The organism is Streptomyces sp. NPDC059695 (assembly GCF_042733785.1).
GTDB lineage: Bacteria > Actinomycetota > Actinomycetes > Streptomycetales > Streptomycetaceae > Streptomyces.
The window spans coordinates 87,090-144,760 of sequence record NZ_JBHWFF010000018.1 but is presented as its reverse complement, the minus strand read 5'-3'; the positions used below and the strand labels follow the sequence as shown (position 1 = coordinate 144,760).

General features: G+C 72.2%; 49 protein-coding genes and 1 tRNA gene (2 of these 50 cut by a window edge). 29 read left to right on the top strand and 21 right to left on the bottom strand.

The window, feature by feature from the left end; translation table 11 throughout:
• Both ACFV2S_RS23105 and ACFV2S_RS23100 read right to left on the bottom strand, forming a co-directional pair.
• A protein-coding gene (locus ACFV2S_RS23105; protein ID WP_329853151.1) for a helix-turn-helix transcriptional regulator crosses the window boundary here: on the bottom strand, positions 1-499 show its 5' portion. Its footprint begins 362 nt before the window's first position; the window shows 499 of its 861 coding nt (coding positions 1-499); its start codon is at positions 497-499; the stop codon falls past the left edge of the window.
• 215 nt (positions 500-714) lie between these two features.
• Positions 715-1,413, bottom strand: a complete 699-nt coding sequence (locus ACFV2S_RS23100) for a GPP34 family phosphoprotein (protein ID WP_116160457.1) — start codon at positions 1,411-1,413, stop codon at positions 715-717.
• 336 nt (positions 1,414-1,749) lie between these two features.
• On the opposite strand from ACFV2S_RS23100, the gene ACFV2S_RS23095 reads away from it, so the two are divergent.
• Together ACFV2S_RS23095 and ACFV2S_RS23090 are read left to right on the top strand one after the other, a co-directional pair.
• On the top strand, positions 1,750-4,005 hold the full coding sequence (locus tag ACFV2S_RS23095; RefSeq protein WP_385562157.1) for a D-alanyl-D-alanine carboxypeptidase family protein: 2,256 nt from the start codon (positions 1,750-1,752) through the stop codon (positions 4,003-4,005).
• Positions 4,006-4,165: 160 nt separating this feature from the next.
• Positions 4,166-6,112, top strand: coding sequence for an MFS transporter (locus tag ACFV2S_RS23090; RefSeq protein ID WP_385562154.1), 1,947 nt, complete (start codon positions 4,166-4,168; stop codon positions 6,110-6,112).
• 70 nt (positions 6,113-6,182) lie between these two features.
• Here the strand turns inward: ACFV2S_RS23090 and ACFV2S_RS23085 are convergent, their stop codons facing one another.
• The 3 genes from ACFV2S_RS23085 to ACFV2S_RS23075 form a co-directional block, all read right to left on the bottom strand.
• Positions 6,183-6,548, bottom strand: a complete 366-nt coding sequence (locus ACFV2S_RS23085) for a hypothetical protein (RefSeq protein WP_383783956.1) — start codon at positions 6,546-6,548, stop codon at positions 6,183-6,185.
• A gap of 77 nt (positions 6,549-6,625) precedes the next feature.
• On the bottom strand, positions 6,626-7,558 hold the full coding sequence (locus ACFV2S_RS23080; protein ID WP_385562150.1) for a M56 family metallopeptidase: 933 nt from the start codon (positions 7,556-7,558) through the stop codon (positions 6,626-6,628).
• 4 nt (positions 7,559-7,562) lie between these two features.
• Positions 7,563-7,967 carry a BlaI/MecI/CopY family transcriptional regulator gene (locus ACFV2S_RS23075; protein ID WP_383783960.1) on the bottom strand — a complete coding sequence of 135 codons (405 nt, stop codon included), beginning with the start codon at positions 7,965-7,967 and terminating at the stop codon, positions 7,563-7,565.
• 500 nt (positions 7,968-8,467) lie between these two features.
• Here ACFV2S_RS23075 and ACFV2S_RS23070 point away from each other — a divergent pair, with 500 nt between their 5' ends.
• From ACFV2S_RS23070 to ACFV2S_RS23055, 4 genes are all read left to right on the top strand, one after another.
• Entirely contained in the window at positions 8,468-9,892 is a 1,425-nt protein-coding gene (locus tag ACFV2S_RS23070; protein ID WP_385562146.1) for a hypothetical protein, read from the top strand.
• Positions 9,889-10,479 (top strand): hypothetical protein, encoded by a 591-nt coding sequence (locus ACFV2S_RS23065; protein ID WP_385562143.1) that lies wholly within the window; start codon positions 9,889-9,891, stop codon positions 10,477-10,479. Before ACFV2S_RS23070 ends, ACFV2S_RS23065 begins: the two co-directional genes overlap by 4 nt.
• Positions 10,480-10,494: 15 nt before the next feature.
• Entirely contained in the window at positions 10,495-11,253 is a 759-nt protein-coding gene (locus ACFV2S_RS23060; protein ID WP_385562140.1) for an ABC transporter ATP-binding protein, read from the top strand.
• 305 nt (positions 11,254-11,558) lie between these two features.
• Positions 11,559-12,743: a hypothetical protein gene (locus ACFV2S_RS23055; protein ID WP_385562138.1), complete on the top strand. Its 1,185-nt coding sequence runs from the start codon at positions 11,559-11,561 to the stop codon at positions 12,741-12,743.
• 160 nt (positions 12,744-12,903) lie between these two features.
• On the opposite strand, the gene ACFV2S_RS23050 is transcribed toward ACFV2S_RS23055, so the two are convergent.
• A tRNA-Arg gene (locus ACFV2S_RS23050) sits at positions 12,904-12,976 on the bottom strand.
• Positions 12,977-13,210: 234 nt separating this feature from the next.
• Between ACFV2S_RS23050 and ACFV2S_RS23045 the strand changes: the two genes are divergently transcribed.
• Positions 13,211-14,827: a class I adenylate-forming enzyme family protein gene (locus tag ACFV2S_RS23045; RefSeq protein WP_385562269.1), complete on the top strand. Its 1,617-nt coding sequence runs from the start codon at positions 13,211-13,213 to the stop codon at positions 14,825-14,827.
• Here the strand turns inward: ACFV2S_RS23045 and ACFV2S_RS23040 are convergent.
• Positions 14,814-16,085 carry a M6 family metalloprotease domain-containing protein gene (locus tag ACFV2S_RS23040; protein ID WP_385562136.1) on the bottom strand — a complete coding sequence of 424 codons (1,272 nt, stop codon included), beginning with the start codon at positions 16,083-16,085 and terminating at the stop codon, positions 14,814-14,816. The two genes, ACFV2S_RS23045 and ACFV2S_RS23040, sit on opposite strands and share 14 nt — an antisense overlap.
• A 268-nt stretch (positions 16,086-16,353) precedes the next feature.
• Here ACFV2S_RS23040 and ACFV2S_RS23035 point away from each other — a divergent pair, with 268 nt between their 5' ends.
• A complete protein-coding gene (locus ACFV2S_RS23035) occupies positions 16,354-17,019 on the top strand; it encodes a TetR/AcrR family transcriptional regulator (RefSeq protein WP_385562133.1) in 666 nt (221 codons plus the stop codon).
• Between the two features lie 113 nt (positions 17,020-17,132).
• The gene (locus ACFV2S_RS23030) at positions 17,133-18,662 is read left to right on the top strand and encodes an MFS transporter (RefSeq protein ID WP_385562130.1); all 1,530 of its coding nucleotides are present in this window, start codon (positions 17,133-17,135) and stop codon (positions 18,660-18,662) included.
• 77 nt (positions 18,663-18,739) lie between these two features.
• Here ACFV2S_RS23030 and ACFV2S_RS23025 read toward each other — a convergent pair whose 3' ends face one another.
• Positions 18,740-19,246: a MarR family winged helix-turn-helix transcriptional regulator gene (locus ACFV2S_RS23025; protein ID WP_385562127.1), complete on the bottom strand. Its 507-nt coding sequence runs from the start codon at positions 19,244-19,246 to the stop codon at positions 18,740-18,742.
• Positions 19,247-19,339: 93 nt separating this feature from the next.
• Between ACFV2S_RS23025 and ACFV2S_RS23020 the strand changes: the two genes are divergently transcribed.
• Positions 19,340-20,128, top strand: coding sequence for a dioxygenase (locus ACFV2S_RS23020; RefSeq protein ID WP_383784131.1), 789 nt, complete (start codon positions 19,340-19,342; stop codon positions 20,126-20,128).
• Between the two features lie 4 nt (positions 20,129-20,132).
• Here ACFV2S_RS23020 and ACFV2S_RS23015 read toward each other — a convergent pair whose 3' ends face one another.
• Entirely contained in the window at positions 20,133-21,140 is a 1,008-nt protein-coding gene (locus ACFV2S_RS23015; RefSeq protein WP_385562123.1) for a questin oxidase family protein, read from the bottom strand.
• 382 nt (positions 21,141-21,522) lie between these two features.
• Between ACFV2S_RS23015 and ACFV2S_RS23010 the strand changes: the two genes are divergently transcribed.
• Complete coding sequence (locus ACFV2S_RS23010) at positions 21,523-22,524, top strand: sigma-70 family RNA polymerase sigma factor (RefSeq protein WP_385562119.1); 1,002 nt, start codon at positions 21,523-21,525, stop codon at positions 22,522-22,524.
• Between the two features lie 416 nt (positions 22,525-22,940).
• Here ACFV2S_RS23010 and ACFV2S_RS23005 read toward each other — a convergent pair whose 3' ends face one another.
• Positions 22,941-23,900: a helix-turn-helix transcriptional regulator gene (locus tag ACFV2S_RS23005; protein ID WP_383784140.1), complete on the bottom strand. Its 960-nt coding sequence runs from the start codon at positions 23,898-23,900 to the stop codon at positions 22,941-22,943.
• Positions 23,901-23,962: 62 nt separating this feature from the next.
• Between ACFV2S_RS23005 and ACFV2S_RS23000 the strand changes: the two genes are divergently transcribed.
• Positions 23,963-25,495: an MFS transporter gene (locus ACFV2S_RS23000; protein WP_385562115.1), complete on the top strand. Its 1,533-nt coding sequence runs from the start codon at positions 23,963-23,965 to the stop codon at positions 25,493-25,495.
• Positions 25,496-26,062: 567 nt separating this feature from the next.
• Here the strand turns inward: ACFV2S_RS23000 and ACFV2S_RS22995 are convergent.
• The 4 genes from ACFV2S_RS22995 to ACFV2S_RS22980 form a co-directional block, all read right to left on the bottom strand.
• The gene (locus tag ACFV2S_RS22995) at positions 26,063-26,905 is read right to left on the bottom strand and encodes a DUF6227 family protein (RefSeq protein ID WP_383797511.1); all 843 of its coding nucleotides are present in this window, start codon (positions 26,903-26,905) and stop codon (positions 26,063-26,065) included.
• A 72-nt stretch (positions 26,906-26,977) separates the two neighbouring features.
• Positions 26,978-28,054: a P1 family peptidase gene (locus ACFV2S_RS22990; protein ID WP_385562113.1), complete on the bottom strand. Its 1,077-nt coding sequence runs from the start codon at positions 28,052-28,054 to the stop codon at positions 26,978-26,980.
• Between the two features lie 190 nt (positions 28,055-28,244).
• Complete coding sequence (locus ACFV2S_RS22985; protein WP_385562110.1) at positions 28,245-29,420, bottom strand: low temperature requirement protein A; 1,176 nt, start codon at positions 29,418-29,420, stop codon at positions 28,245-28,247.
• The gene (locus ACFV2S_RS22980) at positions 29,417-30,142 is read right to left on the bottom strand and encodes a sirohydrochlorin chelatase (RefSeq protein ID WP_385562107.1); all 726 of its coding nucleotides are present in this window, start codon (positions 30,140-30,142) and stop codon (positions 29,417-29,419) included. The genes ACFV2S_RS22985 and ACFV2S_RS22980 overlap by 4 nt, the downstream gene beginning before the upstream one ends.
• Positions 30,143-30,503: 361 nt before the next feature.
• On the opposite strand from ACFV2S_RS22980, the gene nirB reads away from it, so the two are divergent.
• The 10 genes from nirB to ACFV2S_RS22930 all read left to right on the top strand — a co-directional run bounded on the left by nirB (position 30,504) and on the right by ACFV2S_RS22930 (position 43,611).
• Positions 30,504-33,248 (top strand): nitrite reductase large subunit NirB, encoded by a 2,745-nt coding sequence (gene nirB, locus ACFV2S_RS22975; protein WP_385562104.1) that lies wholly within the window; start codon positions 30,504-30,506, stop codon positions 33,246-33,248.
• A gap of 109 nt (positions 33,249-33,357) precedes the next feature.
• Complete coding sequence (locus ACFV2S_RS22970; RefSeq protein WP_385562101.1) at positions 33,358-34,779, top strand: MFS transporter; 1,422 nt, start codon at positions 33,358-33,360, stop codon at positions 34,777-34,779.
• A 175-nt stretch (positions 34,780-34,954) separates the two neighbouring features.
• Complete coding sequence (pflB, locus tag ACFV2S_RS22965) at positions 34,955-37,225, top strand: formate C-acetyltransferase (protein WP_385562098.1); 2,271 nt, start codon at positions 34,955-34,957, stop codon at positions 37,223-37,225.
• Between the two features lie 82 nt (positions 37,226-37,307).
• Positions 37,308-38,177: a pyruvate formate-lyase-activating protein gene (gene pflA, locus ACFV2S_RS22960; protein WP_385562095.1), complete on the top strand. Its 870-nt coding sequence runs from the start codon at positions 37,308-37,310 to the stop codon at positions 38,175-38,177.
• Between the two features lie 66 nt (positions 38,178-38,243).
• On the top strand, positions 38,244-39,368 hold the full coding sequence (locus ACFV2S_RS22955) for an MFS transporter (RefSeq protein WP_385562092.1): 1,125 nt from the start codon (positions 38,244-38,246) through the stop codon (positions 39,366-39,368).
• Positions 39,365-41,686, top strand: coding sequence for a molybdopterin oxidoreductase family protein (locus ACFV2S_RS22950; RefSeq protein ID WP_385562089.1), 2,322 nt, complete (start codon positions 39,365-39,367; stop codon positions 41,684-41,686). Before ACFV2S_RS22955 ends, ACFV2S_RS22950 begins: the two co-directional genes overlap by 4 nt.
• A 7-nt stretch (positions 41,687-41,693) precedes the next feature.
• Entirely contained in the window at positions 41,694-42,293 is a 600-nt protein-coding gene (locus ACFV2S_RS22945; protein ID WP_351216634.1) for a 4Fe-4S dicluster domain-containing protein, read from the top strand.
• A complete protein-coding gene (locus ACFV2S_RS22940) occupies positions 42,290-42,946 on the top strand; it encodes a ubiquinol-cytochrome c reductase iron-sulfur subunit (RefSeq protein ID WP_385562085.1) in 657 nt (218 codons plus the stop codon). Before ACFV2S_RS22945 ends, ACFV2S_RS22940 begins: the two co-directional genes overlap by 4 nt.
• On the top strand, positions 42,943-43,347 hold the full coding sequence (locus ACFV2S_RS22935) for a hypothetical protein (protein ID WP_385562082.1): 405 nt from the start codon (positions 42,943-42,945) through the stop codon (positions 43,345-43,347). The genes ACFV2S_RS22940 and ACFV2S_RS22935 overlap by 4 nt, the downstream gene beginning before the upstream one ends.
• A gap of 42 nt (positions 43,348-43,389) precedes the next feature.
• Entirely contained in the window at positions 43,390-43,611 is a 222-nt protein-coding gene (locus ACFV2S_RS22930) for a hypothetical protein (RefSeq protein WP_382867541.1), read from the top strand.
• 19 nt (positions 43,612-43,630) lie between these two features.
• Here ACFV2S_RS22930 and mscL read toward each other — a convergent pair whose 3' ends face one another.
• The 6 genes from mscL to ACFV2S_RS22900 all read right to left on the bottom strand — a co-directional run bounded on the left by mscL (position 43,631) and on the right by ACFV2S_RS22900 (position 49,458).
• Positions 43,631-44,167, bottom strand: coding sequence for a large conductance mechanosensitive channel protein MscL (mscL, locus tag ACFV2S_RS22925; protein WP_385562078.1), 537 nt, complete (start codon positions 44,165-44,167; stop codon positions 43,631-43,633).
• Between the two features lie 126 nt (positions 44,168-44,293).
• Positions 44,294-44,818, bottom strand: coding sequence for a hypothetical protein (locus ACFV2S_RS22920; protein WP_385562076.1), 525 nt, complete (start codon positions 44,816-44,818; stop codon positions 44,294-44,296).
• Positions 44,819-44,942: 124 nt separating this feature from the next.
• Positions 44,943-45,788, bottom strand: coding sequence for an S-methyl-5'-thioadenosine phosphorylase (locus ACFV2S_RS22915; protein WP_385562073.1), 846 nt, complete (start codon positions 45,786-45,788; stop codon positions 44,943-44,945).
• Between the two features lie 173 nt (positions 45,789-45,961).
• A complete protein-coding gene (locus tag ACFV2S_RS22910) occupies positions 45,962-46,291 on the bottom strand; it encodes an FmdB family zinc ribbon protein (RefSeq protein WP_385562070.1) in 330 nt (109 codons plus the stop codon).
• A 68-nt stretch (positions 46,292-46,359) separates the two neighbouring features.
• Positions 46,360-47,640: an MFS transporter gene (locus ACFV2S_RS22905; protein ID WP_385562067.1), complete on the bottom strand. Its 1,281-nt coding sequence runs from the start codon at positions 47,638-47,640 to the stop codon at positions 46,360-46,362.
• Positions 47,641-47,895: 255 nt separating this feature from the next.
• Entirely contained in the window at positions 47,896-49,458 is a 1,563-nt protein-coding gene (locus ACFV2S_RS22900; protein ID WP_385562266.1) for a potassium/proton antiporter, read from the bottom strand.
• A 241-nt stretch (positions 49,459-49,699) separates the two neighbouring features.
• Between ACFV2S_RS22900 and ACFV2S_RS22895 the strand changes: the two genes are divergently transcribed.
• On the top strand, positions 49,700-52,453 hold the full coding sequence (locus tag ACFV2S_RS22895) for a penicillin acylase family protein (RefSeq protein ID WP_385562064.1): 2,754 nt from the start codon (positions 49,700-49,702) through the stop codon (positions 52,451-52,453).
• On the opposite strand, the gene ACFV2S_RS22890 is transcribed toward ACFV2S_RS22895, so the two are convergent.
• Positions 52,454-53,047 carry a 5-formyltetrahydrofolate cyclo-ligase gene (locus ACFV2S_RS22890; protein ID WP_385562061.1) on the bottom strand — a complete coding sequence of 198 codons (594 nt, stop codon included), beginning with the start codon at positions 53,045-53,047 and terminating at the stop codon, positions 52,454-52,456.
• Positions 53,048-53,151: 104 nt separating this feature from the next.
• On the opposite strand from ACFV2S_RS22890, the gene galU reads away from it, so the two are divergent.
• The 6 genes from galU to glpR all read left to right on the top strand — a co-directional run.
• Positions 53,152-54,063: a UTP--glucose-1-phosphate uridylyltransferase GalU gene (gene galU, locus ACFV2S_RS22885; protein ID WP_385562058.1), complete on the top strand. Its 912-nt coding sequence runs from the start codon at positions 53,152-53,154 to the stop codon at positions 54,061-54,063.
• Positions 54,064-54,067: 4 nt separating this feature from the next.
• Positions 54,068-55,438, top strand: a complete 1,371-nt coding sequence (gene glp / locus ACFV2S_RS22880) for a gephyrin-like molybdotransferase Glp (RefSeq protein WP_385562055.1) — start codon at positions 54,068-54,070, stop codon at positions 55,436-55,438.
• A 59-nt stretch (positions 55,439-55,497) separates the two neighbouring features.
• On the top strand, positions 55,498-55,983 hold the full coding sequence (gene moaC / locus ACFV2S_RS22875; protein WP_030224055.1) for a cyclic pyranopterin monophosphate synthase MoaC: 486 nt from the start codon (positions 55,498-55,500) through the stop codon (positions 55,981-55,983).
• 44 nt (positions 55,984-56,027) lie between these two features.
• Positions 56,028-56,519: a molybdenum cofactor biosynthesis protein B gene (locus ACFV2S_RS22870; protein ID WP_385562263.1), complete on the top strand. Its 492-nt coding sequence runs from the start codon at positions 56,028-56,030 to the stop codon at positions 56,517-56,519.
• Positions 56,516-57,127 (top strand): GNAT family N-acetyltransferase, encoded by a 612-nt coding sequence (locus tag ACFV2S_RS22865; RefSeq protein ID WP_383790974.1) that lies wholly within the window; start codon positions 56,516-56,518, stop codon positions 57,125-57,127. Before ACFV2S_RS22870 ends, ACFV2S_RS22865 begins: the two co-directional genes overlap by 4 nt.
• A 137-nt stretch (positions 57,128-57,264) precedes the next feature.
• Positions 57,265-57,671, top strand: the 5' portion of a protein-coding gene (gene glpR, locus ACFV2S_RS22860) for a gephyrin-like molybdotransferase receptor GlpR (protein WP_385562050.1). Its footprint extends 646 nt past the window's final position; 407 of the gene's 1,053 nt are visible here — the first part of the coding sequence; the start codon lies at positions 57,265-57,267; its stop codon lies off the right edge, out of view.

Here is a 57,671-nt window from a genome sequence, read left to right as displayed (position 1 = left end):
GGCGCAGCGGACGCTCCTCGTCCCGGATCCGCTCCTGGCGGCGGGTCCGGACCGTGACGCGCTTCTCGATGTCCGCGGGCGCCGACTCCGGCAGCGCACCCGAGATCACGGCCTCCGCGTAGGAGTGCGTCTGGAGCAGTCCCGGGATGATCTGCGGCTCGTACATCCGCAGGCTCTCGGCGTCCGTCTCCAGACCGATGTACACGCTGTACGGAATGTCGCCGAAGGCGTGCCACCAGCCCTGCTGGCGGGAGTCCTTGGCCATCTGCATGAGGGAGTCGACCATGCGCTCGTCCTCGACCTCGTACACGCCGCACAGGTCCCGGACGTCACGCTGGCTGATGGAGCGGCGGCCGTTCTCCAGCCGGCTGATCTTGGACTGCGAGACGAGGAGGCGCTCGGCGACCTGCTCGGCCGTCATGTTCTTCGCCTCGCGGAGCTTGCGCAGCTCCTGGCCCAATCGGCGTCGCCTGACGGTGGGGTTGACGTTGGACGCCACGGAAACTGCACCTCCGGCTGTCTGCTGCGTAGCTGTGAGTATCTACCGCTTGGCAGACTGCCACCAATGGCCGGGTGCGCGCTGGGAAAACCGGACAACGCCCAGGACAACGCACATGTGCGGGACGGCCGTCCAGACCGTCCCGCACACCTGTGCGGCTCCCGGGATGGTTCTTCGGGATGGTTCCTGGTTCCTGGTGCCTGACGCGTGACGGTTCAGTGCGCGGCCGCGCGGGCCATGCTGCCGCGAGGCTGCGCCGGGACGCCCGCGGCGCTCCGGCGCGGCTGTGCCGCCGCGCCGTTCTGGACGTCCATCACGGCGTGCGCCACGAGTCCGCCCATCGGGTCGTGCCGGATCAGGTCGCGCAGCCTGGACCGCGACGACCGTCCTTCGTTGCCGGGGTAGAGGTGCTTCCCGAGACCGACCGCATGGGCCAGCGCGGCAAGCGCCGCGGTCCGCGGGTCCGGCGGTACGCCGGTGCGGATCGCACTGTCCAGCCGGGCACGGATCTCCCGACTGATCGCCGTGTCCGTCGCCTGGTAGCGAGTCGTCGGCAACACCCCGCACATCTGGCCCTCCACGGCATGCACCATGCCGCATCGCTCCAGATGCGAGAGATACGTCTGACGGAGCCCCAGGCGGGGTCCGCCGATCCAGTGGACGGCCCGAACCGGGCTGCCACGCCTGCGCAGCAGCTCCAGTGCGGAGTCCAGTGTCGGATCTCCGGTCGGCCGTGGCATCACCACGGCGATACGATCCCCGTCAGGGGCTATCCGGCCTGCCAGAGCCAGCTCCACTAGCTGTGCTCCGGCCAGACCGAGGTCGAGCGACTGCGGCTGCGCTGTGGTACCCGTGGTCGGGTCCAGAGCGAGCAGCAGAAGCTCTTCCGGAATGGTTCTGCGGCTCCTGCCCATCCATGCCTCCCCGCGTGGATGAATGACAGGGTGACCCCTCTCACATTCATCTGTCGAGAGTGCCTGGGTGGTTCATCCGGGAACCAGTAGGTATGTCGTTCTCGTCTAGCACGGGAGCCAAGGGGTTCACACAGGACACTGGTAGACGGTTCGGACGTACGTATGACGCATGGAGGAGGCACGGTGGCGGGCGAGTCCCCCGACAAGGCGGAGCAGCAGGGGTCGTCGCAGGAGACGGCGGCCTCGGGCGGCGGCGGCCGGGATCCTCGGCTTTCCGTGCTCCGTGAGTCAGAGTCCGCGTCGTCCTCGGCGGTTCAGGTGGACCAGCCGACGGCCGTGTTCAAGACTCTGGCGCCGCGCACGCCGGAGGACGACGAGCCGACGGCGGCGGAGAAGGCGGCGGAGGAGCCGGCCGAGGAGCCGGCCGAGGAGTCGACGACCGCGGACGCGCCGGAGCCGGAGGGCGACCGCCTGAAGGCCGCTGTGGCGGCCTGGGTCGCGACGGCCGAGGAGTCCGAGGAGTCCGAGGAGTCCGAGCGGCCGGAGCCCGGGAAGGACGCCGAGGCGTCGGCCGAGGAGCCCGGGAACGAGGACGAGCCGGAGCCCGAGGAGGACGGCGAGGCCGAGGCCGACGACTCCGAGGACGACGACCAGCCGCGGGACGACGAGCCCGAGGACGAGCCCGAGGACGAGTCGGACGACGACTCCGGCGACAGCGAGTCCGACGACGGCGAGTCCGACGAGGACTCCGACGGCGAGCCCGTCGAGGACAAGGCTCCCTCCGCGTCCTGGTTCGCCGCGCGGAAGCCGTCCGGCGGCGAGAAGCCCGCGGCGCCGTCCGACGACGCCTCCGAGGAGTCCTCCGAGGACTCCGAGGCTTCCGCCGCGGACTCGTCCGACGACTCTTCCGACGACTCGTCCGACGGCTCCGCTGAGGACGACGAGCCGGTCGACCAGCCGACGACCATGTTCAAGATGGTCCGTCCGCCCGTCGTGGACCAGCCGACGACCGCACTGAAGCTGCCGTCCGCACCCGCCGCGGACTCCGACAGCGAGCGCACCAGCGTCTTCCGGGCGCTGCGTCCGGACATCCCCGCCGAGCAGAAGGCCGAGAAGGCCGCCAAGGCGGCGCAGGAGCCCGCCAAGGCGGCGCAGGAGCCCGCCAAGGCGGCCCAGGGGCCCGCCAAGGCCCCCGCCGCCCCGGCGGCCGCGTCCAAGGACGCCGCGCCCGCGCCCGCCCCCGTACCGTCGCCGTCGCCCGCCGGGCTCGCCGAGGCGGAGCGGACGCGGCAGCAGCCGCTGCCCCCGCTGCCGCCGCTCGACCTGCTCGCGGAGCTGACCAACACGCCGCCCCCGCCGCCGACCCCGCTGCGGACGACCGTGCGCCGGCTGCGGATCTGGACCCCGCTGGTCCTGCTCCTCCTGATCGTCTTTGCGATCGCGCAGATGGTCCGCCCGCTGCCCGCGCCCGCGCTGACCCTGTCGGCCGAGCCGACCTTCACCTTCGGCGGCGGCAAGCTCGACATGCCGTGGCCCGGCGAGGGACAGGGCGCGGTCGAGGTCGAGGGCGTCGGCTCCATGGGCCTGTACGGGGCGCAGACGCCGGCCCCGATCGCGTCCGTGACCAAGACGATGACGGCGTACGTGATCCTCCGCGACCACCCCATCAAGGGGAAGCAGCAGGGTCCCGAGATCACGATCGACAAGAAGGCCGCGGACCAGGCCAAGGCGACGCACGAGTCGACGGCCCAGGTCAAGGAGGGCCAGACGTACACGGAGAAGGAGCTCCTGGAGCTCCTCATGATCCCCTCCGCGAACAACGTGGCCCGGCTGCTCGCGCGCTGGGACGCCGGTTCGGAGGCAGCGTTCGTCGAGAAGATGAACGCCGCCGCGAAGGAGCTGGGCATGACCCGGTCCACGTACACGGACCCGTCCGGCCTCCTCGACAGCACCGTGTCGACCCCGCAGGACCAGCTGAAGCTGGCGAAGGCGGTCATGCAGTACGACGTGTTCCGCGAGATCGTGAACATGCCGAACCTGACGGTCGACGGCATCCCCGGCCGGATCGAGAACAACAACACGATCCTGCTTGAACCGGGCGTGAGCGGCATCAAGACCGGCTCCTCCACCCCGGCCGGCGGCAATCTGCTCTGGTCGGCCAACACCGTCGTCGACGGCCAGAACCGCCGCGTCCTCGGCATCGTCATGGGGGCCAAGGACGCCAAGATCCTCAACGACAAGCTGGACCTCGCCATCGCCTACAGCCTCAAGCTGATCCAGCAGGCCCAGAAGGACGTCACCTCGGCTGCCGTGGTCAAGAAGGGCCAGGTCCTCGGCTACGTCGACGACGGCCTCGGCGGTCGCACCCCGGTCGTGGCCACCAAGGAGCTCAAGGCGGTCGGCTGGCCCGGCCTCCAGGTGAAGCTGGAGCTCACGGACGGCGGCAAGGCCGTCCCGCACTCCGGCAAGGCGGGCGACATCGTCGGCCAGGTGTCGATCGGCACCGGCGCCGGCAAGGTCAGCTCCCCGGTCGCCCTGTCGGCGGACCTGGTGGAGCCCGGCTTCGACAAGAAGCTCACCCGCGTGGGCTGACGGCCGGCCCCCAGAGGCCACCCGCTCGGCCGGGCGCCCCGGAACCCCGGGGGCGCCCGGCTGTTAGCGTCTCCGGGGGGACGAGAGGCCCGTGCGACCTCGCCGGGAGCGGGACGGGCAGCAGACGCGCAGCAGACGGGCAGCACGGGAAAGGGCCGCAGTGACCACCGCCGAGCCGACACGCGCCGACCGCGCGGACTCCGACCCCGACGTCTACCGTGATGCCCATGACGCTCGTGACACCCGGGACAGCGACGGCGGCTCGCCCACGGATACCGGCCCCGCTTCGCTCTCGCGAATAGTGCTGCCGACCCAGCGGCCCGCCCCCGCGCCGACCCCCGGGCCCGTCCCCGCAGCTCCCGCCCAGGCCACCACCACCGCCCCCGCTCGCGCCCCGCGGCGCAAGCGCCGCTACACGGTCATGGTGGCCACCGGGCTCGCCGCCCTCACCCACGTCCTGTGGTTCTTCTTCTTCGCGAACAGCGGCGGGGACCTGGCCGCGCAGGACGCCTGGGCCGAGTTCGTCGGACGGCACCCGGACTCCGCGTACAACCTGGCCTGGTACGGCGGGATGCACCCGGTCTCGTACAGCGTGGTCTCGCCGTACCTGATGTCGGTGCTCGGCGTCCGCAGCACCATGATGGTCGCCGGGACGCTGTCGGCCGCCCTGACCGCGCTGATCCTGGTGCGGGTACGGGCCGTCCGGAACCCGATGGTCTGCTCGGTCGCGGCCGTCTTCGCGTTCCTCTGCAACGCGCTCTCCGGCCGGGTGACCTTCGGCCTCGGCATGATGTTCGCGCTCGGCGCGGTCGCCGCCGTCTTCTGCTGGCCGCACCGCTGGCGCTACCGGCGCTGGGCGAAGGCGGCCGTCGCCGCCCCGCTCGCCGGCCTGGCGACGGCGTGCAGCCCGGTCGCCGGACTGTTCCTCGGGGTCGCGGCGGCGGCGCTCTTCCTCAACAAGCGGCGCCCCGGCGCGTACGCCCTCGGTCTCGCCCCGGTGGCCGTGGTCGCGCTCTCCTCCTGGCTCTTCCCCTTCTCCGGCACGCAGCCGATGGCCTTCGGCTCGACGGCGCTCCCGCTGCTCTTCGGGATCCTGACCTTCGTCCTCGTCCCCAAGGACTGGCGCACGGTCCGCACCGCCGCCGCCGTCTACACCATCGGCACGCTCCTGACCTGGCTGATCGACTCCCAGATCGGCTCGAACATCTCGCGGCTGCCGATGCTCTTCGCGGGTGTCGTGCTGCTCGCCGCGCTGCCGTACACCGCGCCGCGCTCACGCCGCTGGTACGCGCTGCTGCTCGCCGTCGCCGGGCTGAACTTCTGGATCGGCTTCAAGGGCGTCGACGACGTCATCCGCACCGCCCCGGACGCGTCCTGGGCACGTGAGCTCGCGCCGCTCGTCAACCAGCTCCAGGTCCGGGACGCGGGCAGGGCGCGGGTCGAGGTCGTGCCGGCGTCCAGCCACCGCGAGTCCTCCGCGCTCAGCCCGTACATCAACCTGGCGCGCGGCTGGAACCGGCAGGCCGACATGGAGCGCAACCCGCTCTTCTACGACGACACCCTCAATGCGGTGAACTACCAGGAGTGGCTCGACCGCTGGGCCGTCCACTACGTCGTCCTGCCCACCGGAGCCCCCGACTCGGGCGCCGAGCAGGAGGCCGAGCTGGTCCGCGAGGGACTGCCGTACCTGAACCAGGTCTGGTCGGACGCGAACTGGCGGCTGTACGAGGTCGAGAACCCGACCCCGCTGGCGGACCCGCCCGCCCAGGTGCGGAGCGCGGAGGAGAACGAGGTCGTGATCCGGGTCGACACCCCCGGCCGGGTCCTCATCCGCGTCCCGTACTCGCCGTGGCTCGCCCTGATGGACGAGAACGGCGGCAAGATCGAACCGCCGCAGGAGACCGAGGCGTCGAAGACGGCCCGCGAGGAGTCGGAGACCGAGATCCCGAAGGTCTTCGCCAACGAGGAGGGCTGCCTCTTCAAGGCGGAGCCGGACGCCGAGGGCGACGAGTGGACGGAACTCGTCGCCCCGAAGGCGGGCGTCTACCGCCTGGCCGCGCCCTACAAGCTGTCGCGGGGCACGGCCTGCCCGGAGGAGCTGCGCTGAAGCGGCCGGCGACGGGTCCGCCGGTCCGCTCCCCCCGCCTCAGGCCAGGTGGGCCACGGTCCGCCCGGCCTCAGGCCAGGTCGGTCAGATCGTCGGCGTACACCTGGGAGAGCGGCTGCGGGCCCACGTACTGCTGACAGTTGCACTCACCGGGCTCGTAGCGGACCGGCTTCTTGTTCTCGTCCCAGGCCGTCGGCACCTCGACCCGCTCGTGGCAGCGGCCCTTCCTGTCGTGCTTCGCGAGATGGTGCGTGCACCCGCACACCGGCTCCGGCGTCCTGTGCACGGCCTCCAGGGCGAGACGCTCCTGCTTGGCCGCCTCCAGGACTTCCATCTTCCGCTCGTGCCGATGGCGCAGCGCGGTGCGGACGTTGTCCGCCGCCCAGCCCAGGCCACCGGTCCAGAAGAGGATGAGGACCCACCAGAACCATTCCATCGCCTACCCCGTTTCCCCGTACCCCTCGTCCCCGATTCCCCCGGGGGCGAAGGCCAGGATAGGACCGGGGGGCCGTGTCAGAGAGGGGTCGCTGCCTTCAGGATCAGGAAGAGCGTGACGGCCGAGTTCGCCGAGGAGAGCGCGGAGACGGTGGTGCCGGCGGCGGCTCCCCAGGCGGCGAGGCCCGCGGTGGTGAACACGGACGGCCAGCGGCGGGTGGCGGGAGCGGGGGCGAGCAGCGCGGCCACCCGGCGCGGCACGGGTCCGGCCTGCGCGGCGAAGCCGGCGAGCACCGGGGAGGGCGCGCCCCGGGAGACGAGCGCGGCCTTGCCGACCGCGCGGGCCACGGTGCGGCGGCTGCCGACGCGGGTGGCGGCGTCCTCGTCGGCCCACCGCTCGGTGGTGTAGGCGACGGCCGTACGGAGGGGGCGCAGGAACGGGTTGGCGCGCGCGGCGAGCTGCACGGTCAGCAGGAACCTGTGGTGACGGGAGTCCAGGTGGGCGCGCTCGTGGGCGAAGAGCGCGCGGCGCTCGGGCCCGGTGAGGGTGGCGAGGAGGGAGGTGGTGACGACGACGCGGTCCCTGCGGCCCGGCAGGGCGTACGCGTAGGGCTTCGGGTCGGGCAGGACGACGACGGAGGTGGCGGGCAGCCCGGCGAGGGCCCGGCCGGCGCGACGGCGGACCCGGTGGTGGTGCCAGGCCGTGCGGGCGCAGGAGGCGACCACGACGACGAGGGCGGGGATGGCGAAGCGGCCGGCGACCTCGTCGTACGGGACGGCCTCGCGCACCTCGGGGTCGGACCAGCCGTCCGGGAGCGGGTTGCCGGGGAGCTGGGCGGTGCCGACGACCATGAGCAGGCCGAGGCAGAGGGTGCTGCACACGGCGAGGACGCCGGAGAGGACGGTCAGCAGCCAGGTCGCCATCCGCGGATGGAGGCGGTGGGCGGCGAGCCGGGCCACCGGCCACGCCGTGAGGGGCAGGACCAGCGGCAGGAAGACGAAGACCCCCATGCCGTCAGTCTTCCGCCTCGCCGGGCTCCTGGGCCAGCAGGTCCCGCAGCAGGCGCTCGTCGTGCGCGGAGAGGCCGGTGACGAAGCTGGTGAGGACGGCGTCCCGGTCGGCCTCGCCGTCCAGGACCCGCCGCATCCGCAGGGCCGCGAGCCCGGCCTCGTCGGCGACGGCGGTCCACTCGAAGGACCGTCCGGCCCGCTCGCGGCTCACGGCGCCCTTGGCGTGGAGGCGGGTGAGGATGGTGATGACGGTGGTGTAGGCGAGCCCGCCGCCGAGGCGCTCCTGCACCCAACCGGCGGTCCGCGCCCCGGGCGCCTGCCGGAGGGCGGCGAGCACCTGGACCTCCAGCTCCCCCTGCCCCCGCCGCCGCGGCGAGACGCCCCGGCCCTCCCGCTCACTGTTCGTCATCCCGCAGCCCTCCCGCCGATGATGGATGCCAAAGGGCACCTGGTGACGTCACCAGGTGCCCTGTGTGCTTGTGCCCCCGGCAGGATTCGAACCTGCGACACCCGCTTGAGGAGTTCGATCGAGCGACCCCGGGCGGGGCCGGCCCGCACTTCGAGAATACCGCGAGGGGCCGTGAGGGACCCCGGTCGTCCCCGTCGTCGATGTCACTCTGCCGTCTCGACGGTGCCCCCCAGCAGCAACTGCTCCAAGGGGGGCGACCTACACCTCGCGCGCGAGTGGAACTGGAACATCCACTACGTCAACGGTGACAACCCGTGCATCACGATCCCGGCGCTCCGTGGCTCCGGAACCATTCACACATCGGCCTCCGTGAAGAAGGTGTACGTCGAAATGTCGTCGGCCGACTGGCGACCGGCCGCCCGGACCGGCGGATCCGGCTGCCATGACCGGGCCGGGTGAGCTGCCCTCCCGGCCCGTTCCCCATCGAGATCGGTGCCCTTGTGAAGTTACGAGCCCACCTGCGCTCCTCCGCCGCCCTCTGGACCGCGCCGGTCTGGGGCGGCATCGTCGCCTTCTACTTCTTCTACGCCCTGCACTTCGAGGACTCGTACGAGGAGGTGATCGGCGGGCCGCTCTGGGCCGCCGAGCAAGTGGCCCTCGCCCTGAACTACTTCTACGCCTTCGCGTACGGCATCACCCTCGGCCTCGCGACGTGGGAAGGCGGTCGGCTGAAGCGGGACCGGGTCTGGGACCTTGCTCCCAGCCGGGCCCGATGGCTCGTGGCCGGACAGGCGCTCGCGCCCGCCGTGGGGGCCGGCTGGGCGATCCTGCTGCTGCCCGTCGGCATGCGTCTGATCGAGACCCGGCTCGTGCCCACGCCGACCGCCCTCCTCCCCCTCGTCATGGGGATGGGCATCGTGTGCGCGTACGCCGTGGTCGGCATCGTTCTCGGGCACCTCGCTCCTCGCGTGATCGCCGCACCTGTCAGCGCCGTCGCTGCGTATTACGTGATCAGCAAGACGCACGCGTACAGCGATCCGCTCTGGCCCCGGCATGTTTCGGGGCACCTCAGCACGAGCGTCGCCTTCGGTGAGTACTACTCCGCCCCCACCGTCCTGATCCCCTTCCTCGTCGCCGCCACCGTGGCCGCCGCCGTCGCCGCCTGGTGGAGCCGCGGCCCCCGTGGTCTGCCGCTACGGATCCTCGCGACCGCCGTGGCTCTCGCGACCCTGGTCCTGAGCGCGCGGACGGCCTCTGGCTGGGGCATTGCCGACGGCCCGGTCAGCGCGGGCCACGCGCCCGCCCGCTGCGTCGGCGCGGCGCCCCGGGTCTGCATGGCCGAGACGGGCGGCGCGGTCGAGCGGCTCGACGACGTGAGGTCCGAAGTCGTCGAATCGCTGGAGAAGCTGGAAGCCGCGGGTGTCGACGTCTCCGTCCCGTCCACCGTCACCGACGGTCTGCTGTACGAGCGCGCCAGCACCCGCCCCCGCTCGACCGCCTCCACCTGGTGGCTGCCGCTGACCGCCCAGGCGGAGACGGCGGGGCCCGGGGCCCGCATCGCGGGCATCCGCTACGCCGTCCTGCTCGGCTCCGTCACCTTCCCCTGCTCCTTTCCCGCCATGGTCACGTCCGACGCCCCCACCGCCTGGATCGTCAACCGAGACGCCGCGATGCTGTGGGCCGCCTACGCCGTCGACGCCCAGGACCCCTACCTCCGCTGGCGTTCCGGCGAGTACACCCAGTTCGCGAACGGAGCCGAGGTCCTGGCGAAGGTGAAGGAACGCGCCGCGAAGGGCCGAGCACTGCCCACCGCCGCACAGCGCACGGCCTGGTTCGAGCAGGAGCAGGCGAAGGCGTGCCGTGACATGCCGAAGCGGCCGGCCGGCGTCCCTGCGACGACCGGCCCTCAGGGGGAGGACTCGTGATCTGGTGGTACAAGGGACGCCGCCTCACGACGGTCGTCCTGCCCGGCCTTCTCGCGTTCACGTTGCTCGCCGCCGTCGCCCACGGCGAGTCGGTGGCCCTGCCCGGACTGATCGGCTCCGGCGAAAACCTCCTCTTCCTCATGCACCTCACTCCGTTGATCGTGACGGGGACCCTCACGCACAGCCTCGCCCAACGGCTGCCCGAGGCCGAGGACCTGTCCGTGCGCCCGGTCCGGCGGTACGACGTGGCCCTCGCCCTGTGCACGGTCGCCGTGGCGGTGTCGGCCGCCGGGATCATCGGCGAGCTCGCGGACTCCTCGACGGCGTACGAAGCCGCCCGGAACACACTGTTCCTGACCGGGCTCATGCTGTTCGCGGGAGCCGTACACCCGCAGGCCGCGACCGTCGCCCCCGTCGCCTGGGTGTTCGCCGCCGCCTTCGTCGGCTACCGCGACTTCCACCGCCCCTGGCCCTGGGCCGTCACCCTTCACCCCGCCGGCTCCGTACCCACGTTCCTCTTCTGCCTGGCGGTCTTCCTCTGCGGCCTGGTCGCGCTCCGTCTCACCCGTCGCCGCCCCACCTCCTGAAAGGCCCGTCAGCCCGTGTCCATCGAACTCGACGCCGTCTCCTACGCGTACGGGCGCCGCTCGCGCAGCATTCTCTCCGGGCTCAGCTACACCGTCCCTGACGGTTTCACGATCCTTCTCGGCCCCAACGGGGCCGGAAAGACGACCACGTTGAAGCTGGCCGCCGGGGTGAACCGGCCGAGTCGGGGATCGGTACGGCTCGGGCGCCTGTCCTCCGACTCCAGGGCGTACCGCATGAAGGTGGCCTGGATGCCGCAGACCGTCACCGCCATGACCGGCCTCACCGCCCGCGAGCAGGTCGCGTACACGGGATGGCTGAAGGGGATGAGCCGTCGTGCCGCCTGGGACGCCTCCACGGGGGCGCTGGAGCAGGTCCGGATGACGGATCACGCCGACATGAGGACGAAGCGGCTCTCCGGCGGTCAACTGCGCCGCGTCGGTGTCGCGTCCGCCCTGGTCCACGGCGCCGAGGTTCTGCTCCTCGACGAGCCCACGGCCGGCATGGACCCGACCCAGCGTCGTGTCTTCCGCGACCTCGTCATCGGGCTCGCCTCCCGGGAGGTGCGGGTCCTTCTCTCGACGCACGACGTGGCCGACCTGGCCGAGGAGGCGGACCACGTCACCGCCCTCACGCGGGGCACGATCACCTTCTCCGGCACCACCGGCGCCTTCCTCGCCCACGCCCCCGCGCACGTCCCGGAGGCCCGCCGGGCCGAAGCGGCGTACACGGCCCTGACGGGAGGGGGGCTACGGGCTGACCCGACCGGCACCTGACCGCTGCCGCCGATGTCAGGCGTAGACGCCGAAGGGCCACACCTCAACGTTCAGGTGTGGCCTTTGGCGTTCGCCCGCGTTCACGCGTGTTCGGCTGCCGGCTGTGTCATGGCCCTCGACCGCGTTGAACTACGCCCGACGGAGCCGAACAAGACGGAATCCGAGACGGAGCCCCGTGGGGATGAGGCCACGACCCTCTCCCGCGCTCAGACCGCAACCGAGGGCAACCCTGACCCTGGTTCCCAGGTCAACAAGACATGATCTTTCGTCCTGCCCGAGCCGCCGCTGTCTTCCTTGCCGCGTCCATGAGCTTGACCGGCTGCACCGGTGATGAGAGTCCTTCTTCTTCCGCATCGCCGAAACCCGCGACGAGAACCGCGCACCCGGTCTTCAGCCAGAAGCTGGACCGCCAACTGTTCCTCGCGGTGCGCGAGACACAGAAGGCAGGCAACGCGAGCTTCGTGCAGAAGCTGACCTTCGTGTCGAAGAAGGGCGACGTCCAGCAGAAGATGTCCGGCGAGCTCGACTTCGCCGGCGGTCGCGGCCGCACCACCATGACGTGGAGCATCCCCGCGGGAACACGCGGTTCCGTCCGCAGGAGCGTCCTGGGAACGACACCGGGACGAGGCTACGGCGAACCGGTCGGGCGGTACCTGGTCGACAGACAGGACATTCACTACCGGGGCGGCGACGCCGGTTACTGGCTCCGCTACACAGACGCCGACTCGGATGCGACACCTGGCGACGGCCCGGTGGATCACATGCGGGGCACCGAGAGCCCCATCGGAGGCAGCCTGCTCGAAGGGATCACCGGATCGACGGCGACCGCGCAACGTGCCGCAGACGGAGGCCGTACCTACCAAGGCGAGATGCCGCTCAGCGCGCTGTGGCACATCCTTCCACCCGACCTCGAAGGGCTGAGCAGGGAAACGTACACGTCCCCGCAACGGAAGACCCTGCCGCTGACGGTCACCGTGGACCGGAACGGACGCGTCACCCATGCCCGGGCAGATCTGACCGGCACCATCAGGATGGATTCCTCCTTCTCGGACTTCACCTCCGTCACGATGGACCTGACTCTCACTCGGTACGGCACCTCGAAGCCGACCATGACCCCGGGCGCCCCGGTGCGCCTGGCCTCCAGCAGCGTGGCCGACATCGCCAAGATCGCCCCCGGCGCCTGCATCGACTTCGCGACCGGCCGCCGCGAGGGCCGTCTGGTCGTCACCGTGCCCTGCTCCGCACCTCACGACGGCCGGGTCTTCGCCCAGGCTGACCTGACCCCGGGAAAGGACGACACGGCGACGAATGAAAGGGCGGACGTCGCCTGCCGCCGCGCCCGCAACCTGGTGCCGCAGAGCTGGATCTCGGACGCCAACGAACCGGGCACGTATTGGCGCTGGTGGACGAAGCCCGAATCCGGCACGGACAGCACCCTCGTCGCAACCTGCTACGTGATCACCCGGCCGGACGCCGACAGGCGTAGGTGACTTCAGGCCGAGCCGGCATCCGGATGAAGGACGCCTCCGGCGCGCTCGGAACATCAACGTCCGGCCGGAGCAGGAGGCGGTGGGCCTGAGGCGACACGGCCGCGATCATGAGAAAGGGCCAGCGTCGGGGATTGTTCCCCTGAGCCGGCCCTTCTGCTTGTGCCCCCGGCAGGATTCGAACCTGCGACACCCGCTTTAGGAGAGCGGTGCTCTATCCCCTGAGCTACGAAGGCGAAGGCGGAGCGGTGTCAGTGTAGCGGGTGGTGGGGGCGGCGTCCGGGGGATATCGGTGTGGTGGGGGTGCCGGGGTGGGGGCTTCAGTGGGGGGCTGGGGGTGGCGACCCCGGGGTGGGTGGGGGAGGGGTGGCGGGGTTTACTCCCGTTGTCCTTGTCGGGTGGGTTGACCCTCTTGGTTGGGGGCGCATAGCGTCGCCGGGGTCTGAGCGGGCGCTTAGGAGGTTGGTGTGGTGGCTGGCGGAGTCGAGCGGCTGACGGCCGACGGGGCGCCCTTCGCCGTCGTGGACGGGGTGTTCGCCGGCGGGCCGCGGACCCTGCGGGAGTTCGCCGAGGTGACCTGGGCCTACGGCGACCGGGTGTTCCTCGTGTCCGAGGACGTCCGCATGACCTACCGGGAGTTCTTCGACGCGGCCTGCGGGCTCGCGCGGCGGTTCACCGGCGCGTACGGGCTGCGGCCGGGGGACCGGGCCGTCGTGGCCATGCGGAACCTGCCCGAGTGGCACGTCGCCTTCTGGGCCGCGCAGCTCGCCGGGCTCGTCGCCGTACCCCTCAACGCCTGGTGGACCGAGGACGAGTTCACGTACGCGCTCGACGACTGCGCGCCCGGTGTGCTGCTCGTCGACGGGGAGCGGGTCGGGCGGGTGCGGGCGTGGGCCGCGCGGAACGGCGTGCCCGGGATCGTCTTCCGGGGGGAGGCCGAGGACGGGTTCGCCGCGTACGCCGCCGACACCGACCCGGTGCTCGGGCCGCCGCCCGTCGACGTGCTGCCCGAGCACGACGCCACCATCGTCTACACCTCCGGCACCACCGGGCGCCCCAAGGGGGCCGTCGCCACGCACCTCGCGCAGGCCGGGGCCGCCATGAACCCCCGCTACTTCGCCGCCGCCGCGGCCCTCGCGCGCGGGGAGGTGCCGGGGACGGGGCCCGCGATCGTGTCCCTGACGACGTTCCCGTTCTTCCACGTGGCCGCGTTCACGTCGTTCTACGCCGTGATGGCGGCCGGCGGGACCCTGGTGATGATGCGGAAGTGGGACGCGGCGCACGCCCTGGAGCTCATCCGCGAGCACGGCGTCACCCACTACGCCGGGGTTCCCACCACCGCGCTCCAGCTGCTCGACCTCGCGCGGAGCGCCGGTGACCCGCTCGCCAGCCTCACCCTCCTCAGTACCGGAGGCGCCGCCGCCCCGCCCGGGATCGTCGCGGGCGTCACCGAGGGGTACGGGGAGCGCATCGAGCCCCGGAACGGCTACGGCCTCACCGAGACCTGCGGGGGCGTCCTGTCCAACGTCGGGGCGGAGTACCGGGCCCATCCCGGGAGCGTCGGGCGCCCCTCGCCCGTCACCGAGGTGCGGATCGACCGGCCCGACGCGCAGGGCGTGGGGGAGCTGTGGCTGCGCGGCCAGTCGCTGATCCGCGGGTACTGGGGGAACGAGGCCGCCACCCGCGCCGCGTTCACCGAGGACGGCTGGTTCAGGACTGGCGACCTCGCCCGCGTCGACGGGGAGGGACGGGTCAGCGTCGTCGACCGGCTCACCGACATGGTGATCCGCGGGGGCGAGAACGTGTACTGCGTCGAGGTCGAGGGCGTGCTGCACGAGCACCCGGACGTCCTCGACGCCGCCGTGCTCGGGGCTCCGCACCCGCTGCTCGGCGAGGAGGTCGTGGCCGTCGTGCGGCTGCGGCCCGGGGCCGACCCGGGCGTCGAGCGGCTGCGGGCACACGTCGGGGCGCGCCTCGCCGCCTTCAAGGTGCCCGCCCGCATCCTCGTGCGGGAGGAGGAGCTGCCCCGGAACCCGACCGGGAAGATCCTCAAGCGCCGGCTGCGGGACGCCCTCAGTTCCGGGTGATCCTGACCCGGTACGTTCCCGCGTCGTCCTCGTCGAGGACGGTGATCCTTATGCCGTTGGCGCGGTCCGTGAACGACTCCCCGGGGCCGTACGGGGCGTCCGAGAGCTCCGCGTGGACGTTGGCCCGGCGGGTGCAGCCGCCGCTGGCCCGGTCGCTGTCGGCGACGGTCACCGGGCCGTGGCCGGTGTCGACGTCGGACTCCACCCGGTAGACGAGGACGCCCTGGTCGCAGACGGCCTCGTCGTTGCCGTCGCGGCTGCGGACCTCGACGGCGTATCCGGAGGTGCCGGAGAGCGGGACGAAGGCGAGCTTGGGTCCGCCGGGGACCGCGAGCGGGGTGAGGCTGTAGTCGCCGGTGCCGGGGCCGGAGGCGCAGCTGACCTGGTCGTTGTCGAGCCAGCCGAGCTTCCACTTGTGCCAGCCGAGGAGGTCGTTGTTGGCGCCCCAGTCCTCGGACATGATGTCCCAGTGCCCGACGGTGCCGCCGCCGTCGGCGGTGTAGAGGTCGGGCAGGCCGAAGACGTGGCCGTTCTCGTGGGGCAGGACGCGGTAGCCGGTCTCGCCGAAGCTGCCGGAGCCGTCGTCCTGGCGGCTGTAGACGAAGGACGTGTTGGCGAGCGGCACGCCGTCGGCGTAGGGGGCGTCGTCGTTGCCGGAGAAGGTCACGGACAGGACGGTGTCGAGGGCGGAGGGCCCGGCGTTCGGCGTGACGAGGATGTTGACCAGGTCGTAGGCGCTGAAGTCGACCCGCGCGTCGGCGGCCTTCACGATGTCCTCGACGAGGGCGCGGTAGCCCGGTTCGTACGGTGAGCCGCGCTCGATGCCGTACGAGGAGAAGGCCCGGGGCATCCGCAGCCAGTCGGGTATCGGCGCCTCCGCCTGGTAGTGCAGGCGTCCGTAGGAGCTGGTGCGGAACCAGTCGGCGGTCTGCGGGAAGAACTCGCGGAAGCGGCCCATGGCCGTCCCGTCCCCGGGGGCGTCCGGGAAGTCGATCATCAGGTTGAGGGCCCTGACGAGGCCCGTGGAGCGGACGTATCCGGGGGCGGTGGGCAGCCCCTCCGACATCTGCACGCCCATCGTCGTGGCGATGCGGCACGGCCCCAGCCGGGCGCCGCTCGGCGCGGCGGCCACGGGGCCCGCCGAGGCCGGTGCGGGCCCCGGCAGGGTGCTGCTCGCCGAGGCGAGCAGGGCGAGGGAGAGGGCCGTGGTCGCCGCCAGGGCGACGGGTCTGCGTATCCGTCGGCGGGGGTGCTGCATGCGTCGCCTCTCCGGTCGGGGCAGGTCGGCGCAGCGACCCGGCCTCGCGCGTCCGCGCTGTGCGATCAGCCTGTGACGCGGGGTCCGGGCGCGCGCGCCGGGTGGCCCGATCGTGGGTATTCCACGGAGGGGAGGGGGTGTGACGCAGGTCACATGATGGCTTGAAATAACCGGTGACTGAGTCCCCGTTTACGTCTGTGTCGAACGAAGTGGGGACTCTTTCCCCGGATGGGGATCCTTCCCCGGATGACTCAGAGGAGGCCGTGGCGTGAGCAGCACCGCCGACACCGCGCCCGCCCGTCGCGTACCCCGCCCGCGGGCCGACGCCCTGCGCAACCGCGAGCGGATCGTGGCGACGGCGCGCGAGATGTTCGTCGAGTTCGGACCCCAGGTGCCCTACGACGAGGTCGCGCGCCGCGCCGGCGTCGGGAACGCCACGCTCTACCGGAACTTCCCCGAGCGCGACGACCTCGTCCGCGAGGTCGTCCTCTCGCTCACGGCCCGCGTCACCGAGCTCGCCGAACGGGCCATCGAGGAGGAGGACGACTCCTTCGCCGCCCTCCGCCGCTTCACGCACGGCGCTGCCGACGAGCGCATCGGGGCCCTGTGCCCGATGCTCGACGGCGCCTTCGACAAGAACCACCCCGACCTGACGGCCGAGCGCGACCGTCTGGAGGGGGCCGTCCAGGACCTCGTCGACCGGGCGCAGCGGGCCGGCCGGCTCCGCGCCGACGTGGGCGTCGGAGACCTGATCGTGGCGCTCTCCCAGCTGACCCGGCCGCTGCCCGGATCCGCCTGCGGATCCTTCGACCGGTTCGTCCACCGCCACCTGCAGCTGTTCCTCGACGGCCTGGAGGCGCCCGCCCGCTCCGAGTTGTCGGGCAATGCCGCGACCCTGGAGGACCTGAGACGCGACTCCTGCTCCTCGTCGTGAGCGCGCCCTTCCGGCGCCCCTGAACTCATCTAGACCCGCACGCCCGCACTCCCGTGCGTCGTTACCCCCTTACGTCCTTTTTCGCCCGTACGTGCCAAGAGGTGGCTACCCCCATGCCGAAAATCCCCGACAACCCCGCGATCCAGGCCGACTCCGGCCGCTGGAAAGCCCTGATCTTCATCGCCCTCGCCCAGCTGATGGTCGTCCTCGACGCGACGATCGTGAACATCGCCCTGCCCTCCGCCCAGCAGGACCTCGGGATCTCGGACGGCAACCGGCAGTGGGTCATCACCGCCTACGCCCTCGCCTTCGGCGGCCTCCTCCTCTTCGGCGGCCGCATCGCCGACCTGTGGGGCCGCAAGCGGACCTTCATCACCGGCCTGATCGGCTTCGCCGCCGCCTCCGCCCTCGGCGGCGCCGCGACCGGCGAGGCCATGATGCTCGGTGCCCGCGCGCTCCAGGGCGCCTTCGGCGCGCTCCTCGCGCCGGCCGCGCTCTCGCTGCTCGCCGTGACCTTCACCGACGCCAAGGAGCGTGCGAAGGCCTTCGGCATCTACGGCGCGATCGCCGGTGGCGGCGGCGCCGTGGGCCTGATCCTCGGCGGCTTCCTCACCGAGTACCTGAACTGGCGCTGGACGTTCTTCGTCAACATCCCGTTCGCCGCCGTCGCCGCCGTCGGCGCCTACCTCGTCGTCCGTGAGCCCGAGGGCACCCGCAACCGTTCCGCGCTCGACATCCCGGGCGTGATCCTCTCCACGCTGGGCCTCGTCTCGCTGGTGTACGGCTTCACCCGCGCCGAGTCCGCCGGCTGGGCCGACGCCGGCACGATCGGCCTGTTCGTCGGCTCCGCGGTCCTGCTCCTCGCCTTCGTGCTCACCGAGTCGAAGGTGAAGTCCCCGCTGCTGCCGCTGCGCGTCCTGACCGACCGCAACCGCGGCGGTGTCTACCTGTCGCTGGGTCTGGCCGTCATCGCGATGTTCGGCCTGTTCCTCTTCCTGACGTACTACCTCCAGGTCGTGAAGGGGTACTCGCCGGTCAAGACGGGCTTCGCGTTCCTGCCGATGATCGCGGGCATGATCGTGGGCTCGACCCAGATCGGCACCCGCCTGATGACCCGGGTCCCGCCGCGCCTCCTCATGGCGCCGGGCTTCCTGACCGCGGGCGTCGGCATGCTGCTCCTCACCCAGCTGGAGATCGGCACCTCGTACGCCGGCCTGATCCTGCCCGCGCAGCTGCTGCTCGGCCTGGGCATGGGTACGGCCTTCATGCCGGCCATGTCGCTCGCGACGCTCGGCGTGGACCCGCGGGACGCCGGTGTGGCCTCCGCGATGGTCAACACCTCGCAGCAGGTCGGCGGCGCCATCGGCACGGCCCTGCTGAACACGATCGCCGCCTCGGCGACCACCGCCTACCTGACCGACCACGCCGCCGGCGCGACCACCCCGGCCGCGCAGAAGCTGCTCCAGCTCCAGGGCATGGTCGAGGGGTACGCGGCGGCCATCTGGTGGGCGGTCGGCATCCTGGCCCTGTCGGCCGCGATCGCCTTCGTGCTCATCAACACCGGGAAGCCGGGGACCGGACAGGTCGCCGGGTCCGGCGCGGACGTGGACGACGAGGTGAAGATCCCGGTCGTCGCGCACTGAGCCGGTCCGGTCCGTTCGTCACCTGCCCTGGTTCCGCTTCGGCGGAGCCGGGGCAGGTCCGCGTCCCTGGTTCCGCCTCAGCGGAGCCAGGGCAGGTCCGCGTCCGCGTCCGAGGGTTCGAGGCCCTCGGCCATCGCGCGCATGATCCCGCCGAGCTGCTCCACCTGCTCGGGGGAGAGGCGGTCGAACATGGCCTGTCGGACGGCCGCCACGTGCCCGGGGGCGTTCCGCCGGAGGACCTCCGCGCCCTCGTCCGTCAGCCGGGCGAACTGGCCGCGCTTGTCGGAGGGGCAGTCCTCGCGCCGTACCCAGCCGTTCTTCTCCAGGCGGGCGATCGCGTGGGAGAGCCGGGACCGGGTGATCTTGGCGCTGCGGGCCAGCTCGGTCATCCGCAGCCTGCGGCGCGGGGCCTGGGAGAGCTGGACGAGGAGCCCGTAGTAGATGTGCGGCATCCCGGCGTCGCGCTGCAACTGGCGGTCGAGGTGGTCCTCCAGGAGCGTGGTGGCATGCAGGTACGCGCGCCAGACGTGCTGCTCCTCGTCGGTCAGCCAGCGGGGTTCGGTCATGTCTCCCATGGTTCCCATCGTACGACTCGTTCTTGAAAGTTGAACTATGTGGCGTTACCGTGTGAAGAGTTAGCTTGAAGTTTCAAGGACAGGACGAGGAAGGCCGCCGCCATGGACACCACTCTCGACCGGATGCCGGCCCTCTACCTGTCCCACGGCGCCCCGCCGCTCGCCGACGACCCGGTCTGGCCCGGCGAGCTCGCCGCCTGGTCGGCCGGACTGCCGCGCCCCAAGGCGATCCTCATGGTCTCCGCCCACTGGGAGGAGGCCCCGCTCGCGCTCGGCGCCACCGAGACCGTCCCCCTCGTCTACGACTTCTGGGGCTTCCCCGAGCACTACTACCGCGTCCAGTACGGGGCCCCCGGCGCCCCGCAGCTCGCCGAGTCCGTCCGCAAGCTGCTCCGCGCGCCCGGCACGCCCGTGCAGGACATCCCCGACCGGGGCCTCGACCACGGCGCGTACGTGCCGCTCGTCGAGATGTTCCCCGGCGCCGACATCCCCGTCCTCCAGATCTCCATGCCCACCCTCGACCCGCGCCGGCTCATGGACATCGGGCGCAGGCTCGCCCCGCTGCGCGAGGAGGGCGTCCTCATCGTCGGCAGCGGCTTCTTCACCCACAACCTCGCCGCCCTCCGCCACACCGGCCCCGGCGTCCCCGGCTGGTCCGCCGAGTTCGACGCCTGGGGCGGCGAGGCGCTCGCCGCGCACGACGTCGACGCCCTCCTGGACTTCGAGAACAAGTCCCCGGCCGGCCGCCTCGCCCACCCCCGCACCGAGCACTTCGCCCCGCTCTTCGTCACCATGGGCGCGGCGGACGCGGCCGGCGACCTCGACGCGGAGCGGTCCGTGATCGACGGCTTCTGGATGGGACTCGCCAAGCGGTCCGTCCAGTTCGGCTGACCCGTCAGAGGGCCGGCGGGTTGAGGTCGATCGAGCGGACCGCGGCGGCCAGCGCGAGCGGGTCGCCCACGTCGAGCGCGGTGTCCGTGAACTTGATCGTGTGGTCGTCGCCGTGCGCCGCCGCCCGCTCGAAGACCTCTTCCGGGGTGAGGCCGGTCTCCGCGTACGGGGCGGCCTCCCGCGGCGTGTAGGCCGCCGTCACCGCGGCCGCGGCCGCCCAGGCCGCCGCCACGCTCGGCGCCCACAGCGCGCGGGGCAGCGCGGGCAGGGCCCGCAGGACCGCGTTCGGCGCGGTCGCCGCGTGCACCAGCATGACCGGCTCGCCGTGACCGCGGGACGCGTACCGGTGCGTCGCCGCCGCCACCAGCTCGGTCAGCAGCTCCTTCGCCGTACCGGGATCCGTCGCCCCGCCCCACACCGGGAACGCCGTCAGCTGCGCGAGCCGGGCCCGGATCCCGCCGTCCTGCTCCCGAACCGGCGGTACGGCGTCCAGCGCGGCCGCGGCGGTCGGCGCGGCCGCCAGCGGGGCGAGCGGCGGCAGGAGCTGGTGGCGGGCCGCCCAGTAGCCGAGGGCGTGCGCCAGCTCGGCGCGGCGCGGCGCCGTCTCCTCCGTCGTGAGCAGGGTCCGTACGGCGTGACCGGTGCGGATCACCGGATGCGTCGCCCCGCCCGCGATGCCGGGCAGCAGCCGGGGCCACCACTCCGCGAGCACGTCCCGCCAGGGCCGGTCGGCCAGCTCGCGGGAGAAGTGGCGGGTCCAGTCGGTGATCCGGACCGGGTCGCCGAGCGCCTCCCGCCAGGTGCCCGCCGTGACCGGGAGGTGCGCGGGCGGCAGCTCCTCCAGCTTCGGCGCGTAGTGGTCGAGCCAGCGGTGCACGGCCGGGGCCCGGCCGTGCCGGACCAGGGCCTCCACGGCCATGGGGGCGTGGTTGGTGAGCCAGCCGTTGCGCTCGGGTCCCGTGGTGTGGAGCCGTTCGAGAGCCTCGTCGAGGATGCCGGTGGTGTCGGTCATGGGGTGACGCTAGGCGCGGGGAGCGGCGGGGCGGAACGGCCTCGGGACCTAGGCCGGAGGGCGGAGGCGAGGCCGTCCGCGGGAGAGGCAACCGGGAATCGTGTGACGGCGTCTGAAGGGATGGCGCCGCATGTGATCGCGGTCTCACCGACAGCGTGGTCGGATGCTCCCGCGAGGGCGCCGTTTCACCCCCGTGCCCGGTCTGACCTGCACCTCCGTGGGTGTCCGCGGCGTGCCCGCGGGGGCGGCGGCCGCGCAGGATACTGCATGATCGCGAAAATCCATGTGCCGGGTGGGAATTCTGTCCTGATTCCAGTCGTTGTTTCCGTCGGATGCAGGGCACCCGGAAGGGTGTCGCGACCTACTCAGCAAGGGAGCACGCATGGCAACCCGTGCCGTCGCCCGTCGTCAGACCTCCGCCCAGAGCGGAGCCGCACGGGCAAGCAGCGTTCGCGCCGTGGGCGGGGAGATCGCCGACCGCGACCTGGTCGGCATGTACCTCGACGAGATCGCGCGCACGCCCCTGCTCGACGCCGCCAAGGAGGTCGAGCTCTCCCAGACGATCGAGGCGGGCGTGTACGCCCAGCAGATACTCGATCGCGAGGTGGAGAGCGACGGGGGCGGGGCGAGCCGTGAGGAGCTCGAAGCGCTGGTCGCCGAGGGCGAGCGTGCCAAGGACCTCTTCATCAAGTCCAACCTGCGGCTCGTGGTGGCCGTCGCCCGGCGCTACCCGCGCAGCGGGCTGCCGCTGCTCGACCTGATCCAGGAGGGGAACGCGGGCCTGGTGCGCGCGGTCGAGAAGTTCGACTACGCGAAGGGCTTCAAGTTCTCCACGTACGCCACGTGGTGGATCCGCCAGGCCATCACCCGGTCGATCGCCGACCAGTCCCGGACCATCCGGCTCCCCGTCCACCTCGTGGAGGAGCTCGGCCGGATCCGGCGGGTGCAGCGTGAGTTCAACCGGGAGAACGGCCGGGAGCCCGAGCCCGCCGAGATCGCGGCCGAGCTCGGCTCGACGCCGGAGCGCGTCACGGACGTCCTGGACTGGGCGCGCGACCCCGTCTCGCTGAACATGTCGGTGGACGACGAGGGCGAGACCCAGTTCGGCGACCTCCTGGAGGACACGTCGGCGATCTCGCCCGAGCAGTCGGTGCTGACCCTGCTGCGCAGCGAGGAGCTCGACGACCTGATCGACAAGCTCGACCACCGCACGGCCTCCATCATCCGCATGCGGTACGGCATCGAGGACGGCCGCGAGCGGACGCTGACGGAGGTGGGCAAGGAGCACGGGCTGACGCGCGAGCGGATCCGCCAGATCGAGAAGCACGCGCTGCTGGAACTGAAGAAGATGGCGCACGACACGGGCTTCGACGCGGTGGCCTAGAGCGGCCGGCGAACCGGGGTCGCGGCGCCCTCGTGAAGGGGGCTGCGCCCCCGCGGGCCCGCACCCGCCGCCGGTGCCGGGGTCCCGCTGGGCGCGCTGGCCCCCGCAGGGCCGCGTCCCCGCGGGCCGCGTCCGCGGGGGCCCGTCGCCCGCTGCCCGTGTGGGCAATCGTCCCGCTGGGGCGGGACGGGTGGGCACCGTGGCCGCCGCGCCGAGCGGCGCCTCCGCACCCCGCGCCCTGACCCGCGCCCCGCTCGGTGCGCATCCGGTGCGGGTTCAGGCGCGGAAGCCTGGGCCCGGCACGGGGCGCCGTCCGTTGTGCCCACCCTCCCCCAGGCTCTCGGCTTCGCTCGAGCAGGGAGGACCCCCATCGCCCCGGCGGAACGCATGCCCACAACGGGGCGGCCGGCTGCGGTTCAGGGGGTCGTGGCGTTGGTCAGGCGGGTCGACAGGTCCCGCATGTACGTGATCAGGGCATCCGGGCCGTGGACCGTGAAGTCGACGTCCATCAGGGCCAGCCGGAGGGCCAGCCATTCCACCGAGTCGGCGACGCGCGTCCGCAGGCGGCAGTGGGCCGGGCCGGTCGCGACCGGCACCAGGTGGGACGGGAGGCGGGCCACGACGAACTCGGCCGGCGCCGCGAACGACACGTCGAGGTCGACCTCGCCCTGGGCGCGCGCCATCGACCGGGCCATGTAGGTGGCCGCGTCGCCCGAGGGCAGCTCGCGCGGCGTGAACCGGGCGCCCGTCGGGAAGGGCTCGCTCACCCGGTCCACCCGGAAGGTCCGCCAGTCCTCCCGCCCCAGGTCGTACGCGACGAGGTACCAGCGCCGCCCCGTCGACACCAGCCGGTACGGCTCCACCAGCCGCTTCGACTCCGTGCCGTCCCCGGCCCGGTAGCCGAACCGCAGCCGCTCGTGCCCGGTCACCGTGCCCGCGAGCGCGGTCAGCGTCGCCGGGGTGACGGTGGCGCCGTCGCCCCGGGTCAGCGGGATCGTGGCGTTCTGCAGGGTGGAGACCCGGTGCCGGAGCCGCGCGGGCAGCACCTGCTCCAGCTTGGCCAGGGCCCGTACGGACGCCTCCTCGACGCCCTCGATGGCGTGCCCCGCCCCGGCGCGCAGGCCGACGGCGATCGCGACGGCCTCCTCGTCGTCGAGGAGCAGCGGCGGCATCGCCGTACCGGCGACGAGGCGGTAGCCGCCGACGGCGCCCATGGTCGCCTCGACGGGATAGCCGAGGTCACGGAGCCGGTCGATGTCCCGGCGGATGGTGCGCGGGGAGACCGAGAGCCGTTCGGCGAGTTCGCTTCCGGGCCACTCGCGCGGGGTCTGGAGGAGCGAGAGCAGATGAAGGAGTCGTGCCGGGGTGTCCGTCATGTCTCCCAGGATGCGGCCCATCTAGGACATGACCTGACCTACATGACTCTTATCTTCTTCGTATGAGTTCACACGACGCCGCCACCGAAGCTGCAGCGGCCAGCGACAAGAGGCGATGGATCGCCCTCGCCATCGTCATGACCGCCGCCTTCATGGACCTGGTCGACGCCACGATCGTCAACATCGCGATCCCCAGCATCGAGAAGGACCTCGGCGCCTCGTTCGGGGCCATCCAGTGGATCACCGCCGGGTACGCGCTCGCGTTCGCCGCCGGTCTGATCACGGGCGGGCGGCTCGGGGACATCTACGGCCGCAAGCGGCTCTTCCTCCTCGGCACCGCCGGCTTCACCGTCGCCTCGGCGCTCTGCGGCTTCGCGGCCAACCAGGAGATGCTGGTCGGCTCCCGCCTGCTCCAGGGCGCGGCGGCCGCGATGATGGTCCCGCAGGTCCTGTCGATCATCCACGTCACCTTCCCGGCGCACGAGCGCGGCAAGGTCTTCGGCATGTTCGGCGCGATCATCGGCCTCGGCGCGGTCTCGGGCCCGCTGCTCGGCGCGCTGCTCACCCAGTGGAACATCGCGGGCCTGGAGTGGCGCCCGATCTTCCTGATCAACCTCCCGGTCGGCGTCGCCGCGCTCGTCCTGGGCCGGAAGTTCATCACCGAGTCGAAGGCGCCGAAGGCGCTCAAGCTCGACCTGGTCGGCGTGCTCCTGGTGACGGCGGCGCTGCTCATGCTGGTCTACCCGCTGACGCGCGGCCGCGAGCTGGACTGGCCGCTGTGGGGTCACCTGATGATGGCCGGCAGCCTGCTCGTCTTCGGCGCGCTCGTGGCGTACGAGAAGTACAAGACGAAGAAGGACGGCTCGCCGCTCGTCGAGCTGTCGCTGTTCAAGGTGAAGAGCTTCGCGGCCGGTATCGCCGTGCAGCTGACCTTCGGTGTCGTCCTCGGCATCTTCTTCCTGGTCTGGACGCTCTACATGCAGATCGGTCTCGGCTGGACCCCGCTGCACGCGGGTCTGACCGGGGTCCCGTTCTCGATCGCGGTCTCGGTGGCGGCCGGCATGTCCGTGCAGAAGCTGGTGCCGCGCTTCGGCCGGAAGGTCCTCCAGGCGGGCGCGCTGACGATGATCGCGGGCATCCTCCTCTACCTCTTCGTCGCCGGGCGGTACGGGACCGGGATCCACTCCTGGCAGATGATCCCGTCGCTGGTGGTCATGGGCCTGGGCATGGGCCTGATCGTGGCGCCGCTGACGGACGCGGTCCTCTCGGAGGTGCCGAAGGAGCACGCCGGTTCGGCCTCGGGCCTGATCAACACGACCGGGCAGATGGGCAACGCGCTCGGACTCGGCCTGGTGTCGGTGGTCTTCTTCGGGACCATCGACGACGAGAAGCTCGCCAAGGCGCCGTCCGAGGTGGGCGCGGCGTTCACGGACGCCTTCCAGAACTCGCTGGGCTGGGCGGCGGGCGTGCTCGCCCTGATCTTCCTGGTGATGTTCGCGCTGCCGGCGAAGCCGAAGCAGCACCTGGAGGGCGGCGACGACGCCGACTCCGGCGAGGCCGTGACGGTCGAGAAGGAGCCGGTGCTCGCGCACTGACCCTCCGGCTTCACGGAAGGGCCCTGGTCTCGCGACCCGGGCCCTTCGTCGTCGGTCAGGGGCGCTTCAGGTCCGGCATGAGGTTTGCGGGCCGTGCCGGGGGGCAGGGCGGGCTGGAACTTGCCGGAGCGCAGCGCGACCGGCGTGGGGGTCGTCTGCTGGACCCAGGCCTCGTCCCAGACGAACGTGCTTCCGCCGACGTCGCCGTGTGTCTGCCACACCTGTCCGCCCACGGTGAGCACCTTGACGTAGGCGTTGTTGCCGTTGGACTCGTAGCCCACGGCGCAGACTCCGGCCGGATAGTTGGGATGGGCGGCGTCCGTGCCGACCGCGGTCGCGTTGGTGAGGTCCTGCCACGCGATCGTCCCGCCGAGCGACGGCGCGCGACCCACGAACACCTTGCCGTTGGTGAGGACGGCCTGGGCGTCCTCGGTGCCGTTCGGCGCGTAGATGTCGATGTCGGAGCAGGGGCCCCGCGCCAACCGGGCGTTCGCCGTCGAGCGACTGGTCGGGGCCGCGGCCGCCGCCCCCGTCCCCTGAGGGCGGCGGCCGGTCGGGGCCCCCGCGTCAGCGGACCCGGGAGCGGGACTCCATCGCCCCGCGGGCCGCGTGCTCGTCCTCGTACACCTCGCACATGTGTCGGCCGTCCGGCGTCGCCGTGTGCTCGACCTCCCAGAGGCTGACCTCGCTGCCGTCGAGCAGCAGGAACTGGTGCTCGTAGAGCGTGAAGCCGGCGTCCCGGCCGCCCTCCACCGGGCAGTGGCGGCCGAAGGCCTGCGTGATGTGGTGCGCGAAGGCCAGCCGGAGACGGCGGGCCGTCCGCTCGCCCGGCCGGTCCGCGTTCTCCGCGCGGCGCAGGACGCGGCGCGCGTGGTCGGCGGAGTTGTCCGGGACGTACATCCGGGGCTGGGCGGGTATCGGGCGGGCGAGCAGGGCGCTCAGCAGCTCCAGGTCGTCGTCCTCGTCGAGGGCGCGGCCGTCGGCGCGCTCCGCCGTCCACCCCGGCAGCGGGCCGGTCGGGAGGCGGGACGCGGCGAGCCGCGCCTCCGACTCCTCCGTGTACAGCTCGTGGTGCTCGGTGCCGTCCCGGCCGGCGTTGTGCGCGAGCTCCCAGAGGCTGAGGGCGCTGCCGTCGGGGAGCAGATAGGTGTGGCGGTGGGTCGTGCGGTGCAGCGACGCGCTGTGGTGCGAGGAGTGCAGCGCGCTGGAGTGGGCGAGCGCCGTGCCGAGGCGCTCGACGGTCGAGTCGGGCAGATCGAAGGAGTTGAGGGCCCGGCCGAGGAGCCGCGCAAGGTGCGTCTCGGTCGTCTCGTACGGATCGTGAGGATCCTGCGGATCGTTCAAGAGGGTCTCCAGGCCGTCGCCGCATGTCACTCGGTGCTTGCTTAACGTAGTCCCTGGGTCTGACATCTGGTCCGGGGTTCCGGAAAACGAAGGGCCCCCTTGGGAAGTTCCCGCCCTGTTCATTCAACTCCCTTGGGCTTACCGGGAGTACGCGCCCGGAACCGGTCCGTACAGCTCGCGGTACGAGGGGAAGTCGCCCCCCGGGCCGCGCAGGCCGCCGGGGGCCGCGAGGACCGCGCGGACGATCGCCCGGGTGACCAGGTCCGCGCCCGCCGCCAGGATCTCGTTCAGGGCGAGGGGCCCCGGCCCCTCCGGCAGCGCGCGGGCCCCGGTCGCCAGCGCGAAGACCGTGTCCCCGTCGTTCATCAGGTGCACCGGGCGCACCGCGCGCGCGATGCCGTCGTGCGCGGTGCCGGCGACCTTCTGCGCCTGGGCCCGGGTCAGCGCCGCGTCCGTCGCGACGACCGCGAGCGTGGTGTTCATCGGGGGCGGGGCGGCCGCGCTCCGCGCCTCGGCGAGCCGCCGCAGCGCCGCCTCGTGGACCGCGGTGTCGGGGAAGGCCGGCCGGCCCGCCTCGAAGTAGCCGCCGTACGGGACGCCCGTCGTCGGGTCGACGGCCGAGCCCACCGCGTTCACCACCACGAGCGCGCCGACCGTGATGCCCGACTCCAGGACGGCGCTCGCCGTCCCCACGCCGCCCCGCAGACCGCCGACGACGGCCCCCGTGCCCGCGCCGACCGCGCCCGTCGGCACGCGCGCGCGGTCACCGCTCGCGGCGGCCGCCTCGGCCGCCGCGCGGCCCGTCGCCGCGTCCGGGCGGGCCGTGAAGTCGCCGCCCCGGCCCAGGTCGAACACACAGGCGGCGGGCACCACCGGCACCACGTGCGAGGGGTCGGGGCCGACCCGCACGCCCCGGTTCCGCTCCGCCAGCCAGGCCATCACCCCGGCGGCCGCGTCCAGGCCGTACGCGCTGCCGCCGGTCAGGACGACGGCGTCGATCCGCTGGACCACGTTCCTCGGGTCGAGGGCGTCCGTCTCCCGCGTGCCCGGTCCCCCGCCCCGTACGTCCACGGCGGCGACGGCCCCGCCGTCCGGCGCCAGCACGACCGTGGTCCCGCTCAGTGCCCCGGGCCCGGCCACGCGCGCGTGCCCCACGCGCAGCCCGCCCACGTCGGTGATCGCGTCCAGGCCTTCGGTCTGCTCGGGCGGTGTCATGTCCCCTGCCTACCACGGCGCTTGGCCCACACCGGTGCGGGCACGCGCGGGGCGGGCACCGCCCGACGTGGGCGCGGGGCCGCGCAGGGCGTGGGCGACGGCCCGCCAGGGGCCGGGCGCGGCCCCCGCGGCCGCAAGGAGCTGTTCCCGCGCTCACCCCGCCAAGACCGAGCGGCTCCCGGACCGCCGCTCAGGCGGCCGTCGCGCGCGTGCCCGGGTTCCGGGCGGTCAGGATCACCCCGACGGCGACCGTGGCCGCCGCGACGAGACCGGCCGCGAGCACCGCCCAGTGGCCTGCGAACGAGCACATCAGGATCGCGAACGACGCCACCGGCAGTACCAGTTGCTGCGCGATGCCCACCTTGAAGTAGCGCGCGTGCAGCAGCCACACCGACAGCAGGAACACCGCCGAGGGGATCGTCACCGCGGCGGAGGCGGCGAGCGTGGAGATGTGCGCCGCGCCCACCGCCTGCTCGACGGCGATCTCCAGGCCCGCTCCGACGGCGGCGGCCGACGCGAAGATCACGTAGTGCCCGTAGCCCCACAGGAAGCCCTGGCGGCTGGAGGTCAGCCGGTCGTGGGCGGGCACCACGAAGTAGATCCACCAGGCGGCGAACACCAGCAGCAGCCCGCCCGCGGCGATCGGGAGCACCTCGCCGAGCGCGTCGTTCTCGGCGATGCCCGTCTTCACGGCGACGGTCGCCGCCGCGACCGTCTCGCCGAGCACGATGATCGTGAACAGGCCGTACCGCTCGGCGATGTGGTGCGCGTGCCACGCGCTGGGCGCGTCCTTCTCCGCGTACACCGGCACGGCCATCTCGGCGAGCGCCATGACCAGGAACACCCACGGGCGGGCCGGCTCGGGCGCCAGGAGCAGCGCGAGCCAGCCGATCTGGACGGTGAGCACCCCGCCCGCGTACCGGCGGCACATCGTCCGCTCGGTCGGATCGGTCGCGTGGTGCGCGGCGCGCAGCCACTGCGAGGCGAGGGCGACCCGCATGACGAGGTAGCCGAGGTAGACGACGAGGAAGTCGTGGTCCTCGAAGGCGCGCGAGACGCCTGCGGCGAGGATCAGCACCCCGGCGATCTGGACGAGCGTGACGACGCGGTAGAGGACGTCGTCGTTGTCGTACGCGGAGGCGAACCAGGAGAAGTTCATCCACGCCCACCAGATCGCGAAGAAGATCATCGCGTAGTTGGCGATGCCCTCGCCGGCGTGGCCCTCCGCGACCGCGTGCACCAGCTCGGCGCCGACCTGGGCCACGGCCACGACGAAGCACAGGTCGAAGAAGAGCTCCAGGGGCGTGGCGACCCGGTGGGACTCCTCGCGGGAGCGGGCGGTGAGGGGCAGGAACGGTTGTGTCATGCACCCCAGCACAGCAGAGCGGACGGCGGGCATACGCGCCTGCCACGCCCGGTGTCTTCTCCGTCCGCGCACCGGGTGGCGACGACCGCCGCCAGGAGCGGGTGGTCGGCGAGCGGTTCCGTCACCGCCCAGGTGCCGGGCACCGTGGCGAGGGCGCGGGTGAAGCGGCCCGGTGCCAGCAGGTGGGCGGCGAGCGCGATCCTGCGGAAGCCGTCCGCGCGCAGCCGTGCGACCGCCTCGGCCGGGGTCGGGGAGCTCGCCGAGCAGTACGCGGCGGTCACGGGCACCGCCAGGTGCCGGGCCAGCTGTTCGACGGCCCCGAGGGTGCCGTCCTCGCCGCCCGCCCGGGACGACCCGGCCCCCGCGACCACCACGGCGTCCGCCGGGCCGCCGGCCGCCCGCTCGGCGGCGCGCAGCCGGTCGCGCAGGGCGAGGGCCACGGCCGGCTCGCCGCTCAGCCCCCGGGTGACCGCACAGCCGAAGCGGGCGGCGACGGCCGGGATGTCGACGGAGCGGTGGTAGCCGTCGCCGAGGAGCAGCGGGACGACGAGCGCGCCGGGGCGGTCGCGGAGGACGTCCGTGAGGGAGGGGGCGCGGTGGTCGAGGTGGGCGAGGGTGACGGGGGCGGAGGTGAGGTGCCGGACGTGTTGGACGAGCCGGTCGACGACGACACCGGCTTCCGCCACGACGCTGCCGTGCGCGGCGAGCACGATCTCCCGCATGAACCTGCCTCCTTCGGTGAACCCGTTGCGAACATGCGTTCCGCTGGGGCGGTGCCCACCGGGGCCTAGGATTCCGTGCCTGGACCCGCACCGGATGCACCCCGCCCCGTGTGGTGCGGGTCGGGGCGCGGAACGCGGAGGCGCCGCTGAAGGGCGCTGCCCACACGGGGCACGGGGCACCGCCCCGGGCCGCCGTCCCACCCCCGGACGCTACGGCCCCCGCCCCCGCCCGGTCCCCGGCACAAGGCCCCGTTGCGAGGGGCGGAAGTCCTGTCGCGTCGGGTCCTTCACCGGGCGGTCCGTCCGTCCCCTCGCCCTACCGTCGGAGGGAAGAGACCCCAGAACCCCACGGAGGACCGCCATGGCCGCCCAGCGGACACCGACCCTCGTCCTCATCGGCCACGGCATGGTCGGGCAACGGCTCCTGGAGGCCCTGGCCGAGCGGGGCGGGCTCGCCGGGCCCGGCGGCGGGCCGGGCTGGAGCGTGACCGTCCTCGCGGAGGAGGACGTCCCCGCGTACGACCGGGTCCATCTGTCCTCCGTCTTCACCGGCACCGCGCCGAACCAGCTGGCGCTCTCCACGCCCGAGTTCCTCGCCTCGCACGGGATCGACCTGCGCCTCGGGGATCCCGCCGAGCACATCGACACCGCCGCCCGCACCGTCACCACCACGTCCGGAGCGGTCCTCGCGTACGACGCGCTGGTCCTGGCCACCGGCTCGTACCCGTTCGTGCCGCCGGTCCCCGGCGCCGACGCGCCCGGCTGCTTCACGTACCGCACGCTCTACGACGTCGACGCGCTCACCGCGTACGCCGAACACGCGAGCACCGGGATCGTCGTCGGCGGCGGGCTCCTCGGCCTGGAGGCCGCCGGGGCGCTCCGCACCCTCGGACTCGCCACGCACGTCGTCGAGTTCGCGCCCCGGCTGATGCCGCTCCAGGTCGACGACGGCGGCGCGGCGGCCCTGCGGGCCACCATCGAGTCGATGGGCGTGGCCGTCCGCACGGGCGTCGGCGCCGTCGAGGTGGACACGGACGACGCCGGGAAGGTCCGCGGCCTCCGGCTGTCCGACGGCGAGCGGATCCCCGCCGACCTCGTCGTCTTCTCCGCCGGCGTCCGGCCGCGCGACCGCCTCGCCCGGGAGGCGGGCCTCGCCGTGGGGGACCGCGGGGGAGTGGCGGTCGACGCGCACTGCCGTACGACCGACCCGTACGTGTACGCCGTCGGCGAGTGCGCGCAGACGGCCGACGGGCAGGTCTACGGACTGGTCGCGCCCGGCTACCAGATGGCCGAGACGGTCGCCGACCGGCTCGCGGGGGACGGCACGACGGTGTTCACCGGCGCCGACACCTCCACGAAGCTGAAGCTGCTCGGGGCGGACGTCGCCTCGTTCGGCGACCCGTTCGCCGCGGGCCCGCAGGCCACCGAGATCGTGTTCTCGGACGGACGCGAGGGCGTCTACAAGAAGCTGCTCCTCGGCCCCGAGGGGCAGCTCCTCGGCGGGATCCTGGTCGGCGACGCCGGGGCGTACGGCGCCCTCAAGCCGCACGCGGGCCGCCGGCTCCCCGCCCCGCCCGAGGCGTTCCTCCTGCCCGCGACGGACAGCGTGCCCGGCGCCGGCGCGCTGCCCGACGACGCCGTCGTCTGCTCCTGCCACAACGTCACCAAGGGCGCGGTGGCGGGGGCGATCGCCGAGCACGGCCTGACCGACCTCGGCGGGATCAAGCGCTGCACCCGGGCCGGCACCGGCTGCGGCGGCTGCGCGAACACCCTCCAGGCCGTCCTCGACGCCGCCGGGGTGCGCGGGGCGCGCGGCCTGTGCGCGCACTTCCCGGACCTGACCCGGCCCGAGGTGTACGAGCTGATCCGCACCGAGCGCATCCGCTCCTTCGGTGAACTGGCGGAGCGGTACGGCTCCGGCGACACGGGCGGCTGCACCGTCTGCAAGCCCGTCGTCGCGAACGTCCTCGGCACCCTCGCGCCCGAACTCGGCCTCCGGCACGTCCTCGACGGCGAGCAGGCCGCCCTCCAGGACTCCAACGACCTGTTCCTCGCCAACCTCCAGAAGGACGGCACCTACTCGGTCGTCCCGCGCGTCCCCGGTGGGGAGATCACCGCCGGGCAGCTCATCGCGATCGGCGAGGTGGCCCGCGACCACGGCCTCTACTGCAAGATCACCGGCGGTCAGCGGATCGACCTCTTCGGGGCCGGGAAGGAGGAACTTCCCGCGATCTGGCGCCGGCTGATCGACGCCGGGTTCGAGTCGGGGCAGGCCTACGGGAAGTCCCTGAGGACCGTCAAGTCCTGCATCGGCTCACGGTTCTGCCGCTTCGGGCAGGGCGACTCCGTCCGGCTCGCGATCGACCTGGAGCTCCGCTACCGGGGCCTGCGCGCCCCGCACAAGATCAAGGGCGGGGTGTCGGGCTGTCTGCGCGAGTGCGCCGAGGCCCGGGGCAAGGACATCGGCGTCATCGCCACCGCCGGCGGCTGGAACCTGTACGTCTGCGGCAACGGCGGCACCGCCCCCCGCCACGCCGAGCTGCTCGCCTCCGACCTGTCGGCCGCCGGGCTGTTCGCGCTGATCGACCGCTTCCTCATGTACTACGCGCGGACCGGGGAGCGCCTGGAGCGCACCTCGGCCTGGCTGGAGCGGCTCGGCGGCGGGACGGCGCACCTCAGGGAGGTCCTGATCGAGGACTCCCTCGGGATCTGCGCCGAGCTGGAGGCGCAGATGGAGCGGCACGTCGCCGCCTACCGGGACGAGTGGCGGGCCGTACTGGACGACCCTGCCGCCCTCGCCCGCTTCGCGCCGCACGCCGCCGGGGTGGAGTTCCTGGAGCCGGGGCGCGGCCGGGCGGCCGTCCTCGCGGACGGCACGGAGGCGGCGCTGTTCCGGGACGGGGACGGCGCGGTGTACGCGGTGGGCAACCGGGACCCGTTCTCGGGAGCCGACGTCATCGCGGACGGGATCATGGGCAGCCGGGACGGGGTGCCGGTGGTGGCGTCGCCGATGCACAAGCAGGAGTTCGACCTGAGGACCGGCGTCTGCCTCGACGACCCCGAGGTGACGCTGCCCGTGCTCCCGGTCCCTCCGGCCTCCCGCTGACAGGACCTAGGCCCGCCCGTCGGGCGACCATCGGCACTCACGTCCCCCGGGTGCGCGGGCGCAGCCTGGAAGGGCAAGGAGAAACCTCCCGAACCGTCAGGGAAGCGCCATGAGTTCCGTAGTCCAGGACAGCAGAACGGCCGGCCGGTCACCCGCCTCGTACGACACGGAGCAGTACCGTCCCGGCAAGCCGATCACCGACTGGGAGCCGGAGAACGAGCTCTTCTGGAAGTCCATCGGCAGCAGGGTCGCCGCCCGCAACCTGTGGATCGCGGTGCCGGCGCTGCTCGTGGCGTTCGTGGTGTGGCAGGTGTGGTCGGTCACCGCGACCAACCTGCAGGACGTCGGCTTCGGCTTCTCGACGTCCCAGCTGTTCTGGCTGACGGCCATCCCGGGTCTGACCGGCGGCACGGCCCGGATCTTCTACACGTTCCTCGGCCCGATGATCGGCCAGCGCCGCTTCACCGCGCTGTCGACGGCCGTCCTCGTGGTCCCGCTGATCTGGCTCGGCGTCGCCATCCAGGACCCGACGACCCCGTACGGCGTGATGGTCGCGATCGCCGCGCTCTGCGGCATCGGCGGCGCGAACTTCGCCTCCTCCCTGGCGAACATCGGCTTCTTCTTCCCGAAGGCGAAGAAGGGCAGCGCGACCGGCATCAACGGCGGCCTCGGCAATCTGGGCGTCTCCGTCGTCCAGCTGCTGACCCCGATCGTCATCACCTGGTCGACGATCGCGATCGGCTCCGCGCAGCACAAGGCGGACGGCACCCCCGTCTTCCTGCAGAACGCCGCGTTCCTCTGGGTGCCGGTGCTGCTCGTCCTCGCCGCGATCGCCTGGTTCGGCCAGAACGACCTGAAGGTGGCGTCGACCCCGTTCAGGCAGCAGAAGGTCATCTTCAGGCGCAAGCACAACTGGCTGATGACCTGGCTGTACGTCGGCACCTTCGGCTCCTTCATCGGCTTCGCCGCCGCCCTGCCGATGCTGATCAAGACCACCTTCCCGGACTACTCGGTCGCCACGTACGCCTGGATGGGTCCCGCGGTCGGCGCCCTGGCCCGCTGGGGCGGCGGCTGGATCGCGGACCGGTGGGGCGGGGCCCGGGTCACCATCCTGTCCTTCGTGGGCATGGCCGCCGCCATCGTCGGCGTGATCGCCTTCCTGCCGTCGGGCAGCGACGGCGGCTCCTTCCAGGGCTTCTTCCTCTGCTTCCTCGCCGCGTTCTTCTTCTCCGGGATCGGCAACGGCTCCACGTTCCGCCAGATCCCCGTCATCTTCCGCGGCACCCACCTGAAGGGCCTCGACGAAGGCACCCCGGAATACGCCAGGGCCCTGAAGCAGGCGGAGATGGAGTCCGGCGCGGTCACCGGATTCACCTCGGCCGTCGCCGCCTACGGCTTCTTCTTCATCCCGGCCCTCTTCGGCTCCGTGGCCGTGACCAGCGCGATGTGGGGATTCGTTGCCTTCTACGTCAGCTGCATGGTCGTGACCTGGTGGTTCTACGCCCGGAAGGGCGCCGAGGCGCCCAGCTAGACCGCCCCCGACCCCCGAGGGAAGACCCCGCTCCGGCGGGGTCTTTCCGCATCTCCGGAACAGGACCTAGGACCTTCACGCGGTGACCAATGCCGCCCGGAACGATCGATCGGAAGGAGTGGAATGGAGAGAGGCAACGACGCGATCGAACGAATCGAAGAAGGCGGTGCGGGCAGTGACTGCGACCCCTGCTGAGGCGACGGTGAACGAGCGGGCCTGGAAGGGCTTCAAGGGCGGACTCTGGCGCGACGCCGTCGACGTCCGCGACTTCATCCAGCAGAACTACACGCCGTACGAAGGCGACGACTCCTTCCTCGCCGGGCCCACCGAGCGGACCACCGCCGTGTGGAAGGCCATCACGGACCGCTTCCCCGAGGAGCGCGCCAAGGGCGTGTACGACGTCTCCCACGACGTCCCCTCCACCATCACCGCCCACGCCCCCGGCTGGATCGACCGCGACAGGGAGCTGATCGTCGGCCTCCAGACCGACGCCCCGCTGAAGCGCGCGATCATGCCGAACGGCGGCTGGCGCATGGTCGCCGGCGCCCTGGAGACCTACGGCTACCCCGTCTCCGCCGAGCTGGAGAAGGTCTTCACCGAGTACCGCAAGACCCACAACGCCGGTGTCTTCGACGCGTACACCCCCGAGATCCGCGCCGCCCGCAAGGCCGGCATCGTCACCGGACTCCCCGACGCCTACGGCCGCGGCCGCATCATCGGCGACTACCGCCGCGTCGCCCTCTACGGCGTCGACCGGCTCGTCGAGGTCAAGAAGGAGGAGAAGGCGGAACTCGACTCCCTCCCCGCGGGCCACCGCACCCTGGAGGAGACGATCCGGCTCCGCGAGGAACTGTCCGAGCAGATCCGCGCCCTCGGCGAGCTGAAGGCGATGGCCGCCTCCTACGGCCACGACGTCTCCGGACCCGCCCGCACCGGCCACGAGGCCGTCCAGTGGCTGTACTTCGCCTACCTCGCCGCCGTGAAGGAGCAGAACGGCGCCGCGATGTCCCTCGGCCGCACCTCCACCTTCCTGGACGTCTACCTCCAGCGCGACATCGAGGCCGGCCTCCTCACCGAGGAGCGGGCGCAGGAACTCGTCGACGACTTCATCATCAAGCTCCGCATCGTCCGCTTCCTGCGGACCCCCGAGTACGACGAACTGTTCTCCGGCGACCCCACCTGGGTCACCGAGTCCCTCGCCGGCATCGGCGAGGACGGCCGACCGCTGGTCACGAAGACCTCCTTCCGCTACCTCCAGACCCTCTACAACCTCGGCCCGGCCCCCGAGCCGAACATGACCGTCCTCTGGTCGCCGCGGCTCCCCCGGGGCTTCAAGGAGTTCTGCGCGAAGGTCTCCATCGACACCTCCTCCGTGCAGTACGAGTCGGACGAGCTGATGCGCCCCCGGTTCGGCGACGACACCGCCATCGCCTGCTGCGTCTCCGCGATGCCCGTCGGCAAGCAGATGCAGTTCTTCGGCGCCCGCGTGAACCTCGCCAAGACCCTCCTCTACGCGATCAACGGCGGCCGCGACGAGAAGTCCGGCGCCCAGGTCGGCCCCGCCACCGGGGCCCTCACCTCCGAGGTCCTCGACCACGACGAGGTCATGGACCGGTTCGACCAGCAGATGGAGTGGCTCGCGAGCGTCTACGTCCACGCCCTGAACGTCATCCACTACATGCACGACAAGTACGCGTACGAGCGCATCGAGATGGCGCTCCACGACCGCGACGTCCGCCGCACCATGGCCTGCGGCATCGCCGGCCTCTCCGTCGCCGCCGACTCCCTCGCCGCCGTCAAGTACGCCAAGGTCACCCCGGTCCGGGACGAGACCGGTCTCGCCACCGACTACGTCATCGAGGGCGACTACCCGGCGTACGGCAACAACGACGAGCGCGCCGACGAGATCGCGGTGTGGCTGGTCGAGGAGTTCATGCGGAAGGTCCGCAAGCACCCCACCTACCGGAACGCCGAACACACCCAGTCCGTCCTGACCATCACCTCCAACGTCGTCTACGGCAAGAAGACCGGCAACACCCCCGACGGGCGCCGCGCCGGCGAGCCCTTCTCGCCGGGCGCCAACCCGATGAACGGCCGCGACACCCACGGCTACGTCGCCTCGGCCCTGTCGGTCGCGAAGCTCCCGTACGAGGACGCCGAGGACGGCATCTCGCTGACCAGCACCGTCACCCCCGACGGTCTCGGCCGCACCCCCGAGGAACGGATCGGGAACCTCGCGGGCGTCCTCGACGGCTACATGGCCGGCGACGGCTTCCACATGAACGTCAACGTCCTCAACCGTGACGTCCTCGAGGACGCCATGGAGCACCCGGAGCGCCACCCGCAGCTGACCATCCGGGTCTCCGGCTACGCGGTGAACTTCGTCCGGCTCACCCGCGAGCAGCAGCTGGACGTCCTGAACCGCACCTTCCACGGGTCGCTGTAAGCACCCCCCTCCTCGCGCCCGGGGCCGGTGATCCTCACCCCGGCCCCGGGTCGCACGCCCCTCGCCCGAAGGAGTCCCTGCCATGACCAGCGCGACTGCCCCGGCCGCCACCTCCCCGGCCCGTCAGGCCACCTCCCAGGCCCCCACCCCGGTCACCTCCCCGGCGCGCACCCCAGAAGCCTCTCCGGCCCGCACCCCGGCCGCCGTGGCCACCCAGCGGCCCTCCGAGGGCTCGGTCCACTCCTGGGACCTGTCCACCGGCGTCGACGGGCCCGGCACCCGCTTCGTCACGTTCCTCTCCGGCTGCCCCCTCACCTGCCTCTACTGCCACAACCCCGACACCTGGAAGATGCGCAACGGCACCCGCACCTCCGCCGACTCCGTGATCGCCGAGGCGTCCAAGTACGCCCGCTTCATCTCGGTGTCCGGCGGAGGCGCCACCGTCTCCGGAGGCGAACCCCTCCTCCAGCCCGTCTTCACCGGCGAGCTCCTGCACCGGATGAAGCACGAGCTCGGCCTCCACACCGCGCTCGACACCTCGGGCTTCCTCGGCGCCCGCGCCACCGACGCGCTGCTGCGCGACACCGACCTGGTGCTTCTCGACATCAAGTCCTGGGACCCGGACACGTACAAGAAGGTCACCGGACGGCCGCTGCGACCGACCCTGGACTTCGCCCGGCGCCTCGCCGACCTCGGCCAGGAGGTCCACGTCCGCTTCGTGCTCGTCCCGGGACTCACCGACGACCCCGCGAACGTGGAGGGCGTCGCGGCCTTCGCCGCCGGCCTGGGCAACGTGTCCCGCGTGGACATCCTGCCCTTCCACAAGCTCGGCGAAGCGAAGTGGCAGGCACTCGCCAAGCCCTTCACCCTGCACGACACACCGTCCCCGGCCCCCGAGCAGGTCGCCGCGGCCCGCGAGGTGTTCCTGGCCCACGGGCTGCGTGCCGTCTGAGCGACACATCACCCCGATAGCGGCCATAACGGGACCGAACAGGTCATACGGCTTTACCGTGACCGCGTGACCGAGCCACCGCAGACCGCCGAGCCGACACCCCCGCCGAGCGAGCCCGCCGCGATGCCGCCGCGGACCGCCGGGACGGCACGCCGGACCCCCGCCGCCGTCCGCCGCCGCGCCTCCCTCGCCGGGGCCGCCGTCTCCGTCCTGCTGATCCTCGCGATCGTCCTCGGCAGCCGCCTGCTGCGCGACTTCGACTCGGCCCTCCTCCCGTACGCCGTCGCCACCGTCTTCCTCGCCTTCGGCGTCGCCTACCGCTACACCGTCTGGATCTCCGCCCCCGGCGCCCGCCGCCTCTTCCGGCAGGGCTGGCGCTCCTTCTTCTCCGCCGCGAACTTCCGCAAGGCGCCCACCGCCCTGCCGAAGATGATCGCCACCTACCTCGGCCTCCAGAAGTTCCTAGGCGCCCGCTCCCACGCCCGCTGGGCCGCCCACCAGCTCCTCTTCTGGGGCTGCCTGCTCGCCGCCGCGATCACCTTCCCCCTCACCTGGGGCTGGTTCACCTTCACCTCCGACAGCGGCTCGGGACCCGGCTACGAGATGCGGATCTGGGGCTTCAAGATCCTCGGCTTCGACGCCCTCAGCGTCGTCGGCTGGCTCATGTTCCACGGCCTCGACATCGCCGCCGTCCTGGTCATCGCCGGGGCCTCCTACTTCCTCTGGCGCCGCATGAAGGACCGCGGCGCCATCACCGGCCAGCGCTTCGCCTACGACCTCGTCCCGCTCCTCGCCCTCATCGTCATCTCCGTGACGGGGCTGCTGCTGACGTTCTCGTCGATCTTCCTGCACGGCGGCGGCTACGAATTCCTCGCCATCCTCCACATGGTGTCCGTCGTCTTCACCCTCATCTACATCCCTTTCGGGAAGTTCTTCCACATCGTCCAGCGCCCCGCCGCCGTCGGCATGCAGCTCTTCAAGTACACCGCCCGCCGCGACGGCGACGACGAGATCCTCACCTGCCGCCGCTGCCACGAGCCCATCGACACCGCCCCCTACGTCGAGAACCTCCAGGGCACCATGCGCGACCTCGACCTCGGATTCGACACCTGGGCCGAGTACTGCCCCCGCTGCAAACGCGTCCTGCGCGGCAACGCCTACCTCGACCACGTCAAGAAGGGCTTCAAGTGACCGCGACCGACCCCGCGACCCCCGGCCGGCCGCTGCCGCTCGACCCCTCCCTCGCGCCACCCGGCACCCGGAACTTCCGCGACGCCGGCGGCATCCCCGCTGACCGCTGGCGCGCCGACCAGAACGACGAGACCCTCGTCCCCACCCACTGCTGCTTCTGCGGCGTCCAGTGCGGCATGTACCTCCGCGTCGACCGCCACGGCAAGGTCTTCGGCGTCGAGCCCCGCAACCACGACATCAACCGCATGCGGCTCTGCCCCAAGGGCATCAACGCCTACCAGCAGGTCAACCACCCCGACCGGCTCACCGCGCCCCTCATGCGCCGGGGCCGCGACGAGGAGTTCCGCGAGGTCAGCTGGGACGAGGCCCTCGACCACACCGTCGCCGAGATCCGCCGCATCCAGGCCGAGCACGGAAACGACGCCTTCGGCCTCCTCGGCGGCGCCAGCCTCTTCTCCGAGAAGACCTACCTCGTCGGCAAGTTCGCCCGCGTCGCCCTCAAGAGCCGCCACGTCGACTACAACGGCCGCCTCTGCATGGTCTCCGCCGCCGGAGCCAACAAACTCGCCTTCGGCATCGACCGGGCCGGCAACCCCTTCTCCGACATCCTCCTCACCGACTGCCTCCTCATCGCCGGGTCCAACGTCGGCGAATGCTTCCCCGTCATGACCCAGTACCTCTGGGGAGCCCGCGACCGCGGCGCCGCCCTCATCGTCGTCGACCCCCGCGAGACCGCGATCGCCCGCACCGCCGACGTCCACGTCGCCCTCAAACCCGGCACCGACTCGGCCTTCTTCAACGCCGTGCTCCACGTCGTCGTCGCCGAGGGCCTCACCGACGAGGCCTACCTCGCCGCCCACGCCACCGGCTGGGAGGACGTCAAGCGGACCGTCGCCGACTACCCGCCGGCCCGCTCGGCCGAGATCTGCGGAGTCCCCGAGGAGCAGATCGTCCAGGTCGCCCGCATGTTCGCCGGCGCCGGCAAGGCCATGGCCTGGCACGCCCGCGGCGTCGAGCACCACTCCCAGGGCGTCGAGAACTGCCTCTCGATCATCAACCTCTGCGTCGCCACCGGGCACATCGGAAAGCCCGGCGCCGGCTACGGCACCATCACCGGCCAGGGCAACGGCCAGGGCGGCCGCGAACACGGCCAGAAATCCGACCTCCTCCCCGGCGGCCGCTCCATCACCAACCCCGAACACCGCCGTCAGATCTGCGAGATCTGGGGCATCGACGAAGCCGAACTCCCGCTCGCCGGAACCTCCATGATGGAGATGGTCTGGCAGATGCAGCGCAAGGAGATCCGCGGACTCGTCGGCATCTGCAACAACCCCTTCGTCTCCCTCCCGAACTACGCCACCGTCAAGGACGGCTACGACACCCTCGAATTCCACGCCCAGTTCGACTTCTTCCTCTCCGAGACCGCCGCCAACGCCCACGTCGTCTTCCCCGTCACCGTCTGGGCCGAGGACGAAGGCGTCATGGCCAACGCCGAAGCCAGGGTCGTCAAGCACAACAAGGCCCAGGAACCCCCCGCCGGCGTCCGCACCGACACCTGGGTCATCTGCGAACTCGCCAAACGCCTCGGCGTCGGGGACAAGTTCGCCTTCCCCGACTCCCGCTCCGTCTTCGAGGAGCTCCGCACCGCCTCCGCCGGAACCGTCAACGACTACTACGGCATCACCTACGAACGCCTCGACGAGACCGGCGGCATCGCCTGGCCCTGCCCCAGCACCGACCACCCCGGCACCCCCCGCCTCTTCGAGGACGGCCGCACCTACCACCCCGACGGCAGGATCCACCTGCAGGTCGTCGAATGGCACCCGCCCATGGACCCGTACAGCGAGGAGTACCCCCTCTCCCTCACCACCGGCCGCACCGTCGCCCACTTCCTCTCCGGCAACCAGACCCGCCGCCTCGGCGCCCTCGTCGAACAGACCCCCCGCCCCTGGGTCGAGGTCCATCCCTCCCACGGCTTCCGCAACGGCGACCCCGTCCGCGTCGTCACCCGCCGCGGCAGCGAGGTCTTCCCCGCCCTCGTCACCGAGGCCATCCGCCCCGACACCGTCTTCGTGCCCTACCACTGGCCCGTCCCCACCGCGGCGAACGCCCTCACCATCGACGCCCTCGACCCACGCTCCAAGATCCCCGAGTACAAGGTGTGCGCCGCGCGCATCGAGCCCGCCGAACGCGTCGACGACGTCCCCGCACCCCCCACCGCCCCCGGACACCACGCCTACCCGGAGACCCAGGTCTCCCGCACCGACCCGCTGCCCCCCACCTCCCCCCAGGGCCGCGGCACCGCGGAGAGGAGCTGACCCGCACATGATGGGCCGCACGATCTTCATCGACCCGGGCCGCTGCATCGGCTGCCAGGCCTGCGTCTCCGCCTGCCGCGAATGCGACTCGCACCGGGGCAAGTCGATGATCCACCTCGACTACCCCGACGAGGGCCACTCCGTCGCCTCCCTCCCCACCGTCTGCATGCACTGCGAGGACCCCGTCGCCCCCTGCGCCGAGGTCTGCCCCGCCGACGCCATCCTCGTCACCGCCGACGGCGTCGTGCAGCAGGCCGACACCACCCGCTGCATCGGCTGCGCCAACTGCGTCAACGCCTGCCCCTTCGGCGTACCCAAGATCGACCTCCAGGCGAAGCTCCAGATGAAGTGCAACCTCTGCTACGACCGCACCGCCTACGGCCTCGCCCCCATGTGCGCCACCGTCTGCCCCACCGGCGCCCTCTTCTACGGGACGCTCGACGAGCTCCGCGCCGAACGCCCCGGCGTCCAGGTCGCCGACTCCTTCACCTTCGGCAGCACCACCGTCTCCACCGGAGTCGCGATGGTCGTCCCCGCGGACAAGGTCCAGTGGCCGGTGCCCGGCGGCCTCCCCGTCGTCGAGATCAACGGAAGGGACGTCCGTTGAGCGTCACCGACCCCCAGCCGCCCGCCCCGGACGCCCACGCCGACGCGGCACAGGAAGCGCTCCGCGACCGGATCGCCGCCGACTCGCTCACCACCCGCCGGGACTACCTGCGGATCGTCGCCACCGTCTCCGGCGGCCTCGCCGTCGGCGGCGTCGGCGTCGCCTCCGGCATCCTGCACCGGCACGGCGACCCCGACGGCACCCCGGGGATCAAGAAGATCGCCGACCGGATCGAACCGGGGGAGTCGCTCGCCTTCCGCTACCCCGGAGACGAGGACCGGGCGATCGCCGTCCGCATGGACGACGGCTCCCTCGCCGGCTACTCCGCCGTCTGCACCCACCTCGCCTGCGCCGTGCTCTGGCGGAAGGAGCGGGGGAGCGAGGGCGAGCTGTACTGCCCCTGCCACGAGGGGATCTTCGACGCCCGCACGGGAGAGGTCACCGCAGGCCCTCCGCCCCGCGGCCTGCCGAAGGTGATCCTCGTCGAGCAGGTCGACGGCAGCGTCTGGGCCGTCGGCACCGCCCGCTCCGGCGAGAGCCTCCAGGAGGGTTACTGCCGGCAGCGCGGCCAGGGCAGCCCCCTCTGCGACCGCCTGGAGGGCGGCGCGGCCCCGGCCGTGCCCGCCGGGCCCGAGAGGAGCGAGCGGACATGAGCGAGAACGCGTTCCCCCGGGATCCCGAAGCCCCCCGGCCGGCGGAGCCCCCGCGCCCGCCCGCCTACACCCCCGGCAGCGCTCAGCCCCGGCTGAACCGGCCCGTGCACGAGCGCTACCCGCAGATCCGGCCCACCAGTGGGTACGGCGATCCCCGGATCCGGCGCACCGGGCCGGGCCCCGGGGCCGGTACGGAGCAGGAGCCGGAACGTTCGTCGAAGCTCTCGGCACGCCTCGCGCTGGCGCTCACGGTCGTCATCGGCCAGCTCTGGGGGCTGACGATCGTGGTGGACGAGTGGATGACGGGTGACACGGGCACCGCCTGGTGGGGCGCGGGCTTCCTCGTCCTGTCGTTCCTGGTGGTGCTGGGGCTGTGGCTGATCGACCCGAAGGACCGCTGATCAGCGGGGTACGGGGCGGGTGAGCGGGCGTACTCTGAAGAGATGAGCACCGCCCCCGCCCACGGACCGCGAGACGCGAAGCGGCCCGGCACATCCTCCAGCCCCGAGAACAGTCCGAAGCCGGCACTCGTCTTCGACGATCCGCTGGACCAGCAATCCGCGGACGACACGGACCGCGGGTGGGGCGAGCGGCCTCCGGCCGGCGGCGACAGCGCCGCCGACCTCGCGCGCTTCCTGGACGAGAAGCCGCCGCACCACCTCTGAGACCGGCGTGCCCCGCCGGTCAGGGGGTGGGGTGCGTCCCCGTGCCACCGGCGGGGCCGGAACCGGAACCAGGGCCGGAGCCGGAGCCGGAGCCCGTGCCCGCCACCGGGCCGCGCTGGGCGACGAGGTGGTCGCGGATCTCCTTGAGCACCTCCAGCTCGCTGATCTCCATGACCTCCTCGACGCCCTCCTTGGCCTTGTCGTGCGCGGCGCGCTTGGCGAGGATCTTCGCCATCGGCAGGACCATGAGGAAGTACACGACGGCTGCGGTGATCAGGAAGCTCAGCACGGCGCTGAGGACCAGGCCCCACTGGATCTGGATGCCCTGCACCTCGCCGTTGACCACGGCGCAGGTGTCCTTGATGCAGGACGAGTAGCTCTCCAGGTCCTTGGTGCCGAAGGCGCCGACGACCGGGTTGATGATGCCCTTGACCACCGAGTTCACGATGTTCGTGAACGCGGCACCGATGACGACCGCCACCGCCAGGTCGATCACGTTGCCACGCATCAGGAAGGCCTTGAAGCCTCCCAGCAAACTTTCCTTCTTCTCGGCCACCGAGGTGCCTTTCGTCGCGTGCGATGTCACGTGTGCTGCTCTGTGCGGAGCCATTAGGCCGTGAACGGCGCAGAGGCGTCCAATCCGTACACACGGGACGGTGACTTGACAGCCCGCCAGTGCGAATCAGCACAGGATCACCGCCAGTTGGGACGTGACACCGGCACCTGCCAGCTTCGCCGCCGTCGGCCGTGGCACGGAGAGGACGACGAGCGCCCCTCCGTCCGGTCGAGTCCGGTCCGGTCGCGGGACTTCGGCCACTCGGGCGTCCGTCGCGACCACGTGGGCCTCGCTATCCCCGCTGAGCGGCGAGTCGGGCGCGGCGATCACGTCGACCCGGTCGCCGGGGCGCAGCAGCCGTACGGTCGCGGCGTCGGCGATCCGTACGGGCGCGGACACCAGGGGCGCGGCGGCGGGCGGCCGGGCGCGGGCGGGTGCCGACGGGGGAGGAGGTGCGGCGGGGGCGGCGCCCGTCTGCGCGACGGCCAGGGCGCCGGCGGTCAGCGCCAGGAGCAGTGCGGGCCCGCGCCGTCCGCGCCGGAGCGCCCTGCGCAGCCGGTGGCCGGCGCCCCGGACGCGGAGCGGCTCGAAGGCCGGGACCGCGCAGGGCGGCGGCACGGAGGAGGGGGAGGTGAGGGGGGTCGTCGTCATCGGGGGCCGCCTGTCCTGCTCGGGAACGGTGTCGTGCCGCCACTGTCCCCGTCCCGCGGCCGCCCCGCCGCGGCCTGGGGATCACCCCGCGCCTGTGGACAACCTCCCCACTCCCGAGGGTGGTTTACGGCAGTTCGATGCCGAGGTCCCAGCCGTCGTGGGCATGGGTGCAGAGGCAGTCCCGGTCCACCGTGGCGGGCAGGGTCGACACGGCGTCGAAGAGGACGTCCCGCAGGCGTCCGACGTTCTGGCGGAACACCTGGAGGACCTCGGTGTGGGAGACGCCGTCGCCGGTCTCGGTGCCGGCGTCGAGGTCGGTGACGAGTGCGAGGGAGGTGTAGCAGAGGCCCAGTTCGCGGGCGAGGACGGCTTCGGGGTGTCCGGTCATGCCGACGACGGACCAGCCGGCGGCGGCGTGCAGGCGGGATTCGGCGCGGGTGGAGAAGCGGGGGCCCTCGACGACGACCATGGTGCCGCCGTCCACGGGTTCCCAGCCCCGGCCCCGGGCGGCCTTGACCGCGGCTCGCCGTCCGTCCGGGCAGTAGGGGTCGGCGAAGGTCACGTGGACGACGCGGGGCAGGGCCCCGTCGGCCCGACGCTCCCCGTCGAAGTAGGTCTGCGCCCGGCTCTTCGTGCGGTCGACGAGCTGGTCGGGGACGACGAGCGTGCCGGGTCCGTGGTCCTCGCGCAGTCCGCCGACGGCGCAGGGCCCGAGGACCTGCCGTACGCCGACGGAGCGCAGGGCCCAGAGGTTGGCGCGGTAGTTGATCCGGTGCGGCGGGAGGGTGTGGCCGCGGCCGTGCCGGGGGAGGAAGGCGACCTGCCGGCCGCCGATCGCGCCGAGGAAGAGGGAGTCGCTGGGGCTGCCGTACGGGGTGTCGACGGTCACCTCCGTGACGTCCTCCAGGAAGGAGTAGAAGCCGGAGCCGCCGATCACGCCGATGTCCGCGTACACGTCATGGTTGGCCATGCGGGTCACCCTACGCAGCGCGTGGGGACGGGAGGAAACACCGAGGGCGCGGGAGGAAACACCGAGTGCGCGGGAGGAAACACCGAGGGGACGGGAGGAAACACCGAGGGCGCGCGGAAACGCCGAGTGCCCCGTCGCGCGGGGCGACGGGGCACTCGGGGGGGCGCGACGGGTCAGGCGGCCGAGCTTCCGGTGCTCGACGAGGACGTCGAGGAGCTGGAGGCGGACGACGACGCGGTCGAGGCGGCGGGCTTGGAGTCCGAGGAAGAGGACGTCGTGGACGTCGTCGTCGAGGACTTCGAGGCCGGCGAGCTGCTGGACGACGAGCCGCGGCTGTCGTTCCGGTAGAAGCCGGAACCCTTGAACACGATGCCGACGGCCGAGAACACCTTCTTCAGGCGTCCGTTGCAGCTGGGGCACTCGGTCAGGGCGTCATCGGTGAACTTCTGCACCGCCTCGAGGCCTTCGCCGCACTCGGTGCACTGGTACTGGTAGGTCGGCACTTGACTTCCTCCTGGCACTCACACTCATCGAGTGCTAACGACGATCCATAGTGACGTATTCCGTGGGATCAGTCCACCGTCACCGGCACGCGGTGACCGATGCCACGTGCCGCGACCCGGCTCGCCTCGCGCGGCGTGAGCCGGGAGCGCAGGGCGAGCAGCGTGGCCAGGGCGAGGGCCGTGCCCGCCATCGGCACGAGGAATCCGGTGCTCGCGCCGTGGGCGTCGGCGAGGCGGCCGGCGACGGTGACGGCCGCGGCCTGGCCCAGCGCGACGGCGCCGGTGAGCCAGGTGAAGGCCTCGGTGCGGGCGGTGGCCGGGATCAGGGTCTCGACGATGGTGTAGCCGGTGATCAGGGCCGGGGCGATGCACAGGCCGACGACGAGGCCGAGGGCGGCGAGGAGCAGCACCGAGTGCGTGGTCCACAGCAGGGAGGCGGCGACGGTGAGGCCGGCGTAGCCCATGATCAGGCGGCGGCGGGGGCCGGTCTTCCAGGCGACGGCGCCCATGGCGATGCCCGCGAGCATGTTGCCGGCGGCGAAGATCCCGTACAGGAGGCCGTTGGCGCCGGGGTTGCCGATCTCCTCGGTGAAGGCGGTGAGGGAGACCTGCATGCCGCCGAAGACGGAGCCGATGCCGAGGAAGGCGACGATGAGGACACGTACGCCGGGGACGGACAGGGCGGAGCGGCGGGGCTCGCCGCCGAGGTGGCCTGCGGCCGCGGCGATGCCGTAGGCGGGCTGGGTGGCGCTCTGCGCGGCGAAGAACAGGCCGCCGACGAGGGTGAGGGCGGCCTCGGCGATCAGGCCGGCGGCCGGGTGGACGCCGGTGCACAGGGCGGTGGCGAGGACGGGGCCGACGACGAAGGTGAACTCGTCCGTGACGGATTCGAAGGCGGCGGCCGTCGGCATCAGCGGGGTGCCGTCGAGCTTGGCGGCCCAGCGGGCCCGGACCATCGGTCCGACCTGGGGCACGGAGGCTCCGGCGGGGACGGCGGCCAGGAACAGGGCCCAGAGCGGGGCGCCGCTCAGGGCGAGGACGACCAGCAGGGAGACGGCCGCGGTGTGGACGAGGACGCCGGGGATCAGGACGGCGCGCTGTCCGAAGCGGTCGGCGAGCTTGCCGCTCTGCGGGGCGAAGAGCGCCATGGAGACGCCGGTGACGGCGGCGACGGCGCCGGCGCTGCCGAAGGATCCGGTGGTGTGCTGGACGAGCAGGACGATGCCGATGGTCAGCATCGCGAAGGGCTGCCTGGCGGCGAAGCCGGGAAGCAGGAAGGACAGCGCACCGGGGGTGCGCAGGAGCTGCCCGTAGCCGGGCCGCTTGTCCGTGATGACCGTGGACGCCACGGTCCTTGCCTTTCTGCCGCCTGGTAGCGCGCCCCGGCACGGTGGTGCTGCGGGTGTCGCCGAGAGCTGTCCTCATGCGCGTTACTGCGGTAGATACCGGGCCGGCCCCACGGTGGAGGGGCGCCACGGCCGCCATACGGTCGCGCCAGCTCTGCGTCAGGCAGAGTTGGTTCGATCTGGTGTGCCTTCATGCTACAGGGAAGGAGCGTCTTCCCGCCTGGGAAAACGCTCCCGCACCTGAATTAATGCCTGGGATTAACCGGATGTTCTCTTGTTGCCGCCTTGGCCGCTCCGGTGTCCGCCGTTGCCCGGCAGGTGGAAGCGGCCCGTGGCGGCGGGGGCCGAGGCGGCCGTCGCGCCTCCGGTCCCGAGCCAGCCGGCGAGCTTGCCGCCCTGGCCGACGGCGCGCAGCCGCCGCTCGGTGGCGTCCCGTACCGGGTCGGTGGCGACGACGAGGAGTTCGTCGCCGTGCCGCAGGACGGTCGCGGGGCCCGGTACGAAGCTGGCGTCCTCGCGTACGACGAGGGTGACGGCGGCTCCGGGCGGGAGGCGCAGTTCGGCGACCTCGACGCCGTGCATCCGGGAGCGCTCCGGGATCGCGACGGAGAGGAGGTGTCCGCGGAGCCGTTCCAGCGGGGCGGACTCGACGCCGAGGTCGGCGGCCTCGGTGGAGTGGCCCAGCTTGAGCGCCCTGGCCAGCCAGGGCAGCGTGGGGCCCTGGACGAGGGTGTAGACGACGACGAGCACGAAGACGATGTTGAAGATCCGTTCGCTGCCCTCGATCTTCGACACCATCGGGATGGTGGCGAGGATGATGGGGACGGCTCCGCGCAGGCCGGCCCAGGACATCAGGGCCTGCTCCTGCCAGGGGATCCGGAAGGGCAGCAGGCTGACCAGGACCTCCATGGGCCGGGCGACGACCGTCAGGACGAGGCCGATGACGACGGCGGGCCAGAAGTCGCGGACGAGCTCGTGCGGGGTGACGAGCAGACCGAGCAGGACGAACATGCCGATCTGGGCGATCCAGCCGAGTCCCTCGGCGAAGCCGCGGTTCGCGGGCGCGTGGGGCAGCTTGGCGTTGCCGAGGACCATCGAGGCCAGGTAGACGGCGAGGAAGCCGGAGCCGTGGGCCATGGCGCCGGCGGCGTAGGCGCTGACGGCGATGGCCATGACGGCGATCGGGTAGAGGCCGGAGGCGGGCAGGGCCACGTGCCGCAGGCCGTAGGCGCCGACGAATCCGACGGCCAGGCCGACGGCGACGCCGATGGCGAGTTCGAGGGCGATCTCGCCGACGAGGACGTACCAGTGGTCGACCGGTCCCGCGGTGGAGAAGGCGACGACGAGGATGACGACGGGGGCGTCGTTGAAGCCGGACTCGGCCTCCAGCACACCGGTGACCCGTGAGGGGAGGGGCACCTTGCGCAGCACGGAGAAGACGGCGGCGGCGTCGGTGGAGGAGACGACGGCGCCGATGATCAGCGCCTGCCGCCAGTCGAGGCCGACGAGGTAGTGGGCGCCGGCGGCGGTGATGCCGACGCTGACGGCGACGCCGACGGTGGAGAGGACGACCGCGGCGGGGAGCGCCGGCTTGATCTCCTTCCACTTCGTGCCGAGACCGCCTTCGGCGAGGATCACGACGAGGGCGGCGTAGCCGATGACCTGCGTCAGTTCCGCGTTGTCGAAGGCGACGTTGCCGATGCCGTCCTGTCCCATCGCGACGCCGATGCCCAGGTACAGCAGCAGGCTGGGGAGCCCGCTGCGGGAGGAGATCCGCACGGCCGCGACGGCCACGAGCAGGACGAGGGAGCAGACGAGCAGGAGTTCGTTGAGCTGGTGGACAGTCAGTGGCCGTTCCTTCCCCTCACGTGCGGCTGGATCGTTCCTCCAGCGGCCGGTACTTCGTTACCTTACCTAATCTTTAACGCTTTCTTGACGCCCCCTTTGCATCTCCTCGCTCACCAGTACGGTTCTCTTCCTGACACCGCGTCCGGGCCGTCCGGACGCTGCGCCTAAGGTTGCTCCCGTACTCCAGGACCACCCTGCCCCTCGAAGGACAGCGATGCCCTCCAACACGACCGCGCCCCCCGGCAAGAAGACCGCCAAGAAGAAAGGGCGGCGAGCCCGCCTGCTCCTCCTCGTCCTGGTCCTCGCACTGGTCGCGGGCATCGGCTTCGGCGGGTACTGGGGAGTCAGCACCGTCCGGGCCTCGTTCCCGCAGACGACCGGCGAGATCCGCCTCGACAAGCTCTCCGCCGACGTCGAGGTGAAGCGGGACGCGAACGGCGTCCCGCAGATCTACGCCGACAACGAGACGGACCTCTTCCGCGCCCAGGGCTACGTCCAGGCGCAGGACCGGTTCTACGAGATGGACGTGCGCCGGCACGTGACCGCGGGCCGGCTCTCCGAGATGTTCGGCGAGAGCCAGGTCGACACCGACGCCTTCCTGCGCACCCTCGGCTGGCGCCGGGTCGCGCAGCAGGAGTACGACGAGGTCCTGTCGCCGGAGACCAAGAAGTACCTCCAGGCGTACGCGGACGGCGTCAACGCCTACCTGAAGGACCACGCGAAGCCGGCCGACATCTCGGTCGAGTACGCGGCGCTGTCGCTGACCAACGACTACGCGATCGAGCCGTGGACCCCGGTCGACTCGGTGGCCTGGCTCAAGGCGATGGCCTGGGACCTGCGCGGCAACATGCAGGACGAGATCGACCGCTCGCTGATGACGAGCCGGATGAGCGCCCAGCAGATCAAGCAGCTGTACCCGGAGTACCCGTACGCGCTCCACCAGCCGATCCTGGACAAGGGCGCGGTCGACGAGTCCACCGGGGCGTTCGACCCGAAGGCCGACGCGACCGAGGGCGACGGGGCGACGACCGGGGACACCCCGGGCTCGGGCCCCGGCGGTTCGAACGGCGGCGCGGCCTCCCAGCTGGGCGCGCTCTCCGAGGTCCTCGACACGGTCCCGGCGCTGCTCGGCCCGAACGGCAACGGCATCGGCTCGAACTCCTGGGTCGTCGCCGGGAAGTACACGACCTCCGGCAAGCCGCTGCTCGCCAACGACCCGCACCTCGCGCCCCAGCTGCCGTCCCTCTGGTACCAGATGGGCCTGCACTGCCGCTCGGTCTCGGCCACCTGCCGCTACGACGTCGCCGGCTACACCTTCTCCGGCATGCCCGGCGTGATCATCGGCCACAACGACAAGATCGCCTGGGGTCTCACCAACCTCGGCGCCGACGTGACCGACCTCTACCTGGAGAAGATCGGCCCCGACGGCTACCTCGTCGACGGCAAGGTCAAGCCCTTCACCACCCGCGAGGAGACCATCAAGGTCGCCGGCGGCACCGACCGGAAGATCACCGTCCGCTCCACCGACCGCGGGCCGCTCGTCTCCGACCGCTCCTCCGAACTGGAGCAGGTCGGCCAGAAGGCCCCCGTGGGCAACGCCGCCCCCGACCGCGGCACCGGCTACGGCGTCTCCCTCCAGTGGACCGCGCTCCAGCCGGGCAGGTCGATGGACGCGATCTTCGCCCTCGACCGCGCCAAGGACTTCACCACCTTCCGGGCCGCCGCGAAGAACTTCGAGGTGCCGTCCCAGAACCTGATCTACGCCGACACCGAGGGCAACATCGGCTACCAGTCGCCCGGCAAGATCCCGCGCCGCGCCAAGGGCGACGGCACCCTGCCCGCGCCCGGCTGGGACTCCTCGTACCAGTGGAAGGGCTACATCCCCTTCGAGCAGCTGCCGTACGAGTACAACCCGGACCGCGGCTACATCGTCACCGCCAACCAGGCCGTGATCGACCAGAAGACCTACCCCGACCTGCTCACCAAGGACTGGGGCTACGGCTCGCGCAGCCAGCGGATCAACGACCTCATCGAGTCGAAGACCAAGGACGGCGGCAAGATCTCGCCGGACGACATGCGGACCATGCAGACCGACAACCGCAGCGAGATCGCGACCCTGCTGAACCCGCTGCTGCTGAAGATCGACATCTCCGACCCGTCCGTCCGCGAGGCGCAGAAGCTGCTGGAGGGCTGGGACTACACCCAGGAGCCCGACTCGGCCGCCGCGGCCTACTTCAACGCGGTCTGGCGCAACGTCCTCAAGCTCGCCTTCGGGAACAAGCTGCCCAAGGAGCTGCGCGCCGAGGGCGACTGCATCAACGTCCGCCCGGCCCAGGCCACCGGCCCCGTCGACGAGCAGAACAAGCTCGTCCGCGAGTGCGGCGAGCGCGACCCCGACTCGGCGCAGCCGGACGGCGGCGACCGCTGGTACGAGGTGGTCCGCCCGCTCCTGAAGCAGGAGAAGAGCGAGTGGTGGACGACTCCCGGCAGCCGCACCGACGCGGCCACCGAGACGCGTGACCAGCTGCTCGCCCGGGCCATGAAGGACGCCCGCTGGGAGCTGACCGCCAAGCTCGGCAAGGACGTCTCCACCTGGAGCTGGGGCCGGCTGCACCAGCTGACCCTGAAGAACCAGACCCTCGGCACGGCGGGTCCCGGCGTGGTGCAGCAGCTCCTCAACCGCGGCCCGTGGAACCTGGGCGGCGGCGAGGCGGCCGTCGACGCCACCGGCTGGAACGCGGCCGGCGGCTACGACGTCATCTGGGTCCCGTCGATGCGGATGGTCGTGAACGTCGGCGACTGGGACAAGTCCCGGTGGGTCAACCTGACCGGTGCCTCCGGGCACGCCTTCCACTCGAACTACACCGACCAGACGGACGCCTGGGCGAAGGGCGAGCTGTACGACTGGGCCTACGGCAGGGCGGCGGTCGACGCGACGACGAAGGACACGCTCACGCTGAAGCCCTGATCAGGGGCGGAAGCGGGTGACCCCGTCCGGGGTCACCACCGCGTGCACGGGGTGGTCGTGCGGTTCCTCCGGGACCCGCGCGACCACCTCGTCCGCGTAGAGGAGCACCACCAGGGCCGGATCCGCGCCCGCGCGTGCGAGCCGGGCCAGGACCCGGTCGTACGAGCCGCCCCCCCGCCCGAGCCGCATCCCGCGCCCGTCGACGGCGAGGCCCGGCAGCAGCACCGTGTCGGCGGCGCACACGGCCCCGGGGCCGAGCCGGGGCCCGGTCGGCTCCAGGAGGCCGCGGCCGGCCTTCGCGAGCGCCCCGCGCCCCTCGTACGCCGCCCAGTCCAGGTCGTTGTCGGGCAGCAGGACGGGGAGCAGGACCCGCACCCCGCGCGCGTGGAGGGCGTCCAGGAGGGCGCGGGTGCCCGGTTCGCGGCCCACGGACACGTAGGCGGCGACGGTGGCCGCCCCGGCGAGTTCGTCCAGTTCCATGCCCTGCCGGGCGAGGGACGCGGCCGTGTCCGCGAGGGAGTCGGGGGTCAGCGCGGCACGGGCGGCCAGAAGTCGGCTGCGCAGCATCGTCTTTTCGGACATCTCAGGTGTCATGACCGCCTCATGTGCATATACGAAAGTCTCGTAACTGTCTTTATGTGAAGGAAGTTAACCGAAGGCACATCTTCTTCTCATTACGAACCACTAAGGTGCTCCGCATGAATCTGTCGCTCCCCAGGCTCGGCCGGATCAGCAAGGCTGTCATCCCCGCCGCCGGTCTCGGTACACGCTTCCTCCCGGCGACCAAGGCGACGCCGAAGGAGATGCTGCCGGTCGTCGACAAGCCGGCCATCCAGTACGTCGTCGAGGAGGCCGTCGCGGCCGGTCTCTCCGACGTCCTGATGATCACCGGCAGGAACAAGCGTCCGCTGGAGGACCACTTCGACCGGAACTACGAGCTGGAGGAGGCCCTGATCCGGAAGGGCGACGGCGAACGGCTCTCCAAGGTCCAGGAGTCCAGCGACCTGGCCACCATGCACTACGTCCGCCAGGGCGCCCCGCGCGGCCTCGGCCACGCCGTGCTCTGCGCCGCCCCGCACGTCGGCGACCAGCCCTTCGCGGTGCTCCTCGGCGACGACCTGATCGACCCGCGCGACCCGCTGCTCGCGCGGATGGTGGAAGTCCAGGAGCGCGAGGGCGGCAGCGTCATCGCCCTGATGGAGGTCGAGTCCTCGCAGATCCACCTCTACGGCTGCGCCGCGGTGGAGGCGACCGCCGACTCCGACGTCGTGAAGGTGACGGATCTGGTCGAGAAGCCGGACCCGGGCGAGGCGCCCAGCAACTACGCGATCATCGGCCGCTACGTACTGGATCCGGCCGTCTTCGACACGCTGCGGGACACCGAGCCGGGCCGCGGCGGCGAGATCCAGCTGACCGACGCCCTGCAGAAACTCGCCTCCGACGAGAAGATCGGCGGCCCGGTGCACGGCGTCGTGTTCAAGGGGCGCCGCTATGACACCGGTGACCGCGGGGACTATCTGCGTGCCATTGTCAGACTCGCGTGCGAACGTGAAGATCTGGGACCGGACTTCCGGGCCTGGCTCCGGAGATACGTCAGCGAGGAGATGTAGCACCTTGAGCAGCAGCGCGGCACCGTCGCCGTCCCACGACGACCACGAGAAGCACGACCACGGCGAGGGGACGGCGGCCGACCCCTGCGCGGGCCCGGCCCGCGGCCTGTGGTCCGTCGACGAGCACCTCGCCGACATCCTCGCGACGGTCTCCCCGCTCGAACCGATCGAGCTCCAGCTCCTCGACGCCCAGGGCTGCGTCCTCGTCGAGGACGTGGCGGTGCCGGCCGCGCTGCCGCCCTTCGACAACAGCTCCATGGACGGGTACGCCGTCCGGGTCGCCGATGTCGCCGGGGCCACCGAGGAGTTCCCCGCCGTCCTCACCGTCATCGGCGACGTCGCGGCCGGCGCCGGCGGCCTGCCCGAGGTCGGCCCCGGGCAGGCCGCCCGGATCATGACCGGCGCCCCGCTGCCGCCCGGCGCCGAGGCCGTCGTCCCCGTCGAGTGGACCGACGGCGGTACGGGCGGGGGCGCGGCCACCGGCATGACCGCCGCCAGCGCCGCCCCCGAGGGCTCCGCCGGCGAGGTCAGGGTCCACCGGTCCGCCGAGGCCGGCGCCCATGTCCGCAGGGCGGGCAGCGACGTCCGGGCCGGGGAGCTCGCCCTCGCGGCGGGCACGGTCCTGGGGCCGCCGCAGATCGGCCTGCTCGCCGCGATCGGCCGGGGCACCGTGATGGTCCGGCCCCGTCCGAGGGTGGTCGTCCTGTCCACCGGCAGCGAGCTCGTCCAGCCCGGCGAGGCGCTGGGCGAGGGCCAGATCCACGACTCGAACAGCTTCGCGCTCGCCGCCGCCGCGCGGGACGCGGGCGCCCTGGCCTACCGGGTGGGCGCCGTCGCCGACGACGCCGAGTCGCTGCGCGCCACCATCGAGGACCAGCTCATCCGGGCCGACCTGCTGGTGACCACCGGCGGGGTCAGCGTCGGCGCCTACGACGTGGTGAAGGAGGCGCTGTCCGCCGACGGGCAGGTCGACTTCCGCAAGCTGGCGATGCAGCCGGGCAAGCCGCAGGGCTTCGGCGCCGTCGGCGCCGAGCAGATCCCGCTGCTCGCCCTGCCGGGCAACCCGGTCTCCTCGTACGTCTCCTTCGAACTGTTCGTGCGCCCCGCGATCCGCGCCCTGATGGGCGTCGAGGACCTGCACCGGCCCCGGGTGCGGGCGCTGCTCGCCGCCGACGGGCCCGTGTCGTCCCCGGCGGGCCGCCGCCAGTTCCTCCGCGGTACGTACGACCGGGAGGCGGGCACCGTCACACCCGTGGGGGGTGCCGGCTCCCACCTGATCGCGGCCCTCGCGCACGCGGACTGCCTGCTCGTGGTCCCGGAGGAGACGGAGAGCGTCGCGCCGGGCACCGAGCTGGAAGTGGTCCTCCTCGGCTGAGGGGGCGAGGGTGGGGGTACGGTGTCGTCCTTCACACAGCGACCGGGAGTGTCACGGCCATGAGCACGCAGCAAGGTCTCACCCACATCGACGAGGCGGGCGCGGCCCGCATGGTCGACGTATCGGCGAAGGACGTCACGTCCCGCACCGCCCGCGCCAGCGGGCGGGTCCTCGTCTCGCCGCGCGTGATCGAGCTGCTGCGCGGTGAGGGCGTCCCGAAGGGCGACGCGCTCGCCACCGCCCGCATCGCCGGGATCATGGGTGCCAAGAAGACCCCGGACCTCATCCCGCTCTGCCACCCGCTGGCCGTCTCGGGCGTCACCCTGGACCTGGCGGTCACGGACGACGCCGTCGAGATCCTGGCGACCGTGCGGACGACGGACCGCACGGGCGTCGAGATGGAGGCCCTGACGGCCGTCTCGGTGGCGGCCCTCACCGTCGTCGACATGATCAAGGCGGTCGACAAGGGCGCGGTCATCTCCGACGTACGGGTGGAGGAGAAGACGGGCGGCAAGTCGGGCCACTGGACGAGGGCCGAGGCGTGACGCGCGCGGCACGGGAGCCGGGGGCGCACGAGCACGGCGGGGAGCTGCCCGGCCGGTACGCCGCTCTCGTCGTCACCGCCTCCAACCGGGCTTCGGCCGGGGTGTACGAGGACAGGGGCGGGCCCCTGATCGCCGAGGGCCTGACGGCCCTGGGCTTCGCCGTGGACGGCCCGCGGGTCGTCCCGGACGGGGCGCCGGTCGAGGCGGCGCTGCGCGACGGGGTCGCCGCCGGGTACGACGTGATCGTCACCACCGGCGGCACGGGCATCTCGCCCACGGACGAGACCCCCGAGGCGACCCGCCGGGTCCTGGAGCGGGAGATCCCCGGCATCCCGGAGGCGATCCGCGCGTACGGCCGCGAGAAGGTCCCGACGGCGGCGCTCTCGCGCGGTCTCGCCGGGGTCGCGGGCGGCACGCTGATCGTGAACCTGCCGGGGTCCCCCGGCGGGGTGCGGGACGGGCTCGCCGTCCTGGAGCCGCTCCTGCGCCATGCCGTGGACCAGATCCGCGGCGGCGACCACCCGAGAGCGTCGTGATCCCGTCCTGGCCGGCGGTCCTCGTCGACGGCGAGGTGCTGCTCCGCCCGATAAAGATGCGCGACCAGGCGGCCTGGCGTGAGGTGAACCGGCGCAACCGCGAGTGGCTGCGGCCCTGGGAGGCGACGGTGCCCCCGGCGCCCCCCGGCGCGCCGGTCGCCCAGCGGCCGACGTACCGCCAGATGGTGCGCCACCTGCGGTCGGAGGCGAACGCCGGCCGGATGCTGCCGTTCGTCATCGAGTACCGGGGGCGGCTCGTCGGCCAGTTGACGGTGGCCGGGATCACCTGGGGCTCCATGTGCTCGGGGCACGTGGGGTACTGGGTGGACAGCGAGGTGGCCGGGCGCGGAGTGATGCCGACGGCGGTCGCGCTCGCCGTCGACCACTGCTTCCGGGTCGTCGGGCTGCACCGCATGGAGGTGTGCATCCGGCCGGAGAACGGGCCCTCGCGCCGGGTGGCCGAGAAGCTCGGCTTCCGCGAGGAGGGGCTGCGGCCCCGGTATCTCCACATCGACGGCGCGTGGCGGGACCATCTGGTGTTCGCGCTCACGGCGGAAGAGGTGCCGGAGGGGCTCTTGCGGCGCTGGCACCACGCAAGAATGCAATAAGTGTTCGAATTCAATCGGCAGTTGACGGTCAATCGATCTGAACAATCACAAAAAAGTTCAGTGATATCAGCCAGATCGTGCGACACACCGGGCCAATTGGCCGATGCGTGTTACAGAACCCCTCTACCGTGTGAGGCGTGAGCAGCAGCGGCCTCATCTACGCAGTCATCGTCGGGGCCTGGGCCGCCTACTTGGTGCCGATGTGGCTCCGCAGGCAGGACGAGCTGAACGAAGCCCGTCCGACGGAACGCTTCAGCACCGCCATCCGGCTGCTTTCCGGACGGGCGGGCATGGAGCGCCGGTACGCCCGGGAGCTCAAGCAGCGGGACCGTACGGCGGAGGGTCCGACGCCCGACGTGGACCCGGACGTGGAGACCGAGCACCTGAGTTCGGTCGACGTCCGGGCCTTCTCCGCGCCCGCGGCCAGGACGGAAGCGCGACTGGAGCTCCCCGAGCCCGAGCCCGATCCGGAACCGGCCCCGGCCCCGCCGCACCCCGCACCGCAGCGCCCCGCCCCGGGTGCCGCCGCCGAGCGGGCCCGCCG

What these genes read in the sequence shown, in the direction of transcription:
- ACFV2S_RS22895 (WP_385562064.1), top strand. Translation starts at nt 49,700, where the DNA reads ATGCCCTCCAACACGACCGCGCCCCCCGGCAAGAAGACCGCCAAGAAG.
- ACFV2S_RS23020 (WP_383784131.1), top strand. Translation starts at nt 19,340, where the DNA reads ATGGACACCACTCTCGACCGGATGCCGGCCCTCTACCTGTCCCACGGC.
- ACFV2S_RS22890 (WP_385562061.1), bottom strand. Translation starts at nt 53,047, where the DNA reads ATGACACCTGAGATGTCCGAAAAGACGATGCTGCGCAGCCGACTTCTG.
- ACFV2S_RS22990 (WP_385562113.1), bottom strand. Translation starts at nt 28,054, where the DNA reads ATGACACCGCCCGAGCAGACCGAAGGCCTGGACGCGATCACCGACGTG.
- ACFV2S_RS23075 (WP_383783960.1), bottom strand. Translation starts at nt 7,967, where the DNA reads ATGACGAACAGTGAGCGGGAGGGCCGGGGCGTCTCGCCGCGGCGGCGG.
- galU (WP_385562058.1), top strand. Translation starts at nt 53,152, where the DNA reads ATGAATCTGTCGCTCCCCAGGCTCGGCCGGATCAGCAAGGCTGTCATC.
- ACFV2S_RS22920 (WP_385562076.1), bottom strand. Translation starts at nt 44,818, where the DNA reads ATGACGACGACCCCCCTCACCTCCCCCTCCTCCGTGCCGCCGCCCTGC.
- ACFV2S_RS23085 (WP_383783956.1), bottom strand. Translation starts at nt 6,548, where the DNA reads ATGGAATGGTTCTGGTGGGTCCTCATCCTCTTCTGGACCGGTGGCCTG.
- ACFV2S_RS23015 (WP_385562123.1), bottom strand. Translation starts at nt 21,140, where the DNA reads ATGACCGACACCACCGGCATCCTCGACGAGGCTCTCGAACGGCTCCAC.
- moaC (WP_030224055.1), top strand. Translation starts at nt 55,498, where the DNA reads ATGAGCACGCAGCAAGGTCTCACCCACATCGACGAGGCGGGCGCGGCC.
- ACFV2S_RS22930 (WP_382867541.1), top strand. Translation starts at nt 43,390, where the DNA reads ATGAGCACCGCCCCCGCCCACGGACCGCGAGACGCGAAGCGGCCCGGC.
- ACFV2S_RS23080 (WP_385562150.1), bottom strand. Translation starts at nt 7,558, where the DNA reads ATGGGGGTCTTCGTCTTCCTGCCGCTGGTCCTGCCCCTCACGGCGTGG.
- ACFV2S_RS22980 (WP_385562107.1), bottom strand. Translation starts at nt 30,142, where the DNA reads ATGCGGGAGATCGTGCTCGCCGCGCACGGCAGCGTCGTGGCGGAAGCC.
- pflA (WP_385562095.1), top strand. Translation starts at nt 37,308, where the DNA reads ATGACCAGCGCGACTGCCCCGGCCGCCACCTCCCCGGCCCGTCAGGCC.
- ACFV2S_RS23040 (WP_385562136.1), bottom strand. Translation starts at nt 16,085, where the DNA reads ATGCAGCACCCCCGCCGACGGATACGCAGACCCGTCGCCCTGGCGGCG.
- ACFV2S_RS22970 (WP_385562101.1), top strand. Translation starts at nt 33,358, where the DNA reads ATGAGTTCCGTAGTCCAGGACAGCAGAACGGCCGGCCGGTCACCCGCC.
- ACFV2S_RS22945 (WP_351216634.1), top strand. Translation starts at nt 41,694, where the DNA reads ATGATGGGCCGCACGATCTTCATCGACCCGGGCCGCTGCATCGGCTGC.
- ACFV2S_RS23055 (WP_385562138.1), top strand. Translation starts at nt 11,559, where the DNA reads ATGAGCTTGACCGGCTGCACCGGTGATGAGAGTCCTTCTTCTTCCGCA.
- ACFV2S_RS22935 (WP_385562082.1), top strand. Translation starts at nt 42,943, where the DNA reads ATGAGCGAGAACGCGTTCCCCCGGGATCCCGAAGCCCCCCGGCCGGCG.
- ACFV2S_RS22915 (WP_385562073.1), bottom strand. Translation starts at nt 45,788, where the DNA reads ATGGCCAACCATGACGTGTACGCGGACATCGGCGTGATCGGCGGCTCC.
- ACFV2S_RS23025 (WP_385562127.1), bottom strand. Translation starts at nt 19,246, where the DNA reads ATGGGAACCATGGGAGACATGACCGAACCCCGCTGGCTGACCGACGAG.
- ACFV2S_RS23000 (WP_385562115.1), top strand. Translation starts at nt 23,963, where the DNA reads ATGAGTTCACACGACGCCGCCACCGAAGCTGCAGCGGCCAGCGACAAG.
- ACFV2S_RS23005 (WP_383784140.1), bottom strand. Translation starts at nt 23,900, where the DNA reads ATGACGGACACCCCGGCACGACTCCTTCATCTGCTCTCGCTCCTCCAG.
- ACFV2S_RS22995 (WP_383797511.1), bottom strand. Translation starts at nt 26,905, where the DNA reads ATGTCAGACCCAGGGACTACGTTAAGCAAGCACCGAGTGACATGCGGC.
- ACFV2S_RS23010 (WP_385562119.1), top strand. Translation starts at nt 21,523, where the DNA reads ATGGCAACCCGTGCCGTCGCCCGTCGTCAGACCTCCGCCCAGAGCGGA.
- nirB (WP_385562104.1), top strand. Translation starts at nt 30,504, where the DNA reads ATGGCCGCCCAGCGGACACCGACCCTCGTCCTCATCGGCCACGGCATG.
- ACFV2S_RS23030 (WP_385562130.1), top strand. Translation starts at nt 17,133, where the DNA reads ATGCCGAAAATCCCCGACAACCCCGCGATCCAGGCCGACTCCGGCCGC.
- ACFV2S_RS23100 (WP_116160457.1), bottom strand. Translation starts at nt 1,413, where the DNA reads ATGGGCAGGAGCCGCAGAACCATTCCGGAAGAGCTTCTGCTGCTCGCT.
- ACFV2S_RS22985 (WP_385562110.1), bottom strand. Translation starts at nt 29,420, where the DNA reads ATGACACAACCGTTCCTGCCCCTCACCGCCCGCTCCCGCGAGGAGTCC.